We start from the raw sequence: 56,182 nt of genomic DNA, 5'->3' as shown, positions 1-56,182 counted from the left end.
GTGGCGGCCGAGATCCTCGACCGCATCGCCGAGCATGTCGCCCCCGGCGTCGCGACCGAAGAGCTGGACGCGCGCATCGAGGCCATGGTCGCCGAGGCCGGCGCCGTTTCGGCCACCATCGGCTATCGCGGCTACCGGCACGCCTCGTGCATCTCGGTCAATCACGTGGTCTGCCATGGCATCCCCGGCCCCAAGAAGCTGCGCGAGGGCGACATCCTGAACATCGACGTCACGGTGGTCGTGGACGGCTGGTATGGCGACACCTCGCGCATGTATGTGGCCGGCGCGCCCAGCCGCAAGGCCGAGCGCCTGATCGACGTCACCCACGAGGCCCTCATGCGCGGCATCGCCGCCGTGCGGCCGGGCGCGACCTTCGGCGACATCGGCCACGCCATCCAGACCTATGTCGAGGCCCAGCGCTGCTCGGTGGTGCGCGACTTCTGCGGCCACGGTCTGGGCCGCGCCTTTCACGAGCCGCCCAACGTTCTGCATTTCGGCCGCCCCGGCGCGGGTCCGCGGCTTGAGCCGGGCATGTTCTTCACCATCGAGCCGATGGTCAATCTGGGCCGCCCCGACACCAAGATCCTGGCCGACGGGTGGACCGCCGTCACGCGCGACAAGTCGCTTTCGGCGCAGTTCGAGCACTCGATCGGCGTGACCGAGGATGGGTGCGAGATCTTCACCCTCTCGCCCGCCGGCCGCTTCCACCCGACCTGGGCGCGGCAGGCCTGAGGCCGCGACGGGCTTAACGCTTCGGCAACCATCCGGCGGCCAAGATCGGCGCGACCCGCAAGGAGCACGCCGCCCATGCCGACGCAGCACCGCCGCTTCCCGACCGCTGACGCCTTCGCCGAGGCGCCGCAGCCAGGCCTGTTCGACGCCGCCGGGGCGGCGCAGCCGGGCGAGGCGCGGCGCGCCCGGACGGCGGGGGCGGACGGTCCGCGGGCGCCGAGCGCCGCGCCGGCGCCGGCCGCGATCCCCGATCCGGCCGCGGCCAAGGCCCCGGACGAGCCCTGGTATGCCGACCATCGCGAGCGCCTGCGCGAGCGCTTCATGCGCCGCGGCGCCGATGCGCTGGACGATTACGAGCTGCTCGAGCTGATCCTGTTCCGCGCCATCCCGCGCCAGGACGTCAAGCCCCTGGCCAAGCGGCTGATCCGCGCCTTCGGCGACTTCAACCACGCCATCTCGGCCCCGCCCGAACGCCTGGCCGAGGTGCGCGGCGCCGGCAAGGCCGTGATTCGCGAGCTCAAGATCGTCGAGGCCGCCGCCCACCGCCTGGCCCAGGCGCGGGTGCTGGGGCGCGAGGCGATCTCGTCATGGGACGCGCTGGTGGCCTATCTGCGCCAGCGCCTGGCGCATGAGCGCACCGAGCAGTTCCGCGTGCTCTATCTGGATCGCAAGAACGTGCTCATCGCCGACGAGGCCCAGCAGCGCGGCACGGTCGATCATGTTCCCGTCTACCCGCGCGAGGTGGTCAAGCGCGCGCTTGCGCTCGAGGCGTCGGCGCTGATCCTGGTGCACAACCACCCCTCGGGCGACCCCACGCCCAGCCAGTCGGACATCGACATGACCCACCGCATCGTGCTGGCCTGCGAGTCCATGGGGCTGCGCGTGCACGACCACGTCATCGTGGGCAAGGACCGGGTGGCCAGCTTTCACGAGATGGGGCTTCTCGACTGACCGCCCGGTCCCCGCGCTCAGGAGACGATGTCGTAGGCGCGCTCGCCATGCGAGGCGTAGTCGAGGCCCTCGGTCTCGTCCTCGGCGCTCACGCGCATGGGAACGATCAGCGCGCACAGCCGCGCCAGCGCCCAGGTGACCGCGACCACGAAGGCGCCCACCGCGGCCAGCGCCGTCAGCTGCGCCGCCGGGTCGGCATGGCCGAGCGCCGCCAGCATGATCGTGCCGAAGACGCCGCCCACCCCGTGCACGGCGAAGACGTCGAGCGAGTCGTCGATGCGCAGCCCCGTGCGCACCCACACCACGCAAAGCTGGCACAGAACGCCCGCGACGGCGCCCAGCAGCACGGCCTCGAGCGGCCCGGCCTCGCCCGCCGCCGGCGTGATCGTGGCCAGCCCCGCAATGGCGCCCGTGGCAAGCCCGATGAGCGAGGCCTTGCCGTAGCGCACCCGCTCATACGCCGCCCAGCTCAGCGCCCCGGCCGAGGCCGACAGATGCGTGACCGTCATCGCCATGGCCGCGCCGCCGTCGGCCGCCAGCTGCGAGCCGCCGTTGAAGCCGAACCAGCCCACCCACAGCATCGCGCCGCCGATCATGGTCATCGCCGGCGCATGGGGCGGGCGCGCGCCGTCGCGCCGCGGACCCAGCATCGCCGCCAGGACCAGCGCCGCAAGGCCCGCCGTCTCATGCACCACGATGCCGCCGGCGAAATCGACCGTTCCCATCCGCGCCAGCCAGCCGCCGCCCCAGATCCAGTGCGCCACCGGGGCGTAGCACAGGAGCATCCATGCGCTCGAGAACAGCAGCACGAAGCCGAAGCGCGCCCGCTCGACCCAGGCGCCGACGATCAGAGCCGGGGTGATGATGGCGAAGGTCATCTGGAACAGGAAGAACAGGATCTCGGGGATCGTGCCGCGCAGCGCATCGGGCCCGACGCCCAGCATGAAGGCCTTGCCCAGCCCGCCCCACAGCGCCCCGCCTTCGTCGCCGAAGGCGATGGAATAGCCCGCCGCCAGCCAGAGCAGCGACATGAGGCATGCGATGGCCAGGCACTGCGCCAGCACGGACAGGAAGTTGCGCGCCCGCACGAGCCCGCCATAGAACAGCGCCAGCCCCGGCAGCGTCATGAAAAGCACAAGCGCCGAGGCGACGGCGACCCAGGCGGCGTCCGCTCCATTCATCGTGGCATTCCCTCCTTTGCGCGCGCGACTGCGCGTCGGCGGCCGTTCTGAAGGGCGCCCAGGGGGAAATGCAACGAACAACGCGCGTGCCGCGGGCGGTTTGACGCGCGATTGCCCATGATTTGGGCATGCGCCCGCCGCGGCGCCCAATATCCGGGCGCCTGATGTATGCGCGAACTAGCCCCGCGCGCCGGCCTCCAGCAGCTCGAGCGCGCGCGCCGCGGCCGCCGCGCGCACGCGCGCGCGCCCAAGCGGGCCGAACTCTTCGGTCAGGGTGCGCGTGGGGGCCCCACGCCGCGCCAGGGCGAAGCAGACCCGGCCCTCGGGCTTGAACTCGGACCCGCCCGGCCCGGCGATGCCCGTGATCGCGACCGCCAGATCGGCGCGCGAATGCGTCAGCGCCCCTTCGGCCATCGCCGCGGCGACCTGCTCGGAGACCGCGCCATGGGCGGCGATCAGCGCCGCGGGAACGCCCAGCATCTCGGTCTTGGCGGCGTTGGAGTAGGTGACGAAGCCGCGGTCGAGCGTGCGCGAGGCGCCGGGGATCTCGGTCAGCGCGGCGCAGACCATGCCGCCGGTGCAGCTCTCGGCCGCGGCCACGCTCAGCCCCGCCGCCTGCGCGGCCGCGAGCGCCCGCGCGGCGAGCGCGCCGAGATCGGGCGCGCTCATGCCAGCCACCCATGCGCCAGCGCCGCGGCCAGCGTCACGCAAAGCGCGGCCAGAACCCCCGCGACCAGATCGTCGGCCATCACGCCCGCCGCGCCGGGCAGGCGCTCGGCCCAGCTGACGGGCGGGGGCTTGAGGATGTCGAAGAAGCGGAAGGTCACGAAGGCGCCGACCCAGCCGGGCCAGGGAAAGACATGCGGCGCCGCGCCCGCCAGCCACAGCCCCAGCGACAGCGGCGCCAGCGCGACCAGCTGGCCGGCGACCTCGTCGACGATGACCTCGGACGGGTCCTTGCGGCCGGTGCGCGCCAGATGCCGCGCCGTCGCGCGCCAGCCCAGCGCCGTCACCGCCGCCAGCGTCGCGGCGAACAGGCCGAAGCCCCCCGCCCAATGCGCCAGCCAGCCCAGCGGCAAGGCGGCCGCCGCTCCCCAGCTGCCGGGCGCCGGCACGCGCGCGCCCAGCCCCCACAGCGTCGCCAGCCCGCCGCTCGGCGCCGGGGCGCTCATGCTTCGCCCTCCAGCACGATCAGCGCGCTGGCCTGGGCGGCGATGCCTTCCTCGCGGCCGGCGAAGCCCAGCCTTTCGGTCGTGGTCGCCTTGACCGAGACGCGCTCGGCCGGGATGTCCAGGATGCGGGCGATCTCGGCGCGCATCGCCTCGGCGTGCGGGCCGATGCGCGGGCGCTCGCAGATCAGGGTGCAGTCGACGTTGCCGACGCGCCCGCCGCGCGCGCGCACCCGCTCGGCCGCCTTGGCCAGGAAGATCTCGGAGCGCGCGCCGCGCCATTGCGGGTCAGATGGCGGGAACCAGCGGCCGATGTCCCCCTCGGCCAGGGCGCCGAAGATGGCGTCGGCGATGGCGTGCAGGCCCACATCGGCGTCGGAATGGCCCGTCAGCCCGCGCTCGTGCGGTATGCGCACGCCGCACAGCGTGACATGGTCGCCGGGGCCGAAGGCGTGCACGTCGAAGCCCGAGCCGATGCGGATGTCCATGCGTCCTCCTTGCGCGGCGCGGCGCGCGGCGGCCAGGGCGCGCGCGCGGCGCAGATCCTGCGCGGTGGTGATCTTGGCGTTGTCTTCGTCGCCGGGCGTGAGCGCCACGTCAAGCCCCGCCGCCTGCGCCAGGGCCACGTCGTCGGTCGCCGCGTCATGCCGGCCGGCGTCGCGCGCGGCGCGGTGCGCGCGCAGGATCGGCCCCAGGCGAAAGCCCTGCGGCGTCTGCGCGCGCACAAGGCCCGCGCGGTCCAGCGTGGCGCCGGCCAGCCCGCCCTCGGCCGCGCGCCGCACGGTGTCGGTCATGGGCAGGGCGGGGCAGGCGGCCGGATGACGCGCCAGCGCCGCGATGACCTGCGCGATCAGCCGCGGCGACGGGAAGGGGCGGGCCGCGTCGTGCAGCAGCACCAGGTCGTCGGGCGCGGCGCCCTCTGCGGCCAGGGTCTCGAGCGCGGCCAGCGCCGAGGCCGCGCGCGTCGCCCCGCCCAGGATGGGCGGCGGCAGGTCAAGCCCGGCGACGGCCGCCTCGTAGGCGGCGCGGTCCTCGGGATGGATGACGACGCGCACGCCGTCCACCCCCGGCGCGGCGCGCAGCGCCTCGACGGCGCGGCGCAGCACCGTGGCGCCGCCCAGGTCTCGGTATTGCTTCGGAGCGCCGGGCCCGGCGCGCGTGCCGCGCCCGGCGGCCAGGATGACGGCGTGAACGGTCATGGCGGATCCTCTGGGCTGCAGTTGCGCGGACCCCGGCAGTTAGCCCGAGCCCTTGCCGCGCACAAGCGGCAAGGGTAATCAGAAGCGCCTGCACAAGGAACAAGCACATGAGCCTGCGCATAGGCGCCCATGAATTGAGCGATCCGGTCCTGCTGGCCCCGATGGCCGGCATCACCGACCTGCCGTTCCGCCGCGCGGCGGCGCGCTTCGGCGTCGGGCTGACCGTGTCCGAGATGGTCGCCAGCGGCGAGGCGCTGACCGGCCGCGCCGCGGCGTTGGCGCGCGCCGAGCTGGACGGCGCGATCGGCCCGGCGGCCGTGCAGATCGCCGGGCGCGAGGCCGGGGCGATGGCCGAATGCGCCCGCATGCTCGAGGACCTGGGCGCGCCGATCATCGACATCAATCTGGGCTGCCCGGCCAAGAAGGTGACGAAGGGGCTGTCGGGCTCGGCGCTGATGCGCGACCCGGACCACGCGCTGCGGCTGATCGAGGCGACGGCGCGCGCGGTCTCGGTTCCCGTGACGGTGAAGATGCGCCTGGGCTGGGACCAAAGCGCGATCACCGCGCCGCGCATCGCCCGCGGCGCGCAGGAGGCCGGCGCCGCGATGGTCACGGTGCATGGGCGCACGCGCCAGCAGTTCTACGAGGGGCGCGCCGACTGGGCCGCCGTGGCCGAGGTGCGGCGCGCCATCTCGATCCCGCTGATCGTCAACGGCGACATCCGCGACGCCGCGACGGCGCGCTCGGCGCTCGCGGCCTCGGGCGCGGACGGGGTGATGATCGGACGCGCGGCGCGCGGCCGCCCCTGGCTGTCGGCGCAGATCGCCGCGGCGCTGGCCGGGCGCCCGGTTCCGCCCGAGCCCGACGGCGCCGCGCGCGCCGAGCTTCTGGCGCGCCAGCATGAAGAGATGCTGTCCTTCTACGGGCGCGAGCTGGGCGTGCGCTGCGCGCGCAAGCACATCTCGTGGCATCTCGAGCACGTCCCCGGCGCCGAGGCGCTGCGCGCGCGGCTGATGCGCATGACCGATCCCGCGGCCATCCGCCGCGCCATCGAAACCGAGCTGCCGGCGCTGTGCGCCGCCGCCCCGACCGTCGAAGGAGCCGCGGCATGAACGCCCCTTCCCGCCGACCCGATCACGCGGCGCTGTGGAACGCGCTGCCCGCGCCGGCCCTTGCGCTGGATGCGCAGGACAGGGTGCTCGAGGTCAACGGCGCCGCCGAGGCCTTTCTGGGGCTGAGCGCGCGTTCGCTGCGCGGGCGCGCGCTGGCCGACCTGTTCGGCCCCGCCAGCCGCGTGCTGGATCTGCTGGCGCAGCTCAGGCGCGGCGCGGCCACGGTGGCGGAATACGACATGGAGCTGCTCATGCCCGAGCGCCCGCCCTGCCGCGCCGACATTCACGCCGCCCCGGTGGCCGAGGGCGCGGGCGACGCGCTGCTTCTGATCCAGCCGCAGTCGCTGGCGCGCAAGATGGACCGCAGCATGTCGCACCGCTCGGCGGCGCGCACGATCTCGGGCATGGCGGCGATGCTGGCGCACGAGATCAAGAACCCCCTCGCGGGCATCTCGGGCGCGGCGCAGCTGCTGGAAATGAACCTTGGCGAGGAAGAGCGCGAGCTCACGCGCCTGATCCGCGACGAGGCCGAGCGCATCGTCAAGCTGATCGGCCGCGTGGATCGCTTCGGCGACAGCCGCCCGGTCGAGCGCCGGCCCGTCAACATCCACGACGTGCTCGACCGCGCGCGCCTGTCCGCGCAGGCGGGCTTCGCGTCGCATCTGCGCTTGAGCGCCGAATACGACCCCTCGCTGCCGCCGGCGGCGGCCGATCCCGACCAGCTGATGCAGGTGTTTCTGAACCTGCTCAAGAACGCGGCCGAGGCGGCGCCCAGGGTCGGCGGCGCGGTGGCGGTGCGCACCAGCTACCGGCCGGGCCTGCGCCTGTCGCTGCCCTCGGGCCGGCGCGAGAGCCTGCCCCTCGAGATCGCGGTCATCGACAACGGCCCCGGCGTGCCCGAAAGCATCCGCGCCGACATCTTCGAGCCCTTCGTCACCACCAAGAGCGCGGGGGCGGGGCTGGGGCTGGCGCTGGTGGCCAAGATCGTGGCCGATCTTGGCGGCGCGGTCGAGTGCGAATCCGAGCCCGGCCGCACGGTCTTTCGCGTGCTGCTGCCCATCTGGCGCGACTCGGGGCGGGACGAGGCCCCGCAGGAGGACGACGCATGAGCGCGGTGGTGCTCGTCGCCGACGACGACCGCTCGATCCGCACGGTGGTCGGCCAGGCGCTGACGCGGGCCGGGTTCCGGGTGCGCGCGACGGCCTCGGCGGGCACGCTCTGGCGCTGGATCGAAGAGGGCGAGGGCGACGTCGTCATCTCGGACGTCTCGATGCCCGACGGCGACGCGCTGGACATGCTGCCCGCGATCCGCAAGCGCCGCGCCGATCTGCCCGTGATCGTCATGAGCGCGCACAACACCATCATGACCGCCATCCGCGCCGCCGAGGCGGGGGCGTATGACTACCTGCCCAAGCCCTTCGATCTGCGCGAGATGATCGCGCTGGTGCGGCGCGCGCTCGAGGGCGCGGCGCGCCCCGCCCGCCCCGAGGCCGCCGCCCCCGCCGCCGAGGACGAGCGCCTGCCCATCATCGGCCGCTCGCCCGCGATGCAGGAGGTGTATCGCGTGCTGGCGCGGCTGATGAACACCGACCTGACGGTGATGATCGAGGGCGAATCGGGCGTGGGCAAGGAGCTGGTCGCGCGCGTGCTGCACGATTTCGGCCGCCGCCGGCGCGGGCCCTTCGTGGCGGTGAACATGGCCGCCATCCCCCGCGAGCTGATCGAGAGCGAGCTGTTCGGCCACGAGCGCGGCGCCTTCACCGGCGCGCATGAGCGCCGCGAGGGCCGCTTCGAGCAGGCGGCGGGCGGCACGCTGTTCCTCGACGAGATCGGCGACATGCCCCCCGAGGCCCAGACCCGCCTTCTGCGCGTGCTGCAGGAGGGCGAGTTCATGCGCGTCGGCGGGCGCGCGCCGATCCGCGCCGATGCGCGCATCATCGCCGCCACCCATCAGGACCTGCGGGCGCTCATCGCCCAGGGCGCCTTCCGCGAGGACCTGTTCTACCGGCTCAACGTCGTGCCCGTGCGCCTGCCGCCGCTGCGCGAGCGCCTCGACGACGTGCCCGATCTGGCGCGCGCCTTCCTGCGCCGGGCCGAGGAGGAGGGGCTGCCGCGCAAGAGCATCTCGGCCGAGGCGCTGGATCTGCTCAAGCGCCAGCCCTGGCCGGGCAATGTGCGCGAGCTCGAGAACCTGATGAAGCGCCTCGCCGCGCTCAGCGCCGACGACGTCATCGACGCCGAGACCGTGCGCCGCGAGCTGGCCGCGCGCCCGCCCGCGGCGGCGGGCGGCGCGGCGGGCGGCGCGGGGGGCGCCCTGGCCGGGGCGGGGGCGTCGCTGGGCGCGGCCGTCGAGCAGCATCTGCGCGCCTATTTCCGCCGCCATGGCGACGCGCTGCCGCCGCAGGGGCTTTACGACATGGTCATGCGCGAGGTCGAGCTGCCGCTGATCGCGCTGACCCTTGCGGCGACGCGCGGCAACCAGATCAAGGCCGCGCAGGTGCTGGGAATCAACCGCAACACGCTGCGCAAGAAGATCCGCGAGCTTGACATCGAGGTCGCGCGCGGCAAGAAACTGATGTAACGACGCAACAGTCGGCGCCGAATTCATGGCGTGGACGCATCGGGCGCCGCCGGCCGGCGCGCCCCAGGCGGAGGTCGAACGCATCGAGCGCAGCGGTCACAACATCGCGCAGACCGACGGGCCAGCCGCCCCGCCGGCGCCGGCGGGCGCGCCCGAGGCGCGGGCGCCGAACCCGTTCGCGCGCGCGGGCGCGGCGCGGCCCCTCGGCGCCAAGCTGCGCGGCCTGCGCGGCTGGGCGGCGGCTGCGCTGGTCGCGCTGGGGCCACTCTTGGCGGTGCTGACCGTGGCCACCGCCACGCGCGAGGGGCAGGAGCTGGCCTCGCCCGAGCTGGTACGCGGGGTCTACCTTCTGGATCTGGTCTATGTGATCGTGGTGGCGGCGCTGGTGGTGTGGCGCATCGCCACGCTGATCTCGGCGCGGCGCGCGCGCTCGGCCGGCTCGCGGCTGCATCTGCGCCTGACGGCGGTGTTCACGCTGGTGGCGCTGGCGCCGACGGTGCTGGTGGCGGTGTTCGCCACGCTCACGGTCAGCTACGGGCTCGAGGGCTGGTTCTCGGACCAGATCCGCTCGGTGGTGCGCAACTCGCTGGCGACGGCGCAGGCCTATGAGCGCGAGCATCGCGGGCGCATCCGCGGCGACGCGGTGGCCATCGCGGCCGAGCTGGGGCGCGCGGGCGCGCTGGGCGCGGGCGACGCGCAGCTGGGCGAGGTGCTGCGCGCCCAGGCGCGGCTGCGCGAGGTGCCGCAGGCCTATGTCTTCGACAGCGCGATGGACCTGCGCGCGCGCGGCGAGTTCTCGTATCTGTTCTGGTTCCGCCCGCCCACGCCCGAGCAGATGGCGCGCGCGCGCGCCGGCGAGGTGGTGATCCTCGAGGACAAGGAGGCGGGCGAGATCGGCGCGCTGGTCTGGCTGCGCGACCTGTTCGACTACTACCTGCTCGTCGCCCGGCCGGTGAACGGCAACATCCTGTCGCTGCTGGACGAGACGCGCGAGACCGTGCGCCTTTACGAAACGCTCGAGGCCAGCCGCGACGGGGTGCTGCTGGAATTCGCCGCGCTTTACCTCGGCTTTGCGCTCCTGGTCATCCTGGCGGCTGTCTGGCTGGGCCTGTGGTTCGCCGAGAAGCTGGCCCGCCCGATCGGGCGCCTGGCGGGCGCGGCGCAGCGGGTGGGCGCGGGCGATCTGGGCGTGCGCGTGCCCGTCGATCAGGGCGACGACGAGGTCGCCGTGCTCTCGCGCGTGTTCAACCGCATGATCGAGCAGGTCGCCGCCCAGCGCGACGCGCTCATGGCCGCCAACCGCGAGGCCGAGCGCCGCCGCCGCTTCATCGAGGCGGTGCTGGCGGGCGTGACGGCGGGGGTGGTGCGCCTTGACGCCGAGGGTCGGATCGAGCTGATGAACGACGCCGCCGCGCGCCTTCTGGGCGTGGACGCGGCGCAGGCGGCGGGCCGCCCGCTGGCCGAGGTCGCGCCGCTTTTCGCCGAGCTGGTCGAAACCGCCCGCGCCCGCCGCGCCGGCGAGGCCGAGGCGCGGGTGCATGGCCATGTCGGCGGGCGCGAGCGCGATTTCCTGGCCCGCGTCGCGCGCACGGGCGCGGCCGAGGGCGCCGGGGGCGAGCCGACCGGCGACGCCGCCGACGCCGCCGGGCAGGAGGGCGCGGGGCAGGGCGGCCTGGTGCTGACCTTCGACGACCTGACCGAGCTGGTCTCGGCCCAGCGCATGGCCGCCTGGGGCGACGTCGCGCGGCGCATCGCGCACGAGATCAAGAACCCCCTCACCCCCATCCAGCTCTCGGCCGAGCGGCTCAAGCGCAAGTTCGGCGCCGGGCTGTCTGGCGAGGCGCGCGCGCGCTTCGACCAGTATGCCGACATGATCGTGCGCCAGGCCGGCGACATCCGCCGCATGGTCGACGAGTTCAACCGCTTTGCGCGCATGCCCGCGCCCGAGCCGGCGCCGAACGATCTGCGCCAGATCCTCGACGAAGCGGCGCTGTTGCGCGGCGAGGCGGCCGCCGGCGTCGCCTTCGAGGTCGAGACCGAGGGCGCCCCGCGCCCGGTGCCCTGCGACCGTGGGCTGATGGGGCAGGCGCTGGCCAATCTGCTCAAGAACGCGGCCGAGGCGGTCGAGGCCCGGCTGGCCCGCGCGCCCGAGCCGCCGGGCCTTGTGCGCGCGCGCATCCTCTACGCCCCCGACCGGGTGGAAATCCGCATCATCGACAACGGCGCCGGCCTGCCGGCGGAAAACCGCGCGCGGCTGATGGAGCCCTATGTGACGACGCGCGAAAAGGGCGCGGGCCTTGGCCTCGCCATCGTCAAGAAGATCGTCGAGGAGCACGGCGGAACCTTCGCGCTGACCGATTCCCCCGACGGGCCGGGGGCCATGGCGCTGATCGTGCTGCCCGCGGCGCAGGCGGGCCCGCCGCCGGGCGCAACGCAAGAGGAAACCGAAAATGGCTGACATTCTTGTCGTGGACGACGAGGCCGACATCCGCGCCCTGATCGCCGACATCCTCGAGGACGAGGGCCACGAGGCGCGCATGGCCGCCGACGCGGACCAGGCCATGGCCGCGATCGAGGCGTCGCCGCCGGACCTGATCATCCTCGACATCTGGCTTCAGGGCAGCCGCATGGACGGGATCGAGGTGCTCACGACCGTCAAGCGCAACATGCCCGACATTCCGGTAGTCATCATCTCGGGCCACGGCAACATCGAGATCGCCGTGGCGGCGGTCAAGAAGGGCGCCTACGACTTCATCGAGAAGCCCTTCACCATCGACCAGCTGATGGTGGTGGTGGGCCGCGCGCTCGAGGCCTCGCGGCTGCGGCGCGAGAATGCGCGCCTGCGCCGCCAGGACCAGCAGGCGGCCGAGCTGATCGGCGCCTCGGCGGCCATGAGCGCGCTGCGCGCCAAGCTCGACAAGGTGGCGCGCACCGGCAGCCGGGTGCTGCTGTCGGGGCCGCCGGGCGCGGGCAAGGAGGTGGCCGCGCGCTACATCCACGCCCGCTCGGCGCGCGCCGACGGCCCGTTCGTGGTGGTCAACGCCGCCACCATCGACCCCGACCGGATGGAGGAAACCCTGTTCGGCCGCATGCGCGAGGATGGCGGCCACGAGCCGGGCCTGTTCGAGAAGGCCCATGGCGGCACGCTCTTCATCGACGAGGTGGCCGACATGCCCATGGGCGCGCAATCCAAGATCCTGCGCGCGCTGGTCGACCAGACCTTCCAGCGCCGCGGCGGGTCCGAGACGGTGCGGGTGGACGTGCGGGTGATCTCGGCCACCAACCGCGACCTCGAGGCGCTGATCGCGCAGGGCGCCTTCCGCGAGGACCTCTATCACCGCCTTTCGGTGGTGCCGATCGAGGTGCCGCCCCTGGCCGCCCGGCGCGAGGACATCCCGCTTCTGGCCGATCACTTTCTCGAGCGGCTGAGCCGGGCCGAGGGGCTGCCGCGCCGCACGCTGAGCCCCGAGGCTGCGGCGCTGCTGCAGACGCAGGACTGGCCGGGCAATGTGCGCCAGCTGCGCAACATGATGGAGCAGGTGCTGATCCTGGGCGCCGGCGCGGCCGAGATCGCGCCCGAAGAGCTGCCCCTGGGCGCGCCCTCGGCGGATTCGGGGGCGGGGCTGTCGGCGCTGATCATCTCGCTGCCGCTGCGCGAGGCGCGCGACCTGTTCGAGCGCGACTACCTGATCGCGCAGATCAACCGCTTCGGCGGCAACATCTCGCGCACGGCCGAGTTCGTGGGCATGGAGCGCTCGGCGCTGCACCGCAAGCTCAAGTCGCTGGGCGTGGTGACCACCGTGCGCGGGGGCGCGCGCGTGGCCGTGGCCCAGGACGATGCGCCATCGCCCGCGCGCGAGGATGGCGACGAGGGCGAAGCGGGCGCGGCGGACGCCGGTTTGACCTGAGGCGCGGGCGGGCGCATAGTCGCGCGCGCTGGGCTCCGCAGACCGCGTAGGGAGCCGCATTCGTGAGCGAGACGGCATGAAGATCATCATCTGCGGCGCGGGCCAGGTGGGCTCGCAGATCGCGCGGCATCTGGCGGGCGAGCGCAACGACGTCACCATCGTCGATCAGGACCCGGGCCTGGTGCGGCGCGTGACCGAGGCCTATGACGTGAGCGGCGTGACGGGCTTCGCCTCGCATCCCGACGTGCTCGAGCGCGCGGGCGCGGCAGACGCCGAGATGCTGATCGCGGCCACCTTCTCGGACGAGGTGAACATGGTCGCGTGCCAGATCGCGCATTCGGTGTTCTCGGTCTCGCAGAAGATCGCGCGCATCCGCGCCCAGTCCTATCTGGCGCCCGAATGGTCGGACCTGTTCCGGCGCGACCACATGCCCATCGACGTGGTGATCTCGCCCGAGCTCGAGGTGGCGCGCGTGGCCATGCGCCGCCTGCTCGAGCCCGAAGCCTTCGACAGCGCCGATTTCCTCGACGGCCACGCGCGCCTGGTGGGCTTGCGGCTGGACGAGAACTGCCCGCTGCTCAACACGCCGCTGCGCCAGCTGACCGAGCTGTTCTCGACGCTGCGCGCCATCGTGGCGGCCTATCGGCGCGACGGACGGCTGCATGTGGCCGAGCCCGAGGACCAGCTTTACGCGGGCGACGAGATCTATTTCGTCGCCGCGGCCGAGGATGTGCGCCGCGCCATCGGCCTGTTCGGCCGCGAGGCGCCGCGCGCGGGGCGCGTGACGGTGATCGGCGCCGGCAGCGTGGGGCTTTCGGTGGCGCGCATGATCGAGAACGACCCGAGCCATCTGCGCGTGAAGATGATCGAGCGCGACCGCGCCCGGGCCGAGCGCGCGGCCGAGACGCTCGAGCGCACGATCGTGCTGATGGGCGACGGTCTGGACCCCGAGCTTCAGGCCGAGGCCGGGGTGGGCGAGGGCGCGGCGGTTCTGGCGCTGACGGACGACGACAAGACCAACCTTCTGGCCGCCGCGCGCGGCAAGCGGGCGGGCTGCGCCACGGCCATCGCGCTGTCGAACGACGCCAGCTATTCCGAGCTGGCCGAGCCGCTGGGCATCGACGCCATGATCGTGCCGCGCGCGACGACGGTCTCTTCGATCCTGCGCCATGTGCGCCGGGGCAGGGTGCGGCAGGTGTATTCGGTCGGCGATCAGGAGGCCGAGGCCATCGAGGCGGTGGTGCTGGGCACCTCGCCCATCGCGGGCAAGCCGCTGCGCGCGGCGGGCATCCCCTCGGGGGCGATCGTGTGCGCGGTGATGGGGCGCGACGGGCTGCGGATGCCGCGCGGCGACCTGGTGATCGAGGAAGGCGACCGGGTGCTGGTCTTCGCCCTCAGCGAGCGGCTGCGCGAGGTCGAGCAGCTGTTCCGCGTCTCGGCCGAGTATTTCTGAACCATGCGCGTGCGCGGGGTTCCGCTGCTGGCGATGGCCCTGGCGGCGCTGGGCGGGCTGATGCTGGTTCCGGCGCTGTTCGCCGCGGTCGAGCAGGACTGGCGCGCGGCGCGCTTCTTTCTGTATTCGGCCATCTTCGTCGGCTTCTTCGCGGCCATCTGGGGCGCGGCGGCGCATGATCCGCGCCCCGAGCGCGCCGGCGCGCAGACCGAGCTCATGGCCATTCTGGGCTTCTTCACCTGGCTGCCGGTCTTCGCCGCCATTCCCATCTGGCTGCTGCATCCGGCGCTGGGCGCCGAGGGGGCGTATTTCGAGGCAGTCTCGGCCATGACCACCACGGGCGCGACGCTGTTCGACCGCCCGCAGGAAAGCCATCGCGCGGTGCAGCTGTGGCGCGCCATGCTGGGCTGGGCGGGCGGGCTGGCGACGCTGACGGCGGCGGCGGCGGTGCTGCTGCCGCGGGGGCTGACGCAGGCGCCGGGCGCCTCGCAGGTCATGCCGGAATCGGCGCGCGCGGGCAGGGTGGTGGCGCTGGTCGATTCGGGCGGGCGGACCTTGCGCGCGCTGAGGCGCATCGCGCCGATCTACGGGGCGCTGACGGCGGCGCTGGCGCTGGCCTTCCTGGCCTCGGGCGCGGGCGACGGGCTGGCGGCGGCGGCGCATGCGATGGGGGTGGTCTCGACCAGCGGGATCTCGCCGCTCGACGGCGGGTTCGCGGCGCTCGACAACCGCTGGGCCGAGGCGGCGGCGCTGGCGGGCATGATCCTGGCGGCCAGCAGGCTGATCTATCGCCGCCAGATCGCGCGCGAGGGTTGGCGCGCCTGGACCGCCGACCCCGAAATGCGGCTTCTGGCGCTGACGGCGGCGATCTGCGCGGGATGGCTGTTCGTGCGGCACTGGATCGGGGCGCTGACGCTGACCGAAGCCGCGCCCGAGCTGCGCGACACCATCGCGGGCGGCTTCGTGGCGCTGTGGGGCGCGGCGATGACCTGCATCAGCTTCCTGACCACGACGGGCTACGTCTCGGCCGATTGGGCGGCGGCGCGCTACTGGTCGGGGCTGGATACGCCGACGCTGATGCTGCTGGGCCTTGCGGCCATGGGCGGGGGCGTGGCCTCGACGGCGGGCGGGCTGAAGCTGTTTCGCGCCTACGCGCTGTTCCGGCACGGATCGGCCGAGCTTGCGCGCATGGTCCATCCGCACATGATCGAGACCGCCCGCACCCCCGCCGGGCGCCTGACGCGCGCCGACGTGATGAACGCCTGGGTCTACATGGCGCTGTTCCTGGCGGCGATGGCCACGGGCACGGCGCTGCTGACGCTGACCGAGGCGCCCTTCGCGCTGTCGCTCGAGGCGACGATCGCCGCGCTTTCCAACACCGGGCCGGCGCTGGTCATGGTCACGGGCGATCCGGCCGCCTACAAGGCGCTGGCCCCCGAGGCGCGCCTAGCGCTGTGCGGCGCGATGATCCTGGGCCGGATCGAGATCCTGGCCTTCGTCGCGCTGCTCAATCCCGGCGCGCTGGGCGGCCGCGGCGGCTGAAAGCGCCCGTCTTGCGCATTTCGCGGTTGCAAGACGGGGCGACAGGCTGTTTCTCTCGGAACATGACGCCGCGGACGCGCCCCGCGGCGCGCGCATCAGCGCCAACAACAACGCACCAGCTAAGGGGTTGCATCAACCATGGCCGCCGACAAGCAAAGCCTTCAGGACGCTTTTCTCAATCACATTCGCAAGAACAAGGTTCCCGTGACGATCTTTCTGGTGAACGGGGTCAAGCTGCAGGGAATCATCACCTGGTTCGACAATTTCTGCGTGCTGCTGCGCCGCGACGGGCAGGGGCAGCTGGTCTACAAGCACGCGATCTCGACGGTGATGCCGTCGCAGCCGATCAATCTGCATGACGGCGAAGACCAGAGCTGAGCGGCGCGCATGACGCGCGTCTACGTCCTGCACCCCGACATCCGCGCCCGCGCCCGGGCCGACGAGGGACGCGCGCGCCGCGATCCCGCGCGCTCGCTCGAAGAGGCCGTCGGGCTGACCGCGGCGCTGGATCTGGAGCTGGCCGGCGCCGAGGTCGTGCCCCTGGCCGCGCCCCAGGCGGGCACGCTGTTCGGCTCGGGCAAGGTCGCCGAGCTGGCCGGGCGCCTGGCCGAGGCGCGCGCCGATCTCGTGGTGGTGGACGGGCCGGTCACGCCGATCCAGCAGCGCAACCTTGAAAAGGCCTGGAACGTCAAGCTTCTGGACCGCACGGGCCTGATCCTCGAGATCTTCGGCGAGCGCGCCCGCACGCGCGAGGGCGTGCTGCAGGTCGAGCTGGCGCATCTGAACTACGCCAAGTCGCGCCTCGTGCGCTCCTGGACCCATCTCGAGCGTCAGCGCGGCGGGCTGGGCTTCGTCGGCGGCCCGGGCGAGACGCAGATCGAGGCCGACCGGCGCGCCATCGCCGAGAAGATCGCGCGCATCAACCGCAAGCTCGAGCGCGTGGTGCGCACGCGCCATCTGCATCGCGCCTCGCGGCGCAAGGTTCCGTTCCCCGTCGTGGCGCTGGTGGGCTACACCAACGCGGGAAAATCAACGCTCTTCAACAGGTTGACGGAATCGGGCGTGCTTGCGCGCGACATGCTGTTCGCCACCCTCGACCCGACGATGCGCGGCGTCACGCTGCCGGGCGGGCGCAAGGCGATCATCTCGGACACGGTGGGATTCATATCGGACCTGCCCACGCAGCTGGTGGCCGCGTTCCGCGCCACGCTCGAAGAGGTGCTCGAAGCCGATCTGATCGTGCATGTGCGCGACGTCAGCCACCCGGACGCCGAGGCGCAGAAGGCCGACGTGCTGGACGTGCTCGAAGAGCTGGGCGTGGACGAGGCGCGCCGCGACGCCATGATCGAGGTGCGCAACAAGATCGACCTTCTGGCGCCCGAAGCGCGGGCCGCGGCGCTGAACGAGGCCGCGCGGCTGCCCGGCGCGGCGGCGGTCTCGGCGGTCACGGGCGAGGGGATCGAGCGCCTGCGCGAGATGATCGCCGCGCGGCTCGGCGCGGCCGAGCAGACGCGAGTCTACCGCATTCCCGCCGCCGAGGGCGCGGCGCGCGCCTGGCTGCACGAACATGCGCGCGTGATCGCCGAGGACCACGCCGAGAACGAGGCGCGCATGACCGTGGCCGCCGATCCCGAGGTGCTGGCGCGATTCGAGAAACGCTTCGCGACCCTGGCGACGCCCGAGAGCGGCTAGGCCGACTTCGCCGCCCCGAGACGGCCGCGGACCCGCGCCGCGGAGGTGCGAGCGGTCCGGCGGCGAGGCCGGATCTCCCGCTTGCGCCGAGTCCTGTTCACGGCGGTGGAGGGGGGCAGCCCGAACGCCGTTCCGCAGGTCGGGAAGCTGGGGCGAAGCCGCCGCAGGGCAGGGCGGCGCGCCGGGCTGATCGGGCGCCCGCGCTCAGCGCGCGTCGGCCAGCAGGGCGGAGAGCCCCGCGGTCGAGACCGGCGCCGCCAGCTGCCGTCCGCCGGCGGCCTCGAAATAGCGCACTTCCAGCGTCTGGGCCCGCGCCAGCGCCGCCAGCTCGTCCTCGCTCAGCGCCCGCGCCGCCCGGCAGCCATCGGGCAGGCACACCGTCACCGGCGCGTCGATGGCGCGTTCCCCGTCCACCACCAGCCGAACCCCGGGCGGCACGGCGATGCCCAGCGGGGCGACCAGCGTCAGCGTCGGCGCGCCCCCTCGCTCGTCGAAGCCGATGACGATGGTGGCGAAAATGCGGTCCGCGCCGTCGGCCACCAGCCGCGCCGCAACCGTGCAGCGGCCGTTCTCGCAGCTTTTCAGCCAGTTCGGAGCCCGCGCCTGCGCCGCGGCCGGCGGGGCGGCGGCCCACGCCAGCGCCAACGCGACCAGCGTCGCCCGAAGTCCTGTCCTGCCCGCGCCGCGCATCCCGGCCATGCGTTCCCCCCGGTCCGAGGTCAAGAAGAACCCCGCCGCGCCGGATCCGGCGCGGCGGGGCCTGTCGTCATGCGATCACGCCTTGCGGCGGCGGATCGCCCCGCCGGCGCCCAGAGCGCCGATGCCGGTCAACAGCAGCCACGCCGCGGCCGGCAGCGGCACCACGCCGCCCGGCGTCGGGTCGGGGATGATGATCGAGCCGCCCACGCCGGCGAAGCCGAAGATGAACGTCGCCGTAGCCAGGTTGTCGCCGTAGGTGCAGCCGGTTCCGGTTCCGGCGCCCGTCGGATCGCAGCCCGGCTGGCCGAGCGAGTAGAGCTCGGCCCCGACCTCGCCCAGCGCCGCCAGCGCCGCGGCCTCGGTGCGGGTCGCGCCGTAGAAGATGTCGAAGGAGAAGCTGTCGCCCGCGTCCAGCGAACCGAAGCCGAAGTCGAAGTTCGAGCCGTGATCGCTCGGGCCGAGATCGACGAAGTCGCCCGTGCCGTCCGCCACCTGCTCGGTGCGGCCGCCGGCGAACGGATCGGAATTGACGAAGCCATTGTCCACCGCCAGCAGCACCGTCGTCGTGGAGGCGACGCCGGCATGGGTGACGACCTCGTTGAAGGGGTCGGGCTCGATGTCCCAGTCGAAGGTGCGCGTGTAGCGCAGGTCGTCGATCGCCGCCCCCGAGATGTTCTCGATGGTCACGTTTACCCGGTAGAGGTCCGACGTCTCGGCCGCCGGCCCGAAGGCGTGGGTGATGCGCAAAAGCGACGTGGTGTCGGCGTCGTCCCTCAGCTCGACGACCGACGTCGCCGTCGAGGCCGTGGAGGCGAAGCTCACCGCGGAGAGGTTGACCACCCCACCAACAGCGTTGTTCGCGCTGCCCGAGGCGATCCGGTTCTTGTCGGCATCGGCGATGCCCACGCCCCAGCCCTCGCACAGGCAGCCATGCGAGGTCGCCTCCAGTTTCGTCGGCACATGGCGCAGGCCGACATAGGTCGTGCCTTCGTGCGCAGACGGCGGCCCCCCGGCGACGTTGAGCTGCCCGAAATCATCGACGCCCAGCGCGACCGTGCCATTGCTGATGATCGCGGCGGCCGAAGCGGCGCCGGCGAACATGACGCTTGCGATCGCGCCCAGCGCGAATGATCTTGAATGCCTTGGCAGGTGCGACATTGCGCATACCCCTCGCTCATCAATGTTAACCAAATCTGAACATGCTGAAGGCGGGGGTTCATGTCAATTGGAATGAGGCCTTCGCGCCGGAGACCGGCAGCCGGACCATGCAGCACGCAGGCCTTGATCGACGCCATGGCCGAGAACCTGCGGCGGCGGCATCGGCTGCACCCCCATGAGCGGCCATTATTTTACATAATATTGATTATGCGCACTTCGGATATGACCAGATCCGCGCGCGCCGCAAACCCGCGCCCCGCCCTCAATCGGCGGAAACGTCCTCGGGACGCGGCGCCGGGCCCTGCATCAGCGGCATGAGGCGCGACATGTCCGGGCCCGAGCCTTTGCCCGTAAGCGCCTTGCGCAGCGGCAGGAAAAGCGCCCGCCCCTTGCGCCCCGACGCCGCCTTGACCGCGTCGGTCCAACGCTTCCACGCGGTCTCGTCCCAAGGCCGCGGCGGCAGAAGCGCCAGCGCCTCGGCCACGAAGGCGCGGTCCTCGGGCGCAACGTCGGGTCGCGCGCCCTCGCGCAGAATGCGCGCCCAGGCGGCGGCCTCGTCCCATGAGTCGACGTTCTCGCGCACCGTCTCCCAAAAGCGCGGCCCGAGATCGGCGTTGCGCGCCGCCAGCGCCGGGGCCGCCGCCTCGTAAGGCGTCTGGCGCAGAATGCGCGCCGTCATGGCGCGCGCATCGGCCGGATCGAAGGCGGCCGGCGCGGCGCCGAAGGCGGCGGGGTCGAATTCGGCGATCAGCTCGCGCAGGCTCAGCCGCGGCTCGGGGGCCGCGGCGCCGCCCAGCCGGGCCAGGATCGACGCCAGGGCCATCGGCTCGACCCCCTGCGCGCGCAGATCGGCCAGCGACAGGCCGCCAAGGCGCTTGGACAAGGGCGCGCCGCCCGGCCCCGTCAGCAGCGCGTGATGGCCGAAGACCGGCGCCTCGGCCCCCAGCGCGCGGAAGATCTGCATCTGCACCGCCGTGTTCGACACATGATCGGCGCCGCGCAGCACATGCGTCACGCCCAGATCCGCGTCATCGGCCACCGAGCACAGCGTATACAGGAACTGCCCGTCCTCGCGGATCAGCACCGGATCGGACATCGAGGCGGCGTCCACCTCGCGCGGGCCGAGGAAGAGATCGTCCCATCCCTCGCGGCGATGTTCGAGCAGAAAGCGCCAGTGCGGCGGACGCTGGGCGCCAAGGCGCGCGCGCTCGTCCTCGTCCAGCGCCAGCGCCGCGCGGTCGTAGATCGGGGGGCGGCCCTGCATGCGCCGAAGCTTGCGCTTGCGCTCAAGCTCGTCGGGGGTCTCCCAGCACGGGTAAAGGCGCCCCTGCCCCCGCAATTCGTCGGCACGCGCGCGGTAAAGATCCATGCGCTCGGACTGGCGCAGCTCCTGGTCCCAGTCGAGCCCCATCCATTCCAGATCGCGGCGGATGGCGTCGGCGAATTCGGGGCGCGAGCGTTCGGCGTCGGTGTCGTCGAGCCGCAGCACGAAGCGCCCGTCGGCCTTGCGCGCGAACAGCCAGTTGAACAGCGCCGTGCGCAGATTGCCCACATGCAAGAGCCCCGTCGGCGACGGCGCGAAACGGGTGACGACGGTCATTTTCGCTCCAGATCCGGGCGCATGGCCCGGCAAGCTTCAAGCATCGGTTCAAGTCCGCCGACGATCATCGCCTTGCGGAAGTTGCGGCGCGGCAGCCCGCCCATCCAGGCCAGCGTGCCGGTCACGCGGTAGAACAGCGCGCCGCGCTCGGGCCGGACGCCGCGGCGCAGATCGTAGCCGAAGCAGGGCGTGAACATGCCGCCCCGCAGGCGGTAATTGTCCACATCCGACCAGGGGACGAAGCCAAGGCGCCGGTCGCGCAGCCCCTCGGGCGTGACCTCGAGCGCCGGCGCCGGGTCCCTGGCCTCGCGGCGGAAGACCAGCGCCAGCGCGAACAGAACCACCGCCAGCGCGCCCAGCGCCAGCGTGCCGGGCGCCTCGGGCGTGTCGGGCCGCCAGCCCGCGCGCACGGCGTGCCAGGCGAAGAAGAAGGCCCCGCCCAGCAGCAGCGCCACCAGCGACCACAACTTGAAGGGGTTGAGGTAAAACCTTGTCTCGACGTGGTTTTCGCCGTCGCCCATGCGCAGCGCGCGCTCAAGCTCGCTCATTCCCTGTCCCGCCATGCGTTCGCGATCGGATAGCGCCGGTCCAGCCAGAACGCCTTCGGCCCCAGCTTGGGCCCCGGCGCGGACTGGAAGCGCTTGTATTCGGCCCGCAGCAGCAGCCCCTCGACGCGCTCGGCCTCGGCGCGGTCATGGCCCGCGGCGACAAGGTCCTCGATGGCGGCGTCCTGCTCGATCAGCATCTCGAGCATGGCGTCGAGCCGCTCGTAGGGCGGCAGGCTGTCCTCGTCGCGCTGGCCCTCGCGCAGCTCGGCGCTGGGGGGCTTGTCGATGATCCGCGGCGCGATGACCTCGCCCGCCGGCCCCAGCATCCAGGGCCGGTGATGGGCGTTGCGCCAGCGGCACAGCGCGAAGACGCGCGACTTGTAGACGTCCTTGAGCGGGTTCCAGCCCCCGTTCATGTCGCCGTAAAGGGTCGCGTAGCCCACGGCCAGCTCGGACTTGTTTCCCGTGCTCAGAAGCAGTTCGCCGAACTTGTTCGACAAGGCCATGAGGTAGAGCCCGCGCAGGCGCGACTGGATGTTCTCCTCGGTCACGTCGGGGGCGAGGCCGGCGAAGAAGGGCGCCAGCCCCCGCCCCACCGCCTCGACCGCCCCCTCGATGGGCAGCTCGTGCAGCGCGCAGCCCAGGGCGCGCGCCACCGCCGCCGCGTCCTTGAGCGACTGCGCCGAGGTGTAGCGCGAGGGCAGCATGACGCAGCGCACGTTCCCGGGCCCCAGCGCGTCGGCCGCCACCGCCGCGACCAGCGCGCTGTCCACCCCGCCCGAAAGGCCCAGCACCGCGCGCGAGAAGCCGGTCTTGGCGGCGTAGTCGCGCGTGCCCTCGACCATGGCGCGGTAGTCGGTCTCGAGCGGGCCGGGCACGGGCGCCAGCGCCGCGCGCCCCGCCGGGGCGACGAAGCGCCAGCCCTCGTCGCCCTCCTCCAGCTCGACGATCTCGAGCGCCTCGTCGAAGAGCGGCATCTGCAGCGCCAGCCGCCCGCCGCGCGCCAGCGCGAAGGAGCCGCCGTCGAAGACCTGGTCGTCCTGCCCGCCCGTCATGTTGAGGTAGATCAGCGGCAGCCCCGTCTCGATCACCCGCGCGACCATCAGCGCGTGGCGCTGTTCGAGCTTGCCGCGCTCGTAGGGCGAGCCGTTGGGCGCCAGCAGGATCTCGGCCCCCGTCTCGGCCAGCGTCTCGCACACTTCGGGCGTCCAGGCGTCCTCGCAGATCGGCACGCCCACGCGCACGCCGCGGATCGAGACGGGCCCCTGCGGCTCGGCCGGGGCGTAGAGGCGCTTTTCGTCGAAGACGCCGTAATTGGGCAGCTCGTGCTTGCGGATCACCGCCTTGACGGCGCCGCCCTCGAGCACGAACCACGCGTTCCACACGCGCCCCTCGGCGAATTCCGGCGCCCCGATTCCCAGCGCGGGGCCCTCGGCGCAGGCGGCGGCCAGCCGGTCGATCTGGCGGCGGGCGGCGCGCAGGAAGGCGGGTTTGAGCACCAGATCCTGCGGCTGGTAGCCGGCCAGGAACATCTCGGGCAGCGCCAGAAGGTCGGCGCCGGCCTCGCGCGCGCGGGCATGGGCGGCGATCGCCTTGTCGGCGTTTGCGGCCAAGTCTCCCACCCGCGGGCCCAGCTGGCCCAGGGCGATGCGCAGCCGGCGCGGGTCGGGTCTGGCGGCAGCGGTGTCCATGGCGGCGTATGATCCCGTCTGTTGGCCTCGGCGACGCGCGCCGCGGGTCGCGGCTTTCGCGCTTGGCAGATAGCCCCAGCGCGGGCGCCGAGACAAGGGCGCGTTGCCCGCCGCGGCCCGAGCGCGCGCCCCGGAGGGGCGCATGGCGGGCGTGCGGCGGCGCGGACGGATTGAAATGAACGAAATTTGAATGCACCATGCGCAGCATCGTTGCGCGGCGAAAGCGCCGCCCGTATCGTGTCGCCGCCCGGCGACGCGCGCGGACCGGCCCGCTGCGCGCAACGCAAGGAACAACAAGGCGCCATGCGCCGGCAGGGGATGGAAGATCGATGCGCAGCAAGCCCGGATTCGCTTTCGCGGCGCTGGCCGCGGCCCTGGCCGCGGGGCCGCTCTCGGCGCGCGCCGAGGTGGTGAAGAAGACCTACGACACCGGCGACGTCTATGAAGGCGAGTTCAAGGACGGCAAGCAGCACGGCAAGGGCGCCTTCACGCGCCCCGACGGCTTCCGCTATGTCGGCGAGTGGGTCGAGGGCCGCATCGAGGGTCAGGGCCGCGCCGAGTATCCCAACGGCTCGGTCTACGAGGGCCAGTTCAAGGACGGCCGCCCCCACGGCAAGGGCAAGATCACCTATGCCGACGGCGGCTCGTATGAAGGCGACTGGGTCGAGGGCCGCATCGAGGGCCAGGGCGTGGCGCGCTATGCCAACGGCATCGTCTACGAGGGCGCGTTCCGCGACTCGCGCCAGAACGGCAAGGGCGTCATGACCCGCCCCAACGGCTACCGCTACGAGGGCGAATTCAAGGACGGCCTGCCCGACGGCGAAGGCGTGGTGACCTATCCCGACGGCTCTGTCTATGCCGGCCGCCTGGTGGCCGGCAAGCGCGAGGGCCAGGGCGAGATCCGCCTGCCCGACGGCTTCGTCTACAAGGGCTCGTGGAAGGCCGGCGAGATCGACGGCGTCGGCGTCGCCGTGCAGGCCAATGGCGACGTCTACGAGGGCGAGTTCGTCCAGGGCAACCGCCATGGCCGGGGCGTCGCGCGCTACGCCAACGGCGACGTCTATGAGGGCGAGTTCGACGCCGACGAGCGCCACGGCCAGGGAACCTTCGTCGCCGCCGACGGCTTCCGCTACGAGGGGACGTGGTCGCGCGGCAAGATCGACGGCCAGGGCCGCGCGGTCTATCCCGACGGCGCCGTCTACGAGGGCCAGTTCAAGGACGGCAAGCAGCACGGCAAGGGCAAGATCACCTATGCCGACGGCGGCTCGTATGAAGGCGACTGGGTCGAGGGCCGCATCGAGGGCCAGGGCGTGGCGCGCTACGCCAACGGCGCCGTCTACGAGGGCGCCTTCAAGGACGGCAAGCAGGACGGCGTGGGCAAGATCACCTACCCCGACGGCTACGTCTACGAGGGCGAATGGAAGGCCGGCCTGCAGCACGGCAAGGGCCGCACCACCTTCCCCGACGGCTCGGTCTACGAGGGCGACTTCGTCGAGGGGCTGCGCGAGGGTCAGGGCCGCATCACCATGCCCGACGGCTTCGAATACGCCGGCTCGTGGAAAGGCGGCGAGATCCACGGCCAGGGCGTGGCGGTCTACCGCAACGGCGACGTCTACACCGGCGCCTTCCGCAACGGTCAGCGCCATGGCGAGGGCAAGATGGAATACGCCTCGGGCGCCGTCTACGAGGGCGAGTGGATCGATGGCCGCCGCGCCTCGGCGCCCGCCCCCAGCCAGGCGCAGTGACGCGCGCGGCGCGCAAGATGCGCTTTTCTTTCGCGCCGCGGCGCGTATATTCGGCCGCATGACGCACCGCGCGCCCATACGCCCCCTGCCCCTGCCCCGCGCCCGCCGCGGGACCGGCGGCGTGCGCGCCGCGCTTCTTCTCCTTAGCCGCCCCTGAGCGTGCCGGGGTCGTCGGCGCGCGCGCTCAGGGGACGCCGCTTCGCGCCGCAGGAAGCAACCCGGCGATGCCGGACCCGGACAGGGAATCAATGAGATGACCGAACAGACCGCAAACGGCGCCCCCGAGCAGGAGCGCGTGCTGATCTTCGACACCACGCTGCGCGACGGCGAGCAGTCGCCCGGCGCGACCATGACGCTGACCGAGAAGCTCGAGGTCGCGACGCTGCTGGACGAGATGGGCGTCGACATCATCGAGGCCGGCTTTCCCATCGCCTCCGAAGGCGATTTCGAAGCGGTGCGCGAGATTTCCAAGGTGGTGAAGAACGCGGTGGTGTGCGGGCTCGCCCGCGCCGGCGCGAAGGACATCGACCGCGCCTGGGAGGCGCTGCAGGGCGCGCGGCGCGCGCGCATCCACACCTTCATCTCCACCTCGCCGCTGCACATGAAATACAAGCTGCAGATGGAGCCCGAAGAGGTGCTCGAGGCCATCGCGCGCTCGGTCTCGCATGCGCGCTCGCTGACCGACGACGTGCAGTGGAGCCCCGAGGACGGCACCCGCACCGAGCACGATTTCCTGTGCCGCGCCGTCGAGACCGCGATCAAGGCCGGCGCGACCACGATCAACATCCCCGACACGGTCGGCTACACCGCGCCGGGCGAAAGCGCGGCGCTGATCCGCATGCTCAAGGAGCGCGTGCCCGACATCGACAAGGTCGTCATCTCGACCCATTGCCACAACGATCTGGGCATGGCCGTGGCCAACGCGCTGGCGGCGGTCGAGGCGGGCGCGCGGCAGGTGGAATGCACCATCAACGGCCTGGGCGAGCGCGCGGGCAACGCCGCGCTCGAAGAGGTGGTGATGGCCATGCGCGTGCGCAACGACATCATGCCCTGGCGCACGGGCGTGGACACGACCAAGATCATGCAGGCCTCGCGCCTGGTCAGCCGCATCACCGGCTTTCCGGTGCAATACAACAAGGCCATCGTCGGCAAGAACGCCTTCGCGCATGAATCGGGCATCCACCAGGACGGGATGCTCAAGCACGCCGGCACCTACGAGATCATGCGCCCCGAGGATGTGGGCCTGACCGCCTCGAACCTGGTGATGGGCAAGCATTCGGGCCGCAACGCCCTGCGCGCCAAGCTGCGCGAGCTGGGCTTCGAGCTGGGCGACAACCAGCTCAACGACGTGTTCGTGCGCTTCAAGGCCCTGGCCGACCAGAAGAAGGAGGTCTATGACGAGGACCTGCTGGCGCTGATGACCGAGATGCACTCGGACGCTGGCTCGGACCGCGTGAAGGTCAAGTCGCTGACCGTCACCTGCGGCACGCTGCGTCCCTCGGCGGTGCTGACGCTCGAGATCGACGGCGAAGAGAAGACCACCACCGCGACCGGCGACGGCCCCGTGGACAGCTGCTTCAAGGCGGTCAACCAGCTGGTGCCGAACCAGGCGCGGCTGCAGCTCTACCAGGTTCACGCCGTGACCGAGGGGACCGACGCGCAGGCCACCGTCTCGGTCCGCATCGAGGAGGACGGGCGCATCGCCTCGGGCCAGTCGGCCGACACCGACACCATCCTGGCCTCGACGCGGGCCTATGTGCACGCGCTCAACCGCCTGATGGTGCGGCGGGAAAAGCGCGCCCCGGACGCCATGGCCAAGGGGGCCTGAGCCCCCGCCCGCGGCAGGGACGCCGCGCGAAACGAAAGGGGCCGCGCCGGATCTGCCGGCGCGGCCCGTTTTCTTCGCCTTGCGATTCGGCCGGGCGAGGCCCGCGCCTCAGTCGTCGCGATAGACCTTCTCGCGGCGCTCGTGCATCTCCTGCGCGGCCAGGCTCAGCGTGGCGATCGGGCGCGCGTCCAGCCGCTTGAGGCTGATCGGGTCGCCCGTGACCTCGCAATAGCCGTAGGTGCCGTCCTCGATCCGGCGCAGCGCCGCGTCGATCTTGGCGATCAGCTTGCGCTGGCGGTCGCGCGTGCGCAGCTCGATCGCCCGGTCGGTCTCGGCGGCGGCGCGGTCGGCGATGTCCGGGGCGTAGATCGGCCCTTCCTGAAGGCCCTCCAGCGTGCTCCGGCTCTCGTTCAGGATGCTTTCCTTCCAGGCAAGCAGCTTGCGGCGGAAATATTCCTTCTGCCGCGGGTTCATGAACGGCTCGTCCTCAGCCGGAACATAGCCGGGCTCAAGCACGATTTCGGACTTCATCTCCCAACACCTCGCATTGGCTTCCCCTAAGGCGGCGCGTCGCCTTTTCGGCGCCTGTCGCGCCCGGCCCTCCCCTGCCGCGGCCGCCCGCCTTGGGTCGAACTGATAGCGCCAGACCCGGCGCATGTCACGCGAAAGCTTGCGCTTTTCCGTTCAACCTTGCGGGCGCGAGGCGATGCGGCACGCCGTTCCGCAAATCGAGGCAAAGCTTGCCTCCGCGCCGCTATCAGGGCAATTTGCGCCGTCAAGCGACCATCGTCACGCGAAATTCAGGCAGGATTCGATGCAATTCACAGGCACCTCCGACTACGTCGCCACCGAGGATCTGACCATCGCGGTGAACGCGGCCATCGCCCTCGAGCGGCCGCTTCTGGTCAAGGGCGAGCCGGGCACCGGCAAGACCGAGCTGGCGCGCCAGGTGGCCTCGGCCCTGGGGCTGCGCATGATCGAGTGGAACGTGAAATCGACCACCAAGGCGCAGCAGGGCCTTTACGAATACGACGCCGTCAGCCGCCTGCGCGACAGCCAGCTGGGCGACGAGCGCGTGCGCGACGTGCGCAACTACATCAAGAAGGGCAAGCTGTGGGAGGCCTTCGAGGCCGACGAGAAGGTCGTGCTCCTGATCGACGAGATCGACAAGGCCGACATCGAGTTCCCCAACGACCTGCTGCAGGAGCTCGACCGGATGGAGTTCTTCGTCTACGAGACCGGCGAGACCATCCGCGCCAGGCATCGGCCCATCGTCATCATCACCTCGAACAACGAGAAGGAGTTGCCCGACGCCTTCCTGCGCCGCTGCTTCTTCCACTACATCGCCTTCCCCGACGCGCAGACCATGGAGCGGATCGTGCGCGTCCACTTCCCCGACATCAAGCCCACCTTGCTGCGCGCCGCGCTCACGCGCTTTTACGAGCTGCGCGAGACGCCGGGGCTGAAGAAGAAGCCCTCGACCTCCGAGGCGCTCGACTGGCTCAAGCTGCTGATGGCCGACGATCTGGACGCCGAGGATCTGCGCGCCGAACCGGGCGCCGCGCTGCCGCGCCTGCATGGGGCGCTGCTCAAGAACGAGCAGGACGTGCACCTGTTCGAGCGCCTGGCCTTCATGGCCCGGCGGCCGCGCGCGTGAGCGTCATCCGCCCCCTCGCGCCCGAGGACGCGCCGCGCTGGCGCGCGCTCTGGCGCGGCTATCTCGACTTCTACGGCGCCGCGCTGCCCGGAGAGACCTATGCGCAAACCTTCGCGCGCCTCCTGCCGGGCGGCTCGGCGAACATGCGCGCGCTGATCGCCGAGCGCGACGGCGCGCCGGCGGGGCTGGTCCACTTCATCTTCCACGATCACTGCTGGCGCCCCGAGGGGGTCACCTATCTGCAGGATCTCTATGTGGACCCGTCCGCGCGCGGCGCCGGCCTTGGCCGCGCGCTGATCGAGGCCGTCTACGCCGCCGCCGACCAGGCCGGACGGCCGACGGTCTACTGGCTGACGCAAGAGTTCAACCACGCGGCACGCGCCCTGTATGACCGCGTCGCCGAACGCACGCCCTTCATCAAGTATGCCCGAGCGGAGCGCCCATGATCCTGCTTGCCGTCTTCATCGCCTTCTTCGCCCTGGGATGGCTGCGCGCGCGCCGCGCCGGCGGCGGCCTGGCCGACCGCATCCGCTACGGCATCGTCCACGGCCTGGCGGCGGCGCTGGCGCTTTACGCCGTCGTCACCATCGGCGACTGGCAGGGACTGACCAACTGACCCGCCAATTCCTTCGGAGGCCGGCGCCATGTTCGTGAACTTCTTTCTTGCGCTGCGCGAGGCCAAGGTGCCCGTGTCGCTGCGCGAATACCTGACGCTGCTCGAGGCGATGGAGAAGCAGGTCGTCATGTATGACGTCGAGGGCTTCTACTACCTGGCCCGCGCGGCGCTGGTGAAGGACGAGCGCAACATCGACAAGTTCGACCGCGTCTTCGCCCAGGTGTTCAAGGGGCTCGAGGCCGTCTCGGGCGCGCCCGAGGGCGGCTCGCCCGTCGCCCTGCCCGAGGAATGGCTGCGCAAGCTGGCCGAAAAGCACCTCACCCCCGAGGAAATGGCCCAGATCGAGGCGCTCGGCGGCTTCGACAAGCTTATGGAGACGCTGCGCAAGCGGCTCGAAGAGCAGAAGGGCCGCCACCAGGGCGGCAACAAGTGGATCGGCACGGCCGGAACCTCGCCCTTCGGCGCCTATGGCTACAACCCCGAGGGCGTGCGCATCGGGCAGGACCGCTCGCGCCACCGCCGCGCGGTCAAGGTCTGGGACCGGCGCGAGTTCCGCAACTTCGACGACTCGGTCGAGCTGGGCACGCGCAACATCAAGGTCGCGCTCAAGCGCCTGCGCCGCTGGGCGCGCGAGGGCGCGGCCGAGGAGCTGGACCTCGACGGCACCATCCGCTCGACCGCCGAGCATGGCTATCTTGACGTCAAGACCCGCCCCGAGCGGCGCAACGCGGTCAAGGTGCTGCTGTTCATGGATGTGGGCGGCTCGATGGACGACCACGTCAAGGTGATGGAAGAGATGTTCTCGGCCGCGCGGTCCGAGTTCAAGCACCTTGAATACTTCTATTTCCACAACTGCCTTTACGAAGGCGTGTGGAAGGACAACCGCCGCCGCTGGACCGAGCAGATCCCCACCTGGGAGGTGCTGCGCACCTATGGGCGCGACTACAAGTGCGTGTTCATCGGCGACGCGTCCATGAGCCCCTACGAGATCGCCTATCCCGGCGGCGCCAACGAGCACTGGAACGAAGAGGCCGGCGAGGTCTGGCTGCGCCGCGCCATCGACCAGTGGCCCTCGAACGTCTGGATCAACCCCGTGCCCGAGGACCGGTGGGGCTACACCCATTCGATCCAGATGATCCGCGAGATCTTCGCCGACCGCATGTATCCGATGACCCTTCAGGGCCTCGAAGGCGCGATGAAGGAGCTCAGCCGCTGACGCGCCCCGCCCGCTCGGACGGGGCGCGCGCCGCTCAGGCGGCCTTGCGCCGCGCGCCCGCCGCCGCCAGCGCGCCAAGCCCCAGCAACAGCATCCCGCCGGCCGCCGGAACCGGCACGGGCAGCGCCGCCTCGATGCGCGCCGCCAGGATGTTGTGGGCGGTCGAGGACGGATGCACGCCGTCGAAGAAGGCGTAGGCGGTCGGATCGGCGCAGACCGTCGCGCCGTCGAAGCACGCGTCCGTCGCGTTCGTGATGCCATAGGCCGCGGGATCGTCGGCGATGCGCTTGCCCAGCGCATAGCTGTCGAACAGGGTCACCTTCAGCCCCGAAAGGCGCAGAAGGTCGGCGTTCGCCCCAAGCCGCGCGTTGTAGGCCAGGGTCGCCGCGGTCATGTCCGCTTCGAGCGGCCCGCCCGCATAGGCGGGCGTCGCGCCCACATCGCCCAGATTGACCAGCAGGATGTCCTCGATGCCGTAGGACAGGAACAGGCTCTGCGCCGCATCCGCCACGGCATCGGCCGCCGCCTCGGCCGCCGCGATCAGCGCCGCGCCGCCGTCGCCCTGGGCCTTGAACAGATCGTTGCCCCCGAACCACAGCGCCGCCAGGGGCTCGGGACCAAGCGCGGCGGGCATGCCCGAAAAGGCGAAAAGGCCCAGCTCGTCCGCCAGATCTGGAATGTCGAACGGAGAATCGGTCGCCTGCACCGCCTTGGCGCCGCCGAAGGCGTAATTCGCCACGGGCTTGCCCTCGGCCGCGAATTTCGCGCCCAGCGTCTCGGCCCAGACCGGACCGTCCGAGAAGCGGCCGGCGTAATAGGGCGGGCTTTGCGGAACCGCGCCGCCGGTGGCGGCATAGAGATTGCCCGGATCGGACAGGCTGTCGCCGAAGACGATGAAGCTCGAATAGCGCTCGGCGACGGTGACGGCCCCCGCCGGCCCGGCCAGCAGCGCCGCCAGCGCCGCCGCGGCGAATGGATGTTTCATGAATCCCTCCCTGGATCGCAATATTGGTTAACCAAAGCTTGCCGCACGCCCCCCTGGCGCGCAAGCGCCGCTTGCGGCGACGCCGCGTCAATGCGGGTGACGCGCGCGCCTTTGCGCCCTATATCCAAGGCATGTTGAAGCTGACGCCGATCCTTCTGATGATCGCCTGGGCGCTGGCGATGTGGCGCTTCTCGGCCTGGCGGCTGCGACGCGAGCTCGACGCGCGCTCGGCGCCGCTGGACGATCCGCCGCTCGAAGCCGTGGTGCGCCGCCTGGGCCGCGCCGCCGGGGCCGAGAACCTGCGCGCGCATGTCTATCGCATTCCGGTCTTCAACGGGCTTGCCGCGCCCGACGGGCGCATCTTCGTCACCCAGGGCGTGATCGACCAGTATCGGTTGGGGCGGCTCTCGGCCGAGGAGATCGGCTCGATCATCGCGCATGAGCTGGGCCATGTGGCGCTGGGCCACGCGCGCCGGCGCATGATCGACTGGACCGGGCAGAACGCGGCGCGCGCGGCGCTGGCCATGGTGCTGGGGCGGCTCCTGCCCGGGATCGGCGCATGGATCGCGACGCTGCTGACCGGCCTTCTGGCCGCGCGGCTTTCGCGCCGGGACGAGTTCGAGGCCGACGCCTACGCCGCCGCGCTGATGCGCGCGGCCGGCCTGCCCGCCGCGGCGCAGATCTCCATGTTCCGCAAGCTGGCCGACATCGCCGGCCCCGCCGGCGGCCCCGCCTGGCTGGCCAGCCACCCGAAGATCGAAGAGCGCATCGCCCGCATCCGCGCCCTGCACGCGCGCTGGGACGAGGGGGCGCGCAAGAACGGCTGCGCCGAGCCCGGCGGCTGAGGCCCGCGCGCCTCAGCCCATCTCGCGACGCATCAGCCGCGCCAGACGCGGCAGGCCCGCGCGCTTGATCGCCTGCGGCCCCTCGTGCGCCGCAAGGGGCGGCGCGCCGGGCGGAACATGGGCGGCCAGCGCCTCGGCGGTCGCGGCGCGCATCAGCTCGGGCGCGGCGCCCCACAGCTCCCACAAGGCGGCGTCGGGATGCAGCGGCGCCAGCCCCAGCCGCCGCAGCTTGGGGGCGGGAAAGTCGCGCAGGTTGAAGGTGACGAGGATCTCGGCCCGCCCGGCCAGCGCCGCCGCGAGCACATGCGCATCGTCCGGGTCGGGCAGCGTCGGCGCGGGCCCCGCGGCGGGCGGGATCGAGGCCTCGGGCCACAGCGCGTCAAGCAGCGCGCCCTCGGCGCGCACGGCGCGGCCCTCGTCCAGCCCATGGCGGCGTTCGGCCGCGCGCGCCCATTCCTCGAGCACCCGCGCCGACCACAGCGGCCGCAGCAGCCCCCGCCCCGCCGCCGCCAGCAGCAGCCGGCGCACCAGCGGCGGGTAGAGGACGCAGGCGTCCAGAAAGGCGCGGCGCGGGGCCGTCGCTCAGCCCTCGGCGGCGGGGGCGTCGGCGGCCACGCGGACCTTGAGCATGCGGTCCGGGTTGCGCGGCGGCTCGCCGCGGGCGATGGCGTCGACATGCTCCATGCCCGAGATCACCTTGCCCCAGACGGTGTATTGCCCGTTCAGATGCGGCGCGGGCGCGAACATGATGAAGAACTGCGAATTGGCCGAGTTCGGATCGGGCGTGCGCGCCATGCCCACCGTGCCGCGCTCGAACGGCTCGTCCGAGAACTCGGCCGGCAGGTTCGGCTTGGACGAGCCGCCCGTGCCGCGCCCGTGCGGGCAGCCGGTCTGGGCCATGAAGCCCTCGATCACGCGGTGAAAGGGGATGCCGTCGTAAAAACCCTCGCGCGCCAGCTCCTTGATGCGCGCCACATGCTGCGGGGCCAGGTCGGGGCGCATCTCGATCGCCACCTCGCCATGTTCGAGCGTGATGACAAGAGTGTTCTCGGGGTCTTTGATTTCCATTTGTCTTTCCTGTCTGGCCCCTTGCGGGGTCGGCCTCAGCGATCGGCCTGGACGTAAACGCGCAGCATGCGGTCCGGGTTGCGCGGCGGCTCGCCGCGGGCGATGCGGTCGACATGCTCCATGCCCGAGATCACCCGCCCCCAGAGCGTGTATTGCCCGTTCAGATGCGGCGCGGCGCGGAACATGATGAAGAATTGCGAGTTGGCGCTGTCGGGATCGCGGCCGCGGGCCATGCCCACGGCGCCGCGCTCGAAGGCGGCGATGTTCGAGAACTCGGCCGGCAGGTTCGGCAGATCCGATCCGCCCATCCCCGCGCGGCGCAGGTCCAGCCGGTCGGCGCGGCCGTAGCGCACGTCGCCGGTCTGGGCCATGAAGCCCTCGATCACGCGGTGGAAGATCACGCCGTCATAGGCGCCGGCGCGCGCCAGGGTCTTGATGCGCTCGACATGGCGCGGCGCGAGGTCGGGCAGCATCTCGATCAGCACCGGCCCCGATTCCAGCTCGATGACCAGCGTGTTCTCGGGATCGGCGGCGGCGGCCGGGCCGGTGGCGGCCGTCAGCGCCAGCGCGGCGGCGCACAGGCCGGCGGCGAGGCGGCGGAGGATGTTCAGGGGCATCGGCTTCCTTTCCCTGCGCTCAGCTCTTGAGGCGCGAGAACAGCGCGCGCTCGACCTCGTGCGGGACGAAGCGCGACACGTCCCCGCCAAGGCGCGCGATCTCCTTGACCAGCTTCGAGGCGATGGCCTGGTGATGCGCGTCGGCCATGAGGAACAGCGTCTCGATGCGGTCGTTCATGGCGCGGTTCATGCCGACCATCTGGAACTCGTATTCGAAGTCGGACACCGCCCGCAGCCCGCGCACGATGACCTGCGCGCCCACCTGCTCGGCGAAGTGGATGAGCAGGTTCTCGAAGGGCTCGGCGACGATCTCGATGCCCGCCTCGCGCGCGATGGGGGCGACCTCGGCCTCGAGCATGCGGGTGCGCTCCTCGAGCGAGAAGAGCGGCCCCTTGTCGCGGTTGATCGCCACGCCGATCACAAGCCGGTCGACCAGCTTGGCGGCGCGGCGGATGATGTCGAGATGCCCGTAGGTGACGGGATCGAAGGTGCCCGGGTAAAGTCCAGTGCGCATTCGGGCGTGCTCCCCTCGCTTGCTTCGTCGCTCGCGCTGCGACGCAACAATATTGCGCCGCCCGGGTCAAGCCCAAAGCGCCCCGGGCTCAGGCGCCGCTGATCATGTCGGCCATGGCGGCGTTTTCGCGCTCGACCTCCTCGATGCGCGCCTTGACCACGTCGCCGATCGAGATCACCCCGGCCAGCTTGCCGTCCTCGAGCACGGGCATGTGGCGAAAGCGCCCTTCGGTCATGCGCGCCAGCACCGAGACGGCCTTGTCCGACGGCGCGCAGCTGCTGACCTTGCGGGTCATGACCGCCTCGACCGGGCGGTCGAGGCAGGCGGCGCCCTCGGTTCCCAGCACGCGGACGATGTCGCGTTCCGAAATCACGCCGTCCACCGTCTGGCCGTCGCGCGACACGATCAGCGCGCCGATGCGCCGCGCCGACAGCCGCGCCGCGGCCTCGGACAACGGCGCGTCGGGGCGGATGGTCTCGACCTTGGACGAGCCCTTGCTCTTGAGAATCTGCAGGACGATCATGCGCGTCTTCCTCCCGGCTGCATCGCTTTGCTCAAGCGTGACCGGGGCGCGCGCGCCCGTCAAGGCGCGCGTTGGCCCGCGCTCTCAGGCCGCCCCCGCCCTGCGCCCCGTCGCGGCCAGGATCGGGCGCAGGTAACGGCCGGTGTGGCTGGCCTCGACGCGCGCGACGTCCTCGGGCGTGCCGGCGGCCACGACGCGCCCGCCGCCGTCGCCGCCCTCGGGGCCGATGTCGACGATCCAGTCGGCGGTCTTGATGACGTCGAGGTTGTGCTCGATCACGATCACCGTGTTGCCCTGCTCGACCAGCTCGTGCAGCACTTCGAGCAGCTTGCGCACATCCTCGAAATGCAGGCCGGTGGTGGGCTCGTCGAGGATGTAGAGCGTGCGGCCCGTGGCCCGGCGCGCCAGCTCCCTGGACAGCTTGACGCGCTGGGCCTCGCCGCCCGACAGGGTGGTGGCGGGCTGGCCGACCTTGACGTAGCCAAGCCCCACGCGCTTGAGCGTCTCCATCTTGTCGCGGATCGCGGGCACGGCCGAGAAGAAGTCGGCGGCCTCTTCGACCGTCATGTCAAGAACGTCGGCTATGCTTTTGTCCTTGAACTTGATTTCGAGCGTCTCGCGGTTGTAGCGCTTGCCCTTGCAGGTCTCGCATTCGACATAGACGTCGGGCAGGAAGTGCATCTCGATCTTGATGACGCCGTCGCCCTGGCAGGCCTCGCAGCGCCCGCCCTTGACGTTGAAGCTGAAGCGGCCGGGCTTGTAGCCGCGGGTGCGGGCCTCGGGCAGGCCGGCGAACCAGTCGCGGATGGGGCCGAAGGCGCCGGTATAGGTCGCCGGGTTCGAGCGCGGCGTGCGCCCGATGGGCGACTGGTCGATGTCGATGACCTTGTCCAGATGCTCGAGCCCCTCGATGGCGCGGCACGGCGCCGGGGTCTGGCGCGCGCCGTTCAGGCGCATCGAGGCGGTCTTGAACAGCGTCTCGATCACCAGCGTCGACTTGCCGCCCCCCGACACGCCGGTGACGCAGGTCAGCGTGCCCAGCGGGAACTCGACGTCCACGTCGCGCAGGTTGTTGCCGCTGGCGCCCAGCACGCGCAGCGCGCGCCCCGAGCCGGGGCGCCGGCGCTCGGGCACGGGGATGGCGCGCTTGCCCGACAGGTATTGCCCGGTCAGCGAGGCCGGATCGGCGGCGATGGCCGCGGGCGGCCCCTGCGCGATCACGCGCCCGCCATGCACCCCCGCGCCGGGGCCGATGTCGATGACGTGGTCGGCCTCGCGGATGGCCTCCTCGTCATGCTCGACCACGATCACCGTGTTGCCCTGGTCGCGCAGGTTGCGCAGGGTCTGAAGCAGGCGTCCGTTGTCGCGCTGGTGCAGGCCGATCGAGGGTTCGTCCAGCACGTAAAGCACCCCCGTCAGCCCCGATCCGATCTGGCTGGCCAGGCGGATGCGCTGGCTTTCGCCGCCCGAGAGCGTGCCCGAGCCGCGCGCCAGGGTCAGGTAGTCGAGCCCGACATTCACAAGAAAACCAAGGCGTTCGCGGATTTCCTTGAGAATGGGCCGGGCGATCTCGGCCTTTTGCGCGCTCAGCTGCGCCTCGACGCCGCGCGACCACTCCAGCGCCTCGCGGATCGACATCTCGGACACCTGCCCCACATGCAGCCCGCCGATCTTGACCGCCAGCGCCTCGGGCTTGAGGCGGTAGCCCCCGCACGCGCCGCAGGGGCGGTTGTTCTGGTAGCGCTCGAACTCCTCGCGCATGAAGGCGCTGTCGGTCTCGCGCCAGCGGCGCTCGAGATTGGGGATCACGCCCTCGAAGGGGCGCGAGATCTGGTAGACGCGCCCGCCCTCGTCATAGCGGAAGCGGATCTCTTCGCCCCCCGAGCCGCGCAGCAGGACCTGGCGCGCCTTCTCGGGCAGGTCGCGCCAGGGGGCGTGAATGTCGAAACCGTAATGTTTTCCCAGCGCTTCTATGGTCTGTCTGAAGTAAGGCGTGCGCGTCTTGGCCCAGGGCGCTATCGCGCCTTGCCAAAGGCTCAGGCTTTCGTCGGGCACGACGAGCCGCTCGTCGATGAACAGCTCGACCCCCAGCCCGTCGCAGGCCGGGCAGGCGCCGTAGGGCGCGTTGAACGAGAACAGCCGCGGCTCGATCTCGGGGATGGTGAAGCCCGACACCGGGCAGGCGAATTTCTGCGAGAACACGATGCGCTCGGGCTCGCCCTCGGCCGGGGCGGTTTCGATCACGGCGATGCCGTCGGCCAGGGCCAGCGCGGTCTGGAAGCTGTCGGCCAGGCGCTGCTCGAGCCCCGGGCGCACGACGATGCGGTCCACCACCACGTCGATGTCGTGGCGCAGCTTCTTGTCCAGCGTCGGCGGCTCGTCGAGCTCGTGAAAGGCGCCGTCCACCTTGACGCGCTGGAAGCCCTGCTTTCGCAGCTCGGCGAATTCCTTGCGATACTCGCCCTTGCGGTCGCGCACGATGGGGGCCAGCAGATAGGCGCGCGTCCCCTCGGGCAGCGCCATGACGCGGTCGACCATGTCCGAGACCTGCTGCGCCTCGATCGGCAGCCCGGTGGCCGGGCTGTGCGGCGTTCCGGCGCGCGCGAACAGAAGGCGCAGGTAGTCGTGGATCTCGGTCACCGTGCCCACGGTCGAGCGCGGATTGCGCGAGGTCGTCTTCTGCTCGATCGAGATGGCGGGGCTGAGCCCCGAGATGCGGTCCACGTCGGGCTTGCGCATCATGTCGAGGAACTGGCGCGCATAGGCCGACAGGCTTTCGACGTAGCGCCGCTGGCCCTCGGCGTAGATGGTGTCGAAGGCCAGCGAGGACTTGCCCGACCCGCTCAGCCCCGTGATCACCACCAGCCGGTCGCGGGGGATGTCGACGTCGATGGATTTGAGGTTGTGCTCGCGCGCGCCGCGGATCGCGATGGTCTTGGGCTCGGTCGTCATGCTCGGCTCCGCTCAGGTCACCGCCGCTACATAAACCATCCGCGCGCGGATGCGAGTCCCCGCGGCGCTCAATCACCGTTGGAAACCCGCCGCGGCCTTCGATAGGCTGCGCGCAACCACGGAATCGCGGCACTGGAGAAGCGCATGGCGGGCAGCGTCAACAAGGTCATCCTCATCGGCAATCTCGGGCGCGATCCCGAGGTTCGCACCTTCCAGAACGGCGGAAAGGTCTGCAACCTGCGCATTGCGACGTCGGAGACCTGGAAGGACCGCAACACCGGCGAGCGGCGCGAGCGCACCGAGTGGCACTCGGTGGCGATCTTTTCCGAACCCCTGGCCAACATCGCCGAGCGCTACCTGCGCAAGGGGTCGAAGGTGTATATCGAAGGCCAGCTCGAGACCCGCAAATGGCAGGATCAGAGCGGGCAGGACCGTTACACCACCGAAATCGTCCTGCGCCCCTATCGCGGCGAGCTGACCCTGCTCGACAGCCGCGGCGAGGGCGGCGGCGACTTCGGCGGCGGCTATGGCGGGCCTTCGGGCGGCGGCTCGGGCGGGGGCTCGGGCGGGGGCTCGGGCGGAGGCGGGCGCGCCGACGATTTCGGCGCCGGCCCCTCGGGCGGGTCGGGCATCGACGACGACGAGATCCCCTTCTGATCGCCGCGCGGGGCGCCTTGCATGGCCGAGCGGATCGTCGTCATCGGAGCCGGGCAGGCCGGCGCGGCGCTGTGCGAGGCGCTGCGCGCCGAGGGGCATGCGGGCCCCATCGCCCTTGTCGGCGAAGAGCCCGCCCCGCCCTATCAGCGCCCGCCCCTGTCCAAGAAATACCTTCTGGGCGAGATCCCGCGCGAGCGCCTGTTCCTGCGTCCCGAAAGCCATTACGCCGAGCATGGCGTCGAGCTGATCCGCGGCGCGCGGGCCGCACGCATCGACCGCGCCGCGCGGCTGGTGCATCTGGAGGACGGGCGCGCCCTGCCCTATGACCGCCTGGCGCTGACCACCGGCGCGCGCGCGCGCCGCCTGCCCGCGGCCATCGGCGGCGATCTGGCGGGGGTGTTCACGCTGCGCACGCTGGCCGATTCCGACGCCTTGGCGCCGCAGCTGCGCGCCGGGCGCCGGACGCTGATCGTCGGCGGCGGCTATGTGGGGCTCGAGGTCGCGGCGGTGTGCGCGGCGCGCGGGCTGCGCGTGACGCTGGTCGAGGCGGCCGAACGCATCCTCGGCCGCGTCGCCGCGACGCGCACGGCGGCGTTCTTTCGCGACCTGCACCGCGCCCATGGCGTCGATCTGCGCGAGGGCGTGGGCGTGGCGCGGCTGATCGGGCGCGACGGCGCGCTCGTCGGCGCCGAGTTGACCGACGGCGCGCGCATCGAGGCCGATTTCGCCGTCATCGGCATAGGCGCCGCGCCAGACGTCGCGCTGGCCGAGGCGGCGGGCCTGGCCTGCGAGAACGGCGTGGCGGTCGACGAATTCTGCCGCAGCTCGGACCCCGACATCTTCGCGGCGGGCGACTGCGCCTCGTTTCCGCTCGAGGGCGCGCGGGTGCGGCTCGAAAGCGTGCAGAACGCCATCGACCAGGCGCAGGCGGCGGCGGCCAACATGCTGGGGCGCGCGCGCCCCTACGCGCCCGTTCCCTGGTTCTGGTCGGATCAATACGACGTCAAGCTGCAGATCGCCGGGCTGGGCGCGGGCCATGACCGCGCCGTCGCGCGCCCCGGCCCGCGCGAAGGGGCGCTGTCGGTCTGGCTGTTCCGCGGCGCGCGCCTCGTCGCCGTCGAGGCGATGAACGATCCGCGCGCCTACATGACCGGCAAGCGCTGGCTCGAGGCCGGCCATTCGCCCGACCCCGAGGCGCTGGCCGACCCCGCGCGCGATCTGCGCGCGCTCTGACCCCGCGCGCGCCGCCCGCGGGGCCGCCGCGCCCGCCCGCCCGGGCCAACCCGCAAGACCCCGCGAAAGCCCCGCGGCGATTGCCCCCGCCGGCCCCGCGTCCTATAAGGGAGCGCCCGCGCGCGGGCCGCGCGACAAGCCCGCGATTCAACGACGATCCCGAACAGGACGAGCCCTTGACCGACGCCTCCGACACGCCCGAAGCCGCGCCCGAGAAACCCGTCTACGACGGCCCCACCATCTCGGTCGAGGAGGAGATGAAGCGCAGCTATCTCGATTACGCCATGAGCGTGATCGTCAGCCGCGCCATCCCGGATCTGCGCGACGGCCTCAAGCCCGTGCACCGGCGCATCCTCTACGCGATGCACGAGACCGGCAACACGCACGACAAGCCCTATCGCAAGTCGGCCCGCCCCGTGGGCGACGTGATGGGCAAATACCACCCGCACGGCGACAGCGCGATCTACGACGCGCTGGTGCGCATGGCGCAGGACTTCTCGATGCGCCTGCCGCTCCTTGACGGCCAGGGCAATTTCGGCTCGATGGACGGCGACGCCCCCGCGGCCATGCGCTACACCGAGGTGCGCATGGCCAAGGCCGCGCAGGCGCTTCTGGCCGACATCGAGAAGGACACGGTCGATTTCCAGGACAACTACGACGGCAAGGACCGCGAGCCCGTCGTCCTGCCCGCGCGCTTTCCGAACCTTCTGGTCAACGGCGGCGGCGGCATCGCCGTGGGCATGGCCACCAACATCCCGCCCCACAATCTGGGCGAGGTGGTGGACGCGACGCTGGCGCTGATCGAGAACCCCGACCTGACGGTTTCGGAGCTGATGGAGCGCATCCCCGGCCCCGACTTCCCCACCGGCGGGCTGATCCTGGGCCGCGCCGGCGCGCGCAAGGCCTATCACGAGGGCCGCGGCAGCGTCATCATGCGCGCCAAGACCCGCGTCGAAGAGATCCGCAAGGACCGCTACGCCATCATCGTCGAGGAAATTCCCTACCAGGTGAACAAGGCGACGATGATCGAGAAGATCGCCGAGCTAGCGCGCGAGAAGAAGATCGAGGGCATCGCCCACGTTCAGGACGAATCCGACCGCTTCGGCGTGCGCGTGGTCATCGAGCTCAAGCGCGACGCGACCCCCGAAGTCGTGCTCAACCAGCTGTTCCGCTACACGCCGATGCAGACGCATTTCGGCTGCAACATGCTGGCGCTGAACGGCGGCCGGCCCGAGCAGCTGGACCTGCGCAGCATTCTGACCGCCTTCCTCGCCTTCCGCGAAGAGGTCGTCGCCCGCCGCACCGCCTTCGACCTGCGCAAGGCGCGCGAGCGCGCCCATGTGCTGTGCGGCCTCGCCGTCGCGGTCGAGAACGTGGACGAGGTGGTGGCGCTGATCCGCTCCTCGCCCGATCCGCAGACCGCGCGCGAGCGGCTGATGGCCCGCGACTGGCCCGCCGCCGGCATCGCGCCCTACATCCGCCTGATCGACGATCCGAGCCACATGGTCGCCGAGGACGGGACCTACCGCCTGTCCGAGACGCAGGCGCGCGCCATCCTCGACCTGCGGCTGCAGCGCCTGACGGCGCTCGGCGTGCAGGAGGTGACCGACGAGCTGCGCGATCTGGCCGCGCGCATCACCGACTATCTCGACATCCTGCGCTCGCGCGAGCGGATCATGGCCATCATCGCCGACGAGCTGCGCGCCGTGAAGGAGGAGTTCGGCACGCCCCGCCGCACCCAGATCGTGGACTATGCGGGCGATCTCGACGACGAGGACCTGATCGAGCGCGAGGACATGGTCGTCACCGTCACCAATCAGGGCTACATCAAGCGCACGCCGCTGGTCGACTACCGCGCCCAGGCGCGCGGCGGCAAGGGGCTGGCGGGCATGGCCACCAAGGACGAAGACTTCGTCACCCGCCTGTTCGTGGCCGACACGCACACGCAGCTGCTGTTCTTCACCACCGACGGCATGGTCTACAAGCTCAAGACCTGGCGCCTGCCGCCGGGCGGGCGCAACGCGCGCGGCAAGGCCATCGTCAACATCCTGCCCATCGCGCAGGGCGTGTCGGTGGCCGCGATCATGCCCGTGGACGCGCCCGAAGAGGATTGGGACAAGCTGCAGATCTTCTTCGCCACCTCGGACGGGCAGGTGCGGCGCAACGCGCTGTCCGACTTCACCAACGTCAAGTCCAACGGCAAGATCGCCATGAAGCTGCCCGAGGGGGTCAGCCTGGTCAACGCGCGCATCTGCGCGCCGGATGACGACGTGATGCTCGTCACCGCGCAGGGCAAGGCGATCCGCTTCCCGGTGACCGAGGTGCGCGTGTTCAAGGGGCGCGACTCGACGGGCGTGCGCGGCATCCGCCTGGCCGAGGGCGACCGCGTGGTGGCCATGTCGATCCTGCGCCATTTCGAGGCCACGCCCGAAGAACGCGCGGCCTATCTGAAGATGCGCCGCATGATGGCCGGCGCCGCCGAAGAGGACGAGATCGAGGCCGACGAGGACGAGGCCGCGGCCGACGCGCCCCTCTCGCCCGAGCGCTACGCGCAGATGTCCGCCGCCGAGGAGCTGATCCTGACGATCACCGAGCGCGGCCAGGGCAAGCTCAGCTCCAGCCACGACTACCCCGTGCGCGGGCGCGGCGGCCAGGGCGTGGCGGCCATCGACCGGGCCATGCGCGGCGGGCTTCTGGTCGCCGCCTTCCCCGTCGAGCCGGACGACCAGATCATGCTGGCCACCGATGCGGGCAAGTCGATCCGCTGCCCGGTGGCGGGCATCTCGTTCCGCTCGCGCGCGGCGGGCGGGGTCAAGATTCTCGACATCGCCGAGGGCGAGCGCGTGGTCTCGGCCGCCCGCATCGCCGAGCATGGCGAGGACGAGCGCGCGGCGCCCGCGGCCGATTCCGGGGATGCCCCTGCGGCCGCCCCCGCATCGTCCGAGGCGGCGGCGTCGAAGCCGGGCGACGAGCCGGGCGCGGACCCGGCCGAGGGCTGAGGCGCCCGGCATCAAGGGCGCGGCCCCGCGCCGCGCCCTGCGCCATATGCCCGCGCCCCAGCGCCCCCGCCCCGTTCCCCAGACGCGCCCGCGCCGCGTCCGACGCGCCCGTGGCGCGCTCTTGCCGCCGCCGCGCGGCGCGGCCTATCCTGCGCGCATGGCGATGAGCGAGGTCATCTTCCGCGCGCTGGCGCCCTCGGGGCCGAGCGCTCCTGCGCCGCGGGCGGCCGAGCCGCGCGATTTCCTGCGCCACGTCGCGGCCTTGACGCTGACGCGGCTGGCCGACGCGCTCATCGACCCCAAGCTGGTCCTGCCCTGGCTGCTGAGCGCCGCCGGGGCGCCCGCCGCCTTCATCGGCGCGCTGGCGCCCGTGCGCGAGGCCGGCGCGCTGCTGCCCCAGATCGCCCTGGCCGAGCGGGTGCGCCGCGCGCCGCTGCGCAAGCGCGTCTGGGCCCTGGGCGCGGCGGGCCAGGGCGCGGCGGCGCTGGGGATCGCGGCGGCGGGCGCGACGCTGTCGGGCTGGCCGGCGGGCATTGCGGCGACGCTGTGCCTGGCGGCGCTGGCCGTGGCGCGGGCCGCCTGTTCGGTCAGCCACAAGGACGCGCTGGCCCGCACCGTCGGAAAGACGCGGCGCGGCGCGGTCACGGGGGTGGCGGCGACGCCGGGTTCGGCCGGAGCGCTGGCCTTCGGCGCGCTGCTCTGGCTCGGGATCGTGCCGCAGACGCAATCGGCGCTGGCGGGCGCCGCGGCGTTGGCGGGCCTGGCATGGCTGGCGGCGGCGGCGGTCTTTCTGCGTCTCGAGGAAGAGCCTGGCGCGCCCGCGGGGCCGGAGGACGCCGGGCGCGGCGACGCCTGGCCGTCCTTGGCGCCGCTGCTTCGCCCGGGCGATTTTCGCCGCTTCGTCGCCGCGCGGGGCCTGTTGGCGGCGACGGCGCTGGGGCCGCCCTTTCTGGTCATGGGCGCCGCCGCGCTGAAGGGCGGCGGCGCGGAGGGGGCTCTCGGCCCGCTGGTGCTGGCCTCGGCGCTGGCGGCGGCGCTGTCCTCTTATGTGTGGGGCCGCGCGGCCGACCGCTCGAGCCGGCGGGCGATGATGGCCGCGGGGGCGCTGGGCGCGGCGGCGCTGGGCGCGGGCGCGCTCATCACCGCCCTTCAGGGCGCGGGGGCGGGGCCATGGGCCGCGGCGGGGGCGCTGTTCGCCCTTCAGCTGGCGCATGCGGGCGCGCGCGTCTCGCGCAAGGTGCATCTGACCGACATGACCGACGAGAAACAGCGCGCGCGCCTTGTGGCCCTGGCGAACACGGCGATCGGCGCGCTCTTGCTGCTGGGGGGCGGCGTCGGGCTGCTGGCGCAGCTGGCCGGACCCGCCGCGGCGCTGGCCGCGCTTGCGCTGATGAGCGCGGCCTCGGTTCCGGTCGCCGCGGGCCTGGCCGAAGCGCAGCGCGGATGACTTTGCAAATCCCCGCGAAAAGCCCTACATGGGCGCCATGATCGAACCCGTTCACATCATCGGCGGCGGCATGGCCGGCTCCGAAGCCGCATGGCAGGCTGCGCGCATGGGCGTGCCCGTCATCCTGCACGAGATGCGCCCCGTGCGCGCCACCGACGCCCATCGCACCGACGGGCTGGCCGAGCTGGTCTGCTCGAACTCGTTCCGCTCGGACGACGACGAGACGAACGCCGTGGGCCTGCTGCATTGGGAGATGCGCGAGGCCGACGGCCTGATCATGCGCATGGCCGACCGGCACAGCGTGCCCGCCGGCGGCGCCCTGGCCGTCGATCGCGAGCCATTCTCGGCCGCCGTGACCGCCGCGCTCGAGTCGCACCCGCTGATCGAGATCCGCCGCGAGGAAATCGACTGGCCCCCCGAAAGCTGGCGCAGCGTCATCATCGCCACGGGTCCGCTGACCTCGGCCGCGCTGGCCGAGCGCCTGCGCGCCCTGACCGGCGAGGACGGGCTGGCCTTCTTCGACGCCATCGCGCCCATCGTGCATGCCGACAGCATCGACATGTCCAAGGCCTGGTTCCAGTCGCGCTACGACAAGGGCGAGACCGAGGCCGAGCGCACCGCCTATCTCAACTGCCCCATGGACCGCGCGCAATACGAGGCCTTCGTCGACGCGCTGCTGGCGGCCGAGAAGACGGAGTTCAAGGACTGGGAGCGCGACACCCCCTATTTCGAGGGCTGCCTGCCCATCGAGGTCATGGCCGAGCGCGGCCGCGAGACCCTGCGCTACGGTCCGCTCAAGCCCGTGGGGCTGACCAATCCGCACCAGCCCGACGTCAAGCCCCATGCGGTGGTGCAGCTGCGCCGCGACAACGCGCTGGGCACGCTCTACAACATGGTCGGCTTCCAGACCAAGATGAAGCACGGCGCGCAAGTGTCTGTCTTTCGGATGATTCCGGGGCTCGAGAACGCCCGCTTCGCGCGCCTTGGCGGCATTCACCGCAACACCTTCATCAACGCCCCCCGGCTTTTGGACGCCGAGCTGCGCCTGCGCGCCGATCCGCGGCTGCGCCTGGCGGGCCAGATCACCGGCGTCGAGGGCTATGTGGAAAGCGCCGCCATGGGGCTGCTGGCCGGACGTCTGGCCGCGGCCGAGCGGCTGGGCCGCCCCCTGCCCCCGCCCCCGCGCGAAACCGCCATCGGCGCGCTGCACGCGCATATCACCGGCGGGGCCGAGGCCGAGACCTTCCAGCCCATGAACGTGAATTTCGGCCTGTTCCCGCCGCTGGACGGGGCGCGCGGCGGGCGGCGCGGCAAGCGCGAGCGCGCGCGCGCCTACACCGAGCGCGCCAAGCCGCTGTGGCGCGAATGGGCGCGGCTCGCCCCCGCGGCGGCGCCGGTTTGACTTGCGCCCCCCAAGGTCGGAGAATGACTTTGCGGGAGGATGCCATGAACATGAACGCTGCACCATCGACCGACGCCGCGCGCGCGGACGCGCATCTGCGCGCCGCCGCGGCGCTGGCCGAGCTGATCGCCGATCGCGGCGCGCCGATCCTCGACCTTTTCTGCGGCGCCGGCCTGACCGGCGCGGCGCTGAGCGATCTGGGCTTTCGCGCCATCGACGGGCTGGACCCGCGCAAGCCGCTTCTGGCGCAGGCGCAGGCCGTGGGCGCCTATCGCCGGCTGATCGAGGCGGACCCGGCCGATGCGGCCGCGGCCGCGGCGCCGGGGGGCTATGCGGGGGTCGTGCTGCTGACCCCGCCCGAAGACGCCCCGCCCGAGCTGCTGGACGGCGCGCTGGCGCTGGCCGCGCCGCAAGGGCTGGTCGCGACCGCCATCGACGAAGAGACCGAGCGCGAGCGCCTGGCGCGGCTGACCGAGCTGCTCGACTCGGGCGCGGCGCTGCTCGAGGTCAAGGAGCGCGGTCTGCATCGGGCCCCGGACGGGCGCGAGGCGACGCTCTACGTCATGCGCAAGCTCTGAGCCGCGCTCACCAAAGCCCCGTCAGCGCGCGCAGCGCCAGGCTGCCGCGGCGTCTGAACTCGGACGCCTGATGCCCTGAAAACATGTCGTAATCGGGCCGCGCGGCGGCGCGAAGAATGCGCTCGGCCTCCCAGCCGGCCAGAAAGGCGGGGGCCGCGGCGCGCGGCACGCGCCGGCGCAGCGCCCGCGCCCGGGCCAGCCGCCCCAGCCCCGCGCGCGCCAGCGCCGCCAGCGCCGGGCGCAGCGCCGGCGGGGTGCGCCCCTCGGCCATGGCCGCGCGATCGGCGGGCGCGTCCAGCGGCAAGGGCTCGGCCCCGCGCGCGTAAAGGGCGGGCAGCGCGCGCGTCAGATTGGCCGCGGCCGAGGCCCAGCCCATATGCGCAGCGGCCTCGTCCGCGACGGCCAGGGCGTCGGCGTCGGCCCCGTCCAGCAGCGCCCGCGCCGCCAGCCGCATCAGCGCGCCGCCCGTATCGGCCAGATAGGCGTGCAGCGCCCCCTCCTCGGCGAAGCTGGGCCCCTCGGGATCAAGCGCGCGCGCATCCAGATAGCGGTCGAACAAGGCGCGATCGAGCCGCGCCGCGGCCATCGCCTCGGCCAGCGGCGCCAGCGCCGGATGGTCGGCCGCCGCGCCGCCGGCGTGCAGCCGCTCGAGCGCGTCGCGCCACCATTGCAGCCGCATCTGCGCCAGGATGGGCTCGCGCGCGGCCGAGGCGATGCGCGCCACCTCGAGGTTGAAGGCGTAAAGCCCCAGCAGCCGCGGCGCCTTGTCCCCCGCCGCCAGCGCCGTGCGCAGCCGGTCGGGATCGCCGCGGCGCAGCAGCTCGGCGCAGGCCTCGGCGTCGGCGTCGTGGGCGGGGACGCGGGCGGGGGCGCTCATGCGGCGGCGGGCGCGCCGTCGCGCACCAGCTTCCACACCAGCGCGTCATGCAGCGCCTGGAAGCTGGCGTCGACGATGTTGGCCGAAACCCCGACCGTGGACCAGCGCCGCCCCTGCCCGTCGGCGCTGTCGATGAGCACCCGGGTCACCGCCTCGGTGCCCGCGCCGGTGATGCGCACCTTGAAATCTACCAGATGCATGTCGTCGATGTAGCTCTGATACCGGCCCAGATCCTTGGCCAGCGCGCGGCTCAGCGCGTTGACCGGCCCGCGGTCGGCGTCCGAGACGGGATCGTGCGACTCGGACACGCTCATCACCCGCTCGCCGTCGATGCGCACGACCACCACGGCTTCGGACACGGTGATCTCGCGCTGCAGGGCGTTGCGCCGCCGCTCGACCGTGACGCGGTAGCGCTCGACCTCGAAGAAGCGCGGCAGAAGGCCCAGCTCGCGCCGGGCCAGCAGCTCGAAGCTGGCCTGCGCGCCGTCATAGGCATAGCCCTCGTCCTCGCGCCGCTTGACCAGGTCGAGGATGCGCGCCAGGCGCGGGTCGCCCTTTTCGACCGCGATCCCCATCTCGGACAGGCGGCGGATCAGGTTCGACTGGCCGGCCTGGTTCGACATGGGCACGACGCGCTCGTTGCCGACCAGCTCGGGGGCAATGTGCTCGTAGGTCGAGGGATCCTTGAGGATGGCCGAGGCGTGCAGCCCCGCCTTGTGGGTGAAGGCGGCCGCGCCGACATAGGGCGCGTGACGGTCGGGCACGCGGTTGAGGATGTCGTCCACCATGCGGCTGACCGAGGTCAGGGTGGTCAGCGCCTCGGGGGTGACGCCGGTCTCGAAGCGGTCGCGATAGGGCGGCTTGAGCATCAGCGTCGGGATCAGCGTGATCAGATTGGCGTTGCCGCAGCGCTCGCCCAGACCGTTGAGCGTGCCCTGGATCTGCCGCGCGCCCGCATCCACCGCCGCCAGCGAGTTGGCCACCGCAAGCCCCGCGTCGTCATGGCAATGGATGCCGATGCGCTCGCCGGGAAAGCGGCGCGTGACCTCCTGCGTGATCTCGAAGATCTCGTGCGGCAGGGCGCCGCCGTTGGTGTCGCACAGCACCACCCAGCGCGCCCCGGCCTCGATGGCGGCCTCGACGCAGGACAGCGCGTAATCGGGGTTTGCCTTGTAGCCGTCGAAGAAATGCTCGGCGTCGAACAGCGCCTCGCGCCCCAGCGCGGCCAGATGGCGCAGGCTGTCGGCGATGGCCTGGCGGTTCTCGTCCAGCGAGACGCCGAGCGCGGCGGTGACGTGGTAGTCATGGGTCTTGCCCACCAGGCAGACCGCCTGCGTGCCCGCATTGACCACCGCGCCCAGCACGTCGTCATTGGCCGCCGAGCGCCCGACCCGGCGCGTCATGCCGAAGGCGGTCAGGCGCGCGCGCGAAAGGCTGGGGGCGGCGTCGAAGAAATCGCTGTCGGTGGGGTTGGCGCCGGGCCAGCCGCCCTCGACGTAATCCACCCCCAGCGCGTCCAGCGCGCGGGCGATGCGGGCCTTCTCCTCGGCCGAGAAATCGACGCCGGCGGTCTGCTGGCCGTCGCGCAGCGTGGTGTCGTAAAGGAAAAGACGCTCGCGGGCGGTCATTGCGCGTTCTCCAGCTTGGCGGGGTCGAAATCGGGGCCCAGCTCCCACTCGGGGCCCTGCGGGGTGTCCTTGACCAGAACGCCGGCGGCCTTGAACAGATCGCGGATGGCGTCGGCGCGGGCGAAGTCGCGCGCGGCGCGGGCGGCGCGGCGCTCTTCGAGCAGCTTCTCGATGAGCGGCGCGGCGCTGGCGCGCAGGTCGGCCGCGCCGGACTCGCGCGCGATCAGCCACGAGCGGTCGAAGCCGAGGAAGGCCAGCGCGCTGGCCACCTGGCGCGAGGCCTCGGCGTCGTCGCGCCCGCCCGGCCCCGCGGCAGTGCGCAGCAGGCCGATCTCGACGAAGGCGCCGTGGGTGTCGAGATCGTTGCACAGCCGGCGCATCACCTGCTCGGGCACGGGGCCCAGCTCCTCGCCGTTCCAGTCGGGGGGCGTGGCGGCGATGGCCGAGGCCAGCCAGTCGGCCATCTCGGCCACGCGCTGCGCGGTCCAGTCCAGCGTCTTGCGGTAATGGACGGAAAGCAGCGTCAGGCGGATCACCTGCGGATGAATTTCATCTCGCAAATCCTTGACAGTGATGAAGTTTCCAAGCGACTTCGACATCTTGCGCCCATCGACGCGGATCATGCCGTTATGCATCCAGACATGCGCAAAGCCGCTGCCCGGCGCGGCGCAGCACGACTGCGCGATCTCGTTCTCGTGATGGGGAAAGATCAGGTCCGCGCCGCCGCCATGGATGTCGAAATCGGCGCCTAGCAGCTCTTGCGCCATGGCCGAGCACTCGATGTGCCAGCCCGGACGCCCCCGCCCCCAGGGGCTGTCCCAGCCGGGCTGCTCGGGCGTCGAGGGCTTCCACAGCACGAAATCCATGGGGTTCTTCTTGTAGGGCGCGACCTCGACGCGGGCGCCGGCGATCATGTCCTCGACCGAGCGGCGCGAGAGCGCGCCGTATTGCGGCCAGCTGTCGACCGAGAACAGCACATGGCCTTCGGCCTCGTAGGCGTGCCCCCTGGCGATCAGCGTTTCGATCATGGCGATCATGCGCCCGACCCATTCCGTCGCCCGCGGCTGAAGCGTGGGCGGAAGCGCGCCGAGCGCGGCCATGTCCTCGGCGAACCAGGCGGCGGTCTCGCGGGTGATGTCCTCGATGGGGCGGCCGGCAAGACGCGCGCGGTCGATGATCTTGTCGTCGATGTCGGTGATGTTGCGCGCGTAGATCACGCGCTCGGGGCCGTAGAGGCGGCGCAGCAGGCGGAACAGCACGTCGAAGACGACCACCGGGCGCGCATTGCCGATATGGGCGCGGTCATAGACGGTGGGGCCGCAGACATACATGCGCACGCGGCGCGACTCGTCGGGCATGTCGCGCGTCCAGTCGATGGGGACGAACGCCTCCTTGCGGCCGGTCAGCGAGTTGCGGAGTCGGATCGGATGCTCGGTCATGGCAAGGCCCCGGATGCGCGGCGCCTTCCGCGGCGCCGGCCGCCTTCCCGATGGTCGAAAGGACGCGCCGCCGCGGAGGGCAAGTCAGCGGATGATGCGGATTGCGGCGATGTGAACGGCGGTTCTGGCGGCGACGGTCATGGCCCCTCTGATGCCCCATTCCGCGCGCGCTGTCCAGCGCGGCGCGCGCGCTCTTGCCGCGCCCGAGGCGATCGGCGCATAACGGCGTTGCGCGCAAGAAAGGAAGCATGTCCATGTCCGAAACGGCCCCCGCACTGATGGCTTTCGACGACCCCGCGATTTTGTGGAACGGCGCGGCGATCCTTCTGCTGCTGCTGATGTCCGCCTTCTTCTCGGGTTCGGAAACCGCGCTGACCGCCGCCAACCGCGCCAAGCTGCACGCCATGGCCGAAAAGGGCTCGCGCGGGGCGGCGCTTGCGCTGCGCCTGCGCGGCGAGCCCGAGCGGCTGATCGGCGCGATTCTGCTGGGCAACAACCTGGTCAACATCCTGTCGGCGGCGCTGGCGACCACGCTGTTCACGGCGCTGTTCGGCGAAAGCGGCGTGGCGCTGGCGACGCTGGTCATGACCCTGCTGGTGCTGATCTTCGCCGAGGTCGCGCCCAAGACCTACGCCATCACCGAGCCCGAGGCGGCGGCCGAGCGCGTCTCGCGTCCCATCGCGCTGCTGGTGTGGGCGCTGGCGCCGGCGGTGGCGGCGGTGTCGCGCTTCGTGCGCGGGTTTCTGGGGCTTTTGGGCGTGCGCACCGACCCCGAGGCCAAGGTGCTGGCGCATCAGGAGATCGCCGAGGCCATCGTGATGCACCATCACGAGGGCGCCGTGGCCAAGGACGACCGCGACCGCCTTCTGGCGGCGCTGGACCTGCGTCACCGCGAGGTGTCCGAGGTGATGACCCATCGGCGCAACATCGAGATGATCGACGCCTCGCTGCCGCCCGAAGAGCTGATCGACGCGTGCCTTGCCTCGACCCACACGCGGCTGCCCATCTGGAAGGACAACCCCGAGAACATCGTCGGCGTCATCCACGCCAAGGACCTGCTGCGCGAGGTCAACCGCCTGGTGCGCGAGAACGGCGGCGACTGGAGCGCGGCGGTGCGCAAGCTCGACCCGCTGGCGATCGCCATGCAGCCCTGGTTCGTGCCCGACACCACCTCGCTGGACGAGCAGATGCGCGCCTTTCTCAAGCGCCGCAGCCATTTCGCGCTGGTGGTGGACGAATACGGCGACCTGCAAGGGCTCATCACCCTCGAGGACATTCTGGAAGAGATCGTGGGCGACATCTCGGACGAGCACGACCCCACGCGCGAGGGGCTCGAGCGCCGGCCCGACGGCTCGGTCATCGTGGACGGCGCCATGACCATCCGCGACCTCAACCGCGCCTGCGACTGGTCGCTGCCCGACGACGAGGCGAACACCGTCGCCGGGCTGGTGATCCACGAGGCGCAGGCCATTCCGACGCCGGGGCAGATCTTCAGCTTCCACGGCTTCCGCTTCGAGGTGCTCGAGCGCAAGCGCAACCGCATCACGCGCCTGCGGGTCAAGAAGCTGGACTGACGCAGCGCACGTGCGCGGGGCGGCCTGCCCCCTCGCCCCGCCCGCGCGCCGCAGCCCGATTCGCCCGGTCTTCCCCCCGGTCCCACGGCCGTCGCCGGTCGGTTCCCCGTCGGCCCCCCGTCGGCCCCCCGTCGGCCCTCGGCGCCGCCAGCCCCGGCGGCCGGCCCCCCGCCCCCTTGGACCGCGCCCCTCAGCCCGCGCGCGGATCGGCCAGCGGCGGGTGGGGCGGCACGAAACGCGGCAGCGGAACCAGCGCCTCGGCCAGGAAGTCGCGCAGGCGCGCCTCGGCCTCGGCCATGGCGTTCTCGCCCCGGCCGATGGGGGTGATCACGCGCACCAGCGCGCCGTCGGTCCGCCCCAGCCGCAGCGAATCCCACACCACAAGCGCCTTGGCCAGGAAGTCGTTGGTGATGCGCCGCCCGCGCTGCTCGAACCAGTAATAGACCAGCTGGCGGTTCTCGCCCTTCTGGATGACGGCGCGCTTGGCGACGAAGGGCGCGATGCCGGTCTCGGGCGGGAAGGTCAGCTCCTGCAGCGCGATGCGCGACATCTCCCATCCGCCGACGGGAATGCACACTTCGGGCGAGTGAATGCCCCCGCCCTCGGTCAGCTTGTCGTAATAGGCGACGAAGAAATCCACCCCGTCCGCATCGCCCGGACGCGCGTAAAGGGCGGTGTAGTAGTCGTCCGCGCCCAGCACGCGCTCGATGTCGCGGTCGAGCAGGCCGCTTGCCCCGCGCCATTCGCCGAGCTGGCGCGGGAACAGCGCGAAAGGCTCGCGCGGGACCTCGGCGCGGTCGGCGCCCGGGGCCAGCGCCCAGGCCGCCGAGGTTCCCGCCGTCAGCGCCAGCGCCGCCAGCGCCGCGCGCCCCGGGGCGATGTCGAAGGCGCGGCGCAGCTGCGGCAGCACGTTGTCGAAATCCAGGTCCAGCGCCTCGGCCAGCGGCATGGGCCGCGGCTGAAGCCGCTGCAGCGTCCAGGCCAGCAGGAACAGAAGGCCGATGCAGGCGGCGAAGATCACCCACCCCTCGAACAGGTGCAGAAAGCCCTCGGCCATGCCGATGCCGTAGCGGTCCACCAGCACGCCGATGATGCCGATGCGGATCGAGTTCATCAGCACCGCCAGCGGCATGGCCGACAGCAGCAGCGCCGCCTTGTGCCACCAGGGCCCGCGGTAGAGCACGCAGAACACGTAGGAGAAGGACATGATCGGGAACAGGTAGCGCAGCCCCGAGCACGCCTCGGCGACCTGAAGCTTGTAGACGCCCAGGTCGATCACGTTCCCGTCCAGGAACACCGGCACCCCCGCCAGGCGGATCAGCTCGACCCCGATCTGCGACGAGATCAGCTGCAGCCCCACCGTCACCTGCCAGTAGAGGAATTGCGGCAAGGGCAGCATGAACACCAGGTGCAGCACCGAGGGCCAGAAGGTCAGCCCGCGACGGAATCCGTAGGCCGTCAGGATCATGCCGAAGATCCAGACGATCATGCCGTAGGTGACGATGTCGGGAATGCGCACCAGATTGCCCGCCACCGCCAGGAACAGCCCCAGCGCCAGCACCGCCAGCCCCTTGCCGCGGTCGCGGATGGGGCCCTGCGCGGGCGGCACGTCGCGCATCTCGCGTAGATACAAGTAGCCCGAGAGCAGCGGAATCACCGGCCCGTGGCTGTATTCGGGCGTGCTCCAGGCCTTGAGCAGCGACTCGATCCCCGGCCAGAAGATCGGCGCCGAGCCGAGCAGGCAAAGGCCAAGCCAGACGGGCCCGGCGGACGAGGGGCGCGCGCCCTGCGCGGCGGCATCGGCGGAACTGGTCATGGGCATGGAATTCCTTCGTCACGCAATCCGGGGCGCCGGGCGCCCGCCTGCCAACATAACCCATCGGCCCCGGCGATCAAACCGTCGGCGCGCCCGCGTTGAACGCAGGCCGAACGGCGGTTAGGCTGAAGGCGCGCGCCCCACGCCCTCCGGCGGGCGGCGCCGCAGGAGCCGCAGGAAAGGCGCCCGATGACCGACCCCCTCTTCCGACGCCCCGCCCTCGGGGCGCTCGCCGCTCTGGCCCTGACCGCCGCGCCCCTGTGCGCCGCGGCGGCAGTGATCGACCCGCTCGGCGGCGCGCAAGAGCGCGAGCAGACCCGCACGCTCGAACGCGCCGCCCGGCTGCTGGCCGAGGGCCGCGCCGCCGAGGCCGCGGGCCTGCTGCGCGCGCATCTCGAACAAAGCCCCGACGACGCCCGGGCCATGTCGCTTCTGGGCGAGGCGCTGCTGCGCGACGGCCGCGCCGAAGAGGCGCTGCAGGTCTTCGACGGGGCGCTCGAGCGCGACCCCGCCTCGGCCGGCCTGCACCACCGCCGCGCGCTTGCGCTGCTGGCGCTCGGGCGCGAGGACGAGGGGCAGCAGGCGCTGGAAGAGGCCCTGCGCCGCGACCGCTCGCTGACCGCGGCGCGGCTGCGCCTGGCGGCGCTGCTGCAGGCGCGCGGCCAGATCGACGCCGCCATCCGCGAATACGAAACCGCCCTGCCCCCCAGCGCCGGCGCCGAGCCGGGCGCGCGCGTGAACCTGGCCGCGCTCTACAACCTCAAGCGCGCCCATTCGCGCGCCATCGGCCTTCTGGCGCCGTGGGAGAACGACCGCAGCCGCTTTCCCGAGGCGCACAAGGCCCTTGGCGACGCCTATCTGGGCTCGGGCCGCCCGGCGCTGGCCCTCAAGCAATTCGAGCTGGCCGCCGCCCTGGCGCCCGAGGACGCGCGCGCGCAGATGGGCCGCGGCCTGGCGCTGATCGCCGAAGGGCGCGCGGCCGAGGGCATGGAAGCGCTGCGCGAAGCCGCGCGGCTGGATCCCGCCGACCCCGCGCCGTTGATCCACATCGCCGACCAGCTGGCGCGCGAGGGTCGCGCCGACGAGGCCGTCGAGACCCTGCGCAAGGCCCGGCCGCTGGCGGCCGATCCGCTGGCGGTCGCGCTGCGCATGGCCACGGTTCTGCGCCGCGCCGGGCGCCCGACCGAAGGCGCGGCGATCCTGGCCGAGGCGACGCAGGGCGAGGCGGCGACGCCCGAGGCGCTGCGCCTTCTGGCCGAGATCCGCGCCGAGGCCGGCGACGCGGCCGGGGCGCGCGCGACGCTCGAGCGGCTGACGCGCGAATGGCCCGCCCTGCCCCTTGGCCCCGCGGCGCGCGCGCGGCTCGAACGCGATCTGGGCGATCTGGCCGCCGCGCGCGCCGCCGCCGACGAGGCCCTGCGCCGCGGGCCCTCGGACCCGGTCGCGCTGCACGAAGCGGCGCGGACCGCCGCCGCCGCGGGCGATCCGGACGACGCCATCGCGCTGGCCAGCCGCGCGGTCGAGGTCGATCCCGAGAACGCCGCCGCGCGCTTCTACCTTGCGACCTTGCTGGACGCCGCGCGCCGCGACGACGAAGCCGCCGCCCAATACCGCGCCCTGATCGCGCAGGTGCGCGGGCACTGGCCGGCGCTCAACAATCTGGCGCTGGTGCTGCTGCGCATGGGCCGCGCGCAAGAGGCGCTCGAGACCGCCGAGGAGGCCGCGCGCATCAACCCCGCCCATCCCGCGGTCGCGCACACGCTGGGGGTGGCGCTGATGCGCGCCGGGCGCCTCGACGAGGCGCGCGCGCGGCTCGAGGCCGCGGCCCGCTCGGCGCCCGACCAGCCCGAGATCCTGGCCGATCTGGGCGCGCTGCTGGCGCAGCTGGGCGCGCGCGACGAGGCGCGCAGCCGCCTGCGCCGCGCCGTCGAGCTGGACCCCGACGGCCCCCATGGCGCGCGCGCACGGGCCCTGTTGCAGACGCTTTGAGTATCCGTCATGCGCAAGCGCGATTTTCGACCCAGGGTCGATCGGCCTTGACCAGCGCATTTGCGGTTTCGATCAGCTTGCGCATGAGGGCTACGAGAGCAACCTTTGCAGGTTTTCCGGCTTCGCGAAGCGCGGTGTATTTGGCCTTCAGGTCCGGGTTGAAGCGCATGGCGACGAGCGCCGGCATGTAGAGCGCATCGCGCAGGGGTTTTCTCCCGCCGCTGATGAAGGACTTTCCCTTCCACTGGCCGGACTCGCGGCGGTGAGGAACCAGCCCGGCCAGGCTTCCGGCCTGTTTCCGTCCCAGCGAGCCGATTTCGGGCAGGAAGGCGAGGATCGCCGCCGCCACGATCGGGCCAAGGCCGGGGATCGAACACAGGATGTCGCGCTTTCGCGCGGTCGACCGGTCATAAGCTGTTCCCTTAACCTTCTTTCCGTGCGATACAGGGAAAGGAGGACCATCTCATGGGACAATCATTGACAGCAAAGAAGCGCGGGTCGCGTGACGCGGCGACGAAGGTGGCCGAGCAGCGCCTGAGCGTGCTTGAACTGGCCAGAGAGCTTGGCAACGTCGCCGAGGCATGCCGGCGGCGGGGCATGGACCGCACCAGCTTCTACGAATGGCGGCGGCGGTTTCAGACCCACGGCTTCGAGGGGCTGAAGGACCTGCCGCCGATCCACAAGAGCCACCCGCAGACGACCCCGCCGGAGACGGTGGAGAAGATCAAGGCGCTGGCGCTCGAGCACCCGGCCTATGGCTG

Annotated in this window: 49 protein-coding genes (1 of these 49 cut by a window edge); 27 read left to right on the top strand and 22 right to left on the bottom strand. The window is 72.0% G+C overall.

Annotation, left to right across the window (positions count from 1 at the left end; genetic code table 11):
- Together map and radC are read left to right on the top strand one after the other, a co-directional pair.
- Positions 1 to 732, top strand: partial view of a type I methionyl aminopeptidase gene (gene map / locus LY05_RS05520; RefSeq protein ID WP_249041867.1) — the 3' portion only. It extends 123 nt beyond the left edge of the window; only the last 732 of its 855 coding nucleotides appear in the window; its start codon lies beyond the left edge, outside the window; the stop codon is at positions 730 to 732.
- 75 nt (positions 733 to 807) lie between these two features.
- The gene (gene radC, locus LY05_RS05515; RefSeq protein ID WP_083581062.1) at positions 808 to 1,683 is read left to right on the top strand and encodes a RadC family protein; all 876 of its coding nucleotides are present in this window, start codon (positions 808 to 810) and stop codon (positions 1,681 to 1,683) included.
- Positions 1,684 to 1,700: 17 nt separating this feature from the next.
- Here the strand turns inward: radC and LY05_RS05510 are convergent, their stop codons facing one another.
- The 4 genes from LY05_RS05510 to LY05_RS05495 form a co-directional block, all read right to left on the bottom strand.
- Entirely contained in the window at positions 1,701 to 2,864 is a 1,164-nt protein-coding gene (locus LY05_RS05510) for an ammonium transporter (RefSeq protein ID WP_072745778.1), read from the bottom strand.
- A 177-nt stretch (positions 2,865 to 3,041) separates the two neighbouring features.
- The gene (locus tag LY05_RS05505; protein WP_148922414.1) at positions 3,042 to 3,533 is read right to left on the bottom strand and encodes a CinA family protein; all 492 of its coding nucleotides are present in this window, start codon (positions 3,531 to 3,533) and stop codon (positions 3,042 to 3,044) included.
- Complete coding sequence (locus tag LY05_RS05500; protein ID WP_072745776.1) at positions 3,530 to 4,036, bottom strand: phosphatidylglycerophosphatase A family protein; 507 nt, start codon at positions 4,034 to 4,036, stop codon at positions 3,530 to 3,532. Before LY05_RS05500 ends, LY05_RS05505 begins: the two co-directional genes overlap by 4 nt.
- A complete protein-coding gene (locus LY05_RS05495; RefSeq protein WP_148922413.1) occupies positions 4,033 to 5,232 on the bottom strand; it encodes a bifunctional 2-C-methyl-D-erythritol 4-phosphate cytidylyltransferase/2-C-methyl-D-erythritol 2,4-cyclodiphosphate synthase in 1,200 nt (399 codons plus the stop codon). Before LY05_RS05495 ends, LY05_RS05500 begins: the two co-directional genes overlap by 4 nt.
- A 107-nt stretch (positions 5,233 to 5,339) precedes the next feature.
- On the opposite strand from LY05_RS05495, the gene dusB reads away from it, so the two are divergent.
- The 9 genes from dusB (at position 5,340) to hflX (ending at position 17,520) form a co-directional block, all read left to right on the top strand.
- Positions 5,340 to 6,344 carry a tRNA dihydrouridine synthase DusB gene (dusB, locus tag LY05_RS05490; protein WP_148922412.1) on the top strand — a complete coding sequence of 335 codons (1,005 nt, stop codon included), beginning with the start codon at positions 5,340 to 5,342 and terminating at the stop codon, positions 6,342 to 6,344.
- Positions 6,341 to 7,453: a two-component system sensor histidine kinase NtrB gene (locus tag LY05_RS05485; protein WP_148922411.1), complete on the top strand. Its 1,113-nt coding sequence runs from the start codon at positions 6,341 to 6,343 to the stop codon at positions 7,451 to 7,453. Before dusB ends, LY05_RS05485 begins: the two co-directional genes overlap by 4 nt.
- The gene (gene ntrC / locus LY05_RS05480; protein ID WP_148922410.1) at positions 7,450 to 8,925 is read left to right on the top strand and encodes a nitrogen regulation protein NR(I); all 1,476 of its coding nucleotides are present in this window, start codon (positions 7,450 to 7,452) and stop codon (positions 8,923 to 8,925) included. Before LY05_RS05485 ends, ntrC begins: the two co-directional genes overlap by 4 nt.
- Positions 8,926 to 8,950: 25 nt before the next feature.
- Complete coding sequence (locus tag LY05_RS05475) at positions 8,951 to 11,383, top strand: sensor histidine kinase NtrY-like (protein WP_148922409.1); 2,433 nt, start codon at positions 8,951 to 8,953, stop codon at positions 11,381 to 11,383.
- Complete coding sequence (ntrX, locus tag LY05_RS05470) at positions 11,376 to 12,833, top strand: nitrogen assimilation response regulator NtrX (RefSeq protein WP_148922408.1); 1,458 nt, start codon at positions 11,376 to 11,378, stop codon at positions 12,831 to 12,833. The genes LY05_RS05475 and ntrX overlap by 8 nt, the downstream gene beginning before the upstream one ends.
- A gap of 76 nt (positions 12,834 to 12,909) precedes the next feature.
- Positions 12,910 to 14,286 carry a Trk system potassium transporter TrkA gene (trkA, locus tag LY05_RS05465; protein ID WP_148922407.1) on the top strand — a complete coding sequence of 459 codons (1,377 nt, stop codon included), beginning with the start codon at positions 12,910 to 12,912 and terminating at the stop codon, positions 14,284 to 14,286.
- A 3-nt stretch (positions 14,287 to 14,289) separates the two neighbouring features.
- Entirely contained in the window at positions 14,290 to 15,828 is a 1,539-nt protein-coding gene (locus tag LY05_RS05460; protein ID WP_148922406.1) for a potassium transporter TrkG, read from the top strand.
- 138 nt (positions 15,829 to 15,966) lie between these two features.
- Entirely contained in the window at positions 15,967 to 16,206 is a 240-nt protein-coding gene (gene hfq, locus LY05_RS05455) for an RNA chaperone Hfq (protein ID WP_148922405.1), read from the top strand.
- A 9-nt stretch (positions 16,207 to 16,215) separates the two neighbouring features.
- Positions 16,216 to 17,520 carry a GTPase HflX gene (gene hflX, locus LY05_RS05450; RefSeq protein ID WP_148922404.1) on the top strand — a complete coding sequence of 435 codons (1,305 nt, stop codon included), beginning with the start codon at positions 16,216 to 16,218 and terminating at the stop codon, positions 17,518 to 17,520.
- Positions 17,521 to 17,724: 204 nt separating this feature from the next.
- Here hflX and LY05_RS05445 read toward each other — a convergent pair whose 3' ends face one another.
- The 5 genes from LY05_RS05445 to LY05_RS05425 form a co-directional block, all read right to left on the bottom strand.
- On the bottom strand, positions 17,725 to 18,219 hold the full coding sequence (locus tag LY05_RS05445; protein WP_148922403.1) for an invasion associated locus B family protein: 495 nt from the start codon (positions 18,217 to 18,219) through the stop codon (positions 17,725 to 17,727).
- A 75-nt stretch (positions 18,220 to 18,294) separates the two neighbouring features.
- Entirely contained in the window at positions 18,295 to 19,377 is a 1,083-nt protein-coding gene (locus LY05_RS05440; protein WP_148922402.1) for a hypothetical protein, read from the bottom strand.
- Between the two features lie 262 nt (positions 19,378 to 19,639).
- Positions 19,640 to 20,977 carry a glutamate--tRNA ligase gene (gltX, locus tag LY05_RS05435; protein WP_148922401.1) on the bottom strand — a complete coding sequence of 446 codons (1,338 nt, stop codon included), beginning with the start codon at positions 20,975 to 20,977 and terminating at the stop codon, positions 19,640 to 19,642.
- On the bottom strand, positions 20,974 to 21,525 hold the full coding sequence (locus LY05_RS05430; protein WP_148922400.1) for a nucleoside-diphosphate sugar epimerase/dehydratase: 552 nt from the start codon (positions 21,523 to 21,525) through the stop codon (positions 20,974 to 20,976). The genes gltX and LY05_RS05430 overlap by 4 nt, the downstream gene beginning before the upstream one ends.
- Positions 21,522 to 23,216, bottom strand: a complete 1,695-nt coding sequence (locus tag LY05_RS05425; RefSeq protein WP_148922399.1) for an NAD+ synthase — start codon at positions 23,214 to 23,216, stop codon at positions 21,522 to 21,524. Before LY05_RS05425 ends, LY05_RS05430 begins: the two co-directional genes overlap by 4 nt.
- Before the next feature lie 329 nt (positions 23,217 to 23,545).
- Between LY05_RS05425 and LY05_RS05420 the strand changes: the two genes are divergently transcribed.
- Both LY05_RS05420 and LY05_RS05415 read left to right on the top strand, forming a co-directional pair.
- Positions 23,546 to 24,961, top strand: coding sequence for an MORN repeat-containing protein (locus LY05_RS05420; protein ID WP_170258857.1), 1,416 nt, complete (start codon positions 23,546 to 23,548; stop codon positions 24,959 to 24,961).
- Positions 24,962 to 25,214: 253 nt separating this feature from the next.
- A complete protein-coding gene (locus tag LY05_RS05415) occupies positions 25,215 to 26,789 on the top strand; it encodes a 2-isopropylmalate synthase (protein ID WP_148922397.1) in 1,575 nt (524 codons plus the stop codon).
- A 108-nt stretch (positions 26,790 to 26,897) separates the two neighbouring features.
- On the opposite strand, the gene dksA is transcribed toward LY05_RS05415, so the two are convergent.
- The gene (gene dksA / locus LY05_RS05410) at positions 26,898 to 27,320 is read right to left on the bottom strand and encodes an RNA polymerase-binding protein DksA (RefSeq protein ID WP_072745760.1); all 423 of its coding nucleotides are present in this window, start codon (positions 27,318 to 27,320) and stop codon (positions 26,898 to 26,900) included.
- 283 nt (positions 27,321 to 27,603) lie between these two features.
- Between dksA and LY05_RS05405 the strand changes: the two genes are divergently transcribed.
- Genes LY05_RS05405 through LY05_RS05395 form a run of 4 tightly spaced genes read left to right on the top strand, consistent with a single transcriptional unit; the run spans position 27,604 to position 30,278 of the window.
- Positions 27,604 to 28,446, top strand: a complete 843-nt coding sequence (locus tag LY05_RS05405; protein WP_148922396.1) for an AAA family ATPase — start codon at positions 27,604 to 27,606, stop codon at positions 28,444 to 28,446.
- Positions 28,443 to 28,892, top strand: coding sequence for a GNAT family N-acetyltransferase (locus LY05_RS05400; protein WP_148922395.1), 450 nt, complete (start codon positions 28,443 to 28,445; stop codon positions 28,890 to 28,892). Before LY05_RS05405 ends, LY05_RS05400 begins: the two co-directional genes overlap by 4 nt.
- Positions 28,889 to 29,062: a hypothetical protein gene (locus LY05_RS15105; protein ID WP_170258855.1), complete on the top strand. Its 174-nt coding sequence runs from the start codon at positions 28,889 to 28,891 to the stop codon at positions 29,060 to 29,062. Before LY05_RS05400 ends, LY05_RS15105 begins: the two co-directional genes overlap by 4 nt.
- A gap of 28 nt (positions 29,063 to 29,090) precedes the next feature.
- On the top strand, positions 29,091 to 30,278 hold the full coding sequence (locus LY05_RS05395) for a vWA domain-containing protein (protein WP_072745757.1): 1,188 nt from the start codon (positions 29,091 to 29,093) through the stop codon (positions 30,276 to 30,278).
- A gap of 34 nt (positions 30,279 to 30,312) precedes the next feature.
- On the opposite strand, the gene LY05_RS05390 is transcribed toward LY05_RS05395, so the two are convergent.
- Positions 30,313 to 31,263, bottom strand: a complete 951-nt coding sequence (locus LY05_RS05390) for an SGNH/GDSL hydrolase family protein (protein ID WP_148922394.1) — start codon at positions 31,261 to 31,263, stop codon at positions 30,313 to 30,315.
- 131 nt (positions 31,264 to 31,394) lie between these two features.
- On the opposite strand from LY05_RS05390, the gene LY05_RS05385 reads away from it, so the two are divergent.
- A complete protein-coding gene (locus LY05_RS05385; protein WP_148922393.1) occupies positions 31,395 to 32,108 on the top strand; it encodes a M48 family metalloprotease in 714 nt (237 codons plus the stop codon).
- Positions 32,109 to 32,120: 12 nt separating this feature from the next.
- On the opposite strand, the gene LY05_RS05380 is transcribed toward LY05_RS05385, so the two are convergent.
- The 6 genes from LY05_RS05380 to uvrA all read right to left on the bottom strand — a co-directional run bounded on the left by LY05_RS05380 (position 32,121) and on the right by uvrA (position 37,782).
- Positions 32,121 to 32,666, bottom strand: a complete 546-nt coding sequence (locus LY05_RS05380) for an RSP_2648 family PIN domain-containing protein (RefSeq protein ID WP_148922392.1) — start codon at positions 32,664 to 32,666, stop codon at positions 32,121 to 32,123.
- Positions 32,667 to 32,690: 24 nt separating this feature from the next.
- Positions 32,691 to 33,176, bottom strand: a complete 486-nt coding sequence (locus LY05_RS05375) for a peptidylprolyl isomerase (protein WP_072745753.1) — start codon at positions 33,174 to 33,176, stop codon at positions 32,691 to 32,693.
- Between the two features lie 35 nt (positions 33,177 to 33,211).
- Positions 33,212 to 33,793 carry a peptidylprolyl isomerase gene (locus tag LY05_RS05370; protein WP_148922391.1) on the bottom strand — a complete coding sequence of 194 codons (582 nt, stop codon included), beginning with the start codon at positions 33,791 to 33,793 and terminating at the stop codon, positions 33,212 to 33,214.
- Between the two features lie 19 nt (positions 33,794 to 33,812).
- Positions 33,813 to 34,307, bottom strand: coding sequence for a pantetheine-phosphate adenylyltransferase (gene coaD / locus LY05_RS05365; protein ID WP_072745752.1), 495 nt, complete (start codon positions 34,305 to 34,307; stop codon positions 33,813 to 33,815).
- An 88-nt stretch (positions 34,308 to 34,395) separates the two neighbouring features.
- A complete protein-coding gene (locus LY05_RS05360) occupies positions 34,396 to 34,830 on the bottom strand; it encodes a CBS domain-containing protein (RefSeq protein ID WP_148922390.1) in 435 nt (144 codons plus the stop codon).
- A gap of 84 nt (positions 34,831 to 34,914) precedes the next feature.
- On the bottom strand, positions 34,915 to 37,782 hold the full coding sequence (gene uvrA / locus LY05_RS05355; RefSeq protein WP_148922389.1) for an excinuclease ABC subunit UvrA: 2,868 nt from the start codon (positions 37,780 to 37,782) through the stop codon (positions 34,915 to 34,917).
- A gap of 144 nt (positions 37,783 to 37,926) precedes the next feature.
- Here uvrA and ssb point away from each other — a divergent pair, with 144 nt between their 5' ends.
- From ssb to LY05_RS05325, 6 genes are all read left to right on the top strand, one after another.
- On the top strand, positions 37,927 to 38,439 hold the full coding sequence (gene ssb / locus LY05_RS05350) for a single-stranded DNA-binding protein (protein WP_148922388.1): 513 nt from the start codon (positions 37,927 to 37,929) through the stop codon (positions 38,437 to 38,439).
- Between the two features lie 21 nt (positions 38,440 to 38,460).
- Positions 38,461 to 39,672 (top strand): NAD(P)/FAD-dependent oxidoreductase, encoded by a 1,212-nt coding sequence (locus LY05_RS05345; protein WP_148922387.1) that lies wholly within the window; start codon positions 38,461 to 38,463, stop codon positions 39,670 to 39,672.
- Between the two features lie 239 nt (positions 39,673 to 39,911).
- A complete protein-coding gene (gene gyrA, locus LY05_RS05340) occupies positions 39,912 to 42,671 on the top strand; it encodes a DNA gyrase subunit A (protein ID WP_282957558.1) in 2,760 nt (919 codons plus the stop codon).
- A gap of 163 nt (positions 42,672 to 42,834) precedes the next feature.
- Positions 42,835 to 44,118: an MFS transporter gene (locus LY05_RS05335; protein WP_249041865.1), complete on the top strand. Its 1,284-nt coding sequence runs from the start codon at positions 42,835 to 42,837 to the stop codon at positions 44,116 to 44,118.
- A 37-nt stretch (positions 44,119 to 44,155) separates the two neighbouring features.
- Positions 44,156 to 45,520 carry a methylenetetrahydrofolate--tRNA-(uracil(54)-C(5))-methyltransferase (FADH(2)-oxidizing) TrmFO gene (gene trmFO, locus LY05_RS05330; protein ID WP_148922384.1) on the top strand — a complete coding sequence of 455 codons (1,365 nt, stop codon included), beginning with the start codon at positions 44,156 to 44,158 and terminating at the stop codon, positions 45,518 to 45,520.
- A gap of 44 nt (positions 45,521 to 45,564) precedes the next feature.
- Positions 45,565 to 46,098: a class I SAM-dependent methyltransferase gene (locus LY05_RS05325; RefSeq protein ID WP_148922383.1), complete on the top strand. Its 534-nt coding sequence runs from the start codon at positions 45,565 to 45,567 to the stop codon at positions 46,096 to 46,098.
- Positions 46,099 to 46,105: 7 nt separating this feature from the next.
- On the opposite strand, the gene LY05_RS05320 is transcribed toward LY05_RS05325, so the two are convergent.
- From LY05_RS05320 to cysS, 3 genes are read right to left on the bottom strand one after another with little or no spacing between them, the layout of a single operon-like run.
- Positions 46,106 to 46,975 carry a squalene/phytoene synthase family protein gene (locus LY05_RS05320; RefSeq protein ID WP_148922382.1) on the bottom strand — a complete coding sequence of 290 codons (870 nt, stop codon included), beginning with the start codon at positions 46,973 to 46,975 and terminating at the stop codon, positions 46,106 to 46,108.
- Positions 46,972 to 48,603 (bottom strand): citramalate synthase, encoded by a 1,632-nt coding sequence (cimA, locus tag LY05_RS05315; protein ID WP_148922381.1) that lies wholly within the window; start codon positions 48,601 to 48,603, stop codon positions 46,972 to 46,974. Before cimA ends, LY05_RS05320 begins: the two co-directional genes overlap by 4 nt.
- Positions 48,600 to 50,042, bottom strand: coding sequence for a cysteine--tRNA ligase (gene cysS, locus LY05_RS05310; protein WP_148922380.1), 1,443 nt, complete (start codon positions 50,040 to 50,042; stop codon positions 48,600 to 48,602). Before cysS ends, cimA begins: the two co-directional genes overlap by 4 nt.
- Positions 50,043 to 50,296: 254 nt before the next feature.
- Here cysS and LY05_RS05305 point away from each other — a divergent pair, with 254 nt between their 5' ends.
- Positions 50,297 to 51,616 carry an HlyC/CorC family transporter gene (locus LY05_RS05305; RefSeq protein WP_428842390.1) on the top strand — a complete coding sequence of 440 codons (1,320 nt, stop codon included), beginning with the start codon at positions 50,297 to 50,299 and terminating at the stop codon, positions 51,614 to 51,616.
- A 190-nt stretch (positions 51,617 to 51,806) separates the two neighbouring features.
- Here the strand turns inward: LY05_RS05305 and xrtD are convergent, their stop codons facing one another.
- Positions 51,807 to 53,432, bottom strand: coding sequence for a VPLPA-CTERM-specific exosortase XrtD (gene xrtD / locus LY05_RS05300; RefSeq protein WP_148922379.1), 1,626 nt, complete (start codon positions 53,430 to 53,432; stop codon positions 51,807 to 51,809).
- A 189-nt stretch (positions 53,433 to 53,621) separates the two neighbouring features.
- On the opposite strand from xrtD, the gene LY05_RS05295 reads away from it, so the two are divergent.
- Positions 53,622 to 55,421: a tetratricopeptide repeat protein gene (locus tag LY05_RS05295; RefSeq protein WP_148922378.1), complete on the top strand. Its 1,800-nt coding sequence runs from the start codon at positions 53,622 to 53,624 to the stop codon at positions 55,419 to 55,421.
- Positions 55,422 to 55,428: 7 nt separating this feature from the next.
- Here LY05_RS05295 and LY05_RS05290 read toward each other — a convergent pair whose 3' ends face one another.
- Positions 55,429 to 55,800, bottom strand: coding sequence for a transposase (locus tag LY05_RS05290; RefSeq protein WP_282957557.1), 372 nt, complete (start codon positions 55,798 to 55,800; stop codon positions 55,429 to 55,431).
- Positions 55,801 to 55,886: 86 nt separating this feature from the next.
- Here LY05_RS05290 and LY05_RS05285 point away from each other — a divergent pair.
- The coding region (locus LY05_RS05285; protein ID WP_148922377.1) for a helix-turn-helix domain-containing protein at positions 55,887 to 56,182 on the top strand (296 nt) is incomplete at its 3' end.

It is taken from the genome of Oceanicella actignis, from assembly GCF_008124525.1.
Lineage (GTDB): Bacteria > Pseudomonadota > Alphaproteobacteria > Rhodobacterales > Rhodobacteraceae > Oceanicella > Oceanicella actignis.
The sequence above is the reverse complement of the archived record's forward strand: the minus strand, read 5'-3'. Positions and strand labels throughout refer to the sequence as shown.

Bases quoted from the DNA above. Each gene is read 5' to 3' on its own strand.
- LY05_RS05510 (WP_072745778.1), bottom strand. From the start codon at position 2,864: ATGAATGGAGCGGACGCCGCCTGGGTCGCCGTCGCCTCGGCGCTTGTG.
- LY05_RS05485 (WP_148922411.1), top strand. From the start codon at position 6,341: ATGAACGCCCCTTCCCGCCGACCCGATCACGCGGCGCTGTGGAACGCG.
- radC (WP_083581062.1), top strand. From the start codon at position 808: ATGCCGACGCAGCACCGCCGCTTCCCGACCGCTGACGCCTTCGCCGAG.
- LY05_RS05440 (WP_148922402.1), bottom strand. From the start codon at position 19,377: ATGTCGCACCTGCCAAGGCATTCAAGATCATTCGCGCTGGGCGCGATC.
- LY05_RS05425 (WP_148922399.1), bottom strand. From the start codon at position 23,216: ATGGACACCGCTGCCGCCAGACCCGACCCGCGCCGGCTGCGCATCGCC.
- cimA (WP_148922381.1), bottom strand. From the start codon at position 48,603: ATGACCGCCCGCGAGCGTCTTTTCCTTTACGACACCACGCTGCGCGAC.
- LY05_RS05420 (WP_170258857.1), top strand. From the start codon at position 23,546: ATGCGCAGCAAGCCCGGATTCGCTTTCGCGGCGCTGGCCGCGGCCCTG.
- LY05_RS05405 (WP_148922396.1), top strand. From the start codon at position 27,604: ATGCAATTCACAGGCACCTCCGACTACGTCGCCACCGAGGATCTGACC.
- LY05_RS05385 (WP_148922393.1), top strand. From the start codon at position 31,395: ATGTTGAAGCTGACGCCGATCCTTCTGATGATCGCCTGGGCGCTGGCG.
- LY05_RS05295 (WP_148922378.1), top strand. From the start codon at position 53,622: ATGACCGACCCCCTCTTCCGACGCCCCGCCCTCGGGGCGCTCGCCGCT.
- LY05_RS05320 (WP_148922382.1), bottom strand. From the start codon at position 46,975: ATGAGCGCCCCCGCCCGCGTCCCCGCCCACGACGCCGACGCCGAGGCC.
- LY05_RS05430 (WP_148922400.1), bottom strand. From the start codon at position 21,525: ATGAGCGAGCTTGAGCGCGCGCTGCGCATGGGCGACGGCGAAAACCAC.
- xrtD (WP_148922379.1), bottom strand. From the start codon at position 53,432: ATGACCAGTTCCGCCGATGCCGCCGCGCAGGGCGCGCGCCCCTCGTCC.
- LY05_RS05345 (WP_148922387.1), top strand. From the start codon at position 38,461: ATGGCCGAGCGGATCGTCGTCATCGGAGCCGGGCAGGCCGGCGCGGCG.
- trkA (WP_148922407.1), top strand. From the start codon at position 12,910: ATGAAGATCATCATCTGCGGCGCGGGCCAGGTGGGCTCGCAGATCGCG.
- LY05_RS05375 (WP_072745753.1), bottom strand. From the start codon at position 33,176: ATGGAAATCAAAGACCCCGAGAACACTCTTGTCATCACGCTCGAACAT.
- coaD (WP_072745752.1), bottom strand. From the start codon at position 34,307: ATGCGCACTGGACTTTACCCGGGCACCTTCGATCCCGTCACCTACGGG.
- dusB (WP_148922412.1), top strand. From the start codon at position 5,340: ATGAGCCTGCGCATAGGCGCCCATGAATTGAGCGATCCGGTCCTGCTG.
- uvrA (WP_148922389.1), bottom strand. From the start codon at position 37,782: ATGACGACCGAGCCCAAGACCATCGCGATCCGCGGCGCGCGCGAGCAC.
- hflX (WP_148922404.1), top strand. From the start codon at position 16,216: ATGACGCGCGTCTACGTCCTGCACCCCGACATCCGCGCCCGCGCCCGG.
- LY05_RS05505 (WP_148922414.1), bottom strand. From the start codon at position 3,533: ATGAGCGCGCCCGATCTCGGCGCGCTCGCCGCGCGGGCGCTCGCGGCC.
- trmFO (WP_148922384.1), top strand. From the start codon at position 44,156: ATGATCGAACCCGTTCACATCATCGGCGGCGGCATGGCCGGCTCCGAA.
- hfq (WP_148922405.1), top strand. From the start codon at position 15,967: ATGGCCGCCGACAAGCAAAGCCTTCAGGACGCTTTTCTCAATCACATT.
- LY05_RS05335 (WP_249041865.1), top strand. From the start codon at position 42,835: ATGAGCGAGGTCATCTTCCGCGCGCTGGCGCCCTCGGGGCCGAGCGCT.
- LY05_RS05415 (WP_148922397.1), top strand. From the start codon at position 25,215: ATGACCGAACAGACCGCAAACGGCGCCCCCGAGCAGGAGCGCGTGCTG.
- LY05_RS05500 (WP_072745776.1), bottom strand. From the start codon at position 4,036: ATGAGCGCCCCGGCGCCGAGCGGCGGGCTGGCGACGCTGTGGGGGCTG.
- cysS (WP_148922380.1), bottom strand. From the start codon at position 50,042: ATGACCGAGCATCCGATCCGACTCCGCAACTCGCTGACCGGCCGCAAG.
- LY05_RS05475 (WP_148922409.1), top strand. From the start codon at position 8,951: ATGGCGTGGACGCATCGGGCGCCGCCGGCCGGCGCGCCCCAGGCGGAG.
- LY05_RS05495 (WP_148922413.1), bottom strand. From the start codon at position 5,232: ATGACCGTTCACGCCGTCATCCTGGCCGCCGGGCGCGGCACGCGCGCC.
- gltX (WP_148922401.1), bottom strand. From the start codon at position 20,977: ATGACCGTCGTCACCCGTTTCGCGCCGTCGCCGACGGGGCTCTTGCAT.
- dksA (WP_072745760.1), bottom strand. From the start codon at position 27,320: ATGAAGTCCGAAATCGTGCTTGAGCCCGGCTATGTTCCGGCTGAGGAC.
- LY05_RS05445 (WP_148922403.1), bottom strand. From the start codon at position 18,219: ATGGCCGGGATGCGCGGCGCGGGCAGGACAGGACTTCGGGCGACGCTG.
- ssb (WP_148922388.1), top strand. From the start codon at position 37,927: ATGGCGGGCAGCGTCAACAAGGTCATCCTCATCGGCAATCTCGGGCGC.
- LY05_RS05460 (WP_148922406.1), top strand. From the start codon at position 14,290: ATGCGCGTGCGCGGGGTTCCGCTGCTGGCGATGGCCCTGGCGGCGCTG.
- LY05_RS15105 (WP_170258855.1), top strand. From the start codon at position 28,889: ATGATCCTGCTTGCCGTCTTCATCGCCTTCTTCGCCCTGGGATGGCTG.
- ntrC (WP_148922410.1), top strand. From the start codon at position 7,450: ATGAGCGCGGTGGTGCTCGTCGCCGACGACGACCGCTCGATCCGCACG.
- LY05_RS05360 (WP_148922390.1), bottom strand. From the start codon at position 34,830: ATGATCGTCCTGCAGATTCTCAAGAGCAAGGGCTCGTCCAAGGTCGAG.
- LY05_RS05370 (WP_148922391.1), bottom strand. From the start codon at position 33,793: ATGCCCCTGAACATCCTCCGCCGCCTCGCCGCCGGCCTGTGCGCCGCC.
- ntrX (WP_148922408.1), top strand. From the start codon at position 11,376: ATGGCTGACATTCTTGTCGTGGACGACGAGGCCGACATCCGCGCCCTG.
- LY05_RS05390 (WP_148922394.1), bottom strand. From the start codon at position 31,263: ATGAAACATCCATTCGCCGCGGCGGCGCTGGCGGCGCTGCTGGCCGGG.
- LY05_RS05395 (WP_072745757.1), top strand. From the start codon at position 29,091: ATGTTCGTGAACTTCTTTCTTGCGCTGCGCGAGGCCAAGGTGCCCGTG.
- LY05_RS05305 (WP_428842390.1), top strand. From the start codon at position 50,297: ATGTCCGAAACGGCCCCCGCACTGATGGCTTTCGACGACCCCGCGATT.
- LY05_RS05325 (WP_148922383.1), top strand. From the start codon at position 45,565: ATGAACATGAACGCTGCACCATCGACCGACGCCGCGCGCGCGGACGCG.